This window comes from Rhodococcus sp. no. 34 (assembly GCF_054589475.1).
In genome coordinates, this window is record NZ_BAAILK010000026.1 from 616,054 (window position 1) to 670,297 (window position 54,244).

General features: G+C 62.3%; 49 protein-coding genes and 2 riboswitches. Of the genes, 21 read left to right on the forward strand and 28 right to left on the reverse strand.

Going from position 1 to position 54,244, the window contains the following annotated elements; genetic code table 11:
* The 5 genes from ACYP01_RS12010 to ACYP01_RS12030 all read left to right on the forward strand — a co-directional run.
* The coding region (locus ACYP01_RS12010) for a DUF475 domain-containing protein (RefSeq protein ID WP_459680159.1) at window positions 1-737 on the forward strand (737 nt) is incomplete at its 5' end.
* Window positions 738-964: 227 nt separating this feature from the next.
* A complete protein-coding gene (locus tag ACYP01_RS12015; protein ID WP_459680162.1) occupies window positions 965-2,959 on the forward strand; it encodes a TerD family protein in 1,995 nt (664 codons plus the stop codon).
* Between the two features lie 2 nt (window positions 2,960-2,961).
* Window positions 2,962-3,438, forward strand: a complete 477-nt coding sequence (locus ACYP01_RS12020) for a GNAT family N-acetyltransferase (protein ID WP_459680165.1) — start codon at window positions 2,962-2,964, stop codon at window positions 3,436-3,438.
* Between the two features lie 18 nt (window positions 3,439-3,456).
* Entirely contained in the window at window positions 3,457-3,906 is a 450-nt protein-coding gene (locus tag ACYP01_RS12025) for a GNAT family N-acetyltransferase (RefSeq protein WP_459680168.1), read from the forward strand.
* A 64-nt stretch (window positions 3,907-3,970) separates the two neighbouring features.
* Window positions 3,971-5,332, forward strand: coding sequence for a lipase family protein (locus ACYP01_RS12030; protein ID WP_459680170.1), 1,362 nt, complete (start codon window positions 3,971-3,973; stop codon window positions 5,330-5,332).
* Between the two features lie 18 nt (window positions 5,333-5,350).
* On the opposite strand, the gene ACYP01_RS12035 is transcribed toward ACYP01_RS12030, so the two are convergent.
* The 3 genes from ACYP01_RS12035 to ACYP01_RS12045 form a co-directional block, all read right to left on the reverse strand.
* On the reverse strand, window positions 5,351-6,055 hold the full coding sequence (locus tag ACYP01_RS12035; protein ID WP_003941187.1) for an MgtC/SapB family protein: 705 nt from the start codon (window positions 6,053-6,055) through the stop codon (window positions 5,351-5,353).
* A gap of 9 nt (window positions 6,056-6,064) precedes the next feature.
* Window positions 6,065-8,758 (reverse strand): magnesium-translocating P-type ATPase, encoded by a 2,694-nt coding sequence (gene mgtA / locus ACYP01_RS12040; protein ID WP_459680174.1) that lies wholly within the window; start codon window positions 8,756-8,758, stop codon window positions 6,065-6,067.
* 347 nt (window positions 8,759-9,105) lie between these two features.
* Window positions 9,106-9,279: riboswitch (M-box (ykoK) riboswitch) on the reverse strand.
* A gap of 45 nt (window positions 9,280-9,324) precedes the next feature.
* A complete protein-coding gene (locus ACYP01_RS12045; protein WP_037129354.1) occupies window positions 9,325-9,909 on the reverse strand; it encodes a TetR/AcrR family transcriptional regulator in 585 nt (194 codons plus the stop codon).
* A 126-nt stretch (window positions 9,910-10,035) separates the two neighbouring features.
* Here ACYP01_RS12045 and ACYP01_RS12050 point away from each other — a divergent pair, with 126 nt between their 5' ends.
* From ACYP01_RS12050 to dszD, 3 genes are all read left to right on the forward strand, one after another.
* Window positions 10,036-11,139, forward strand: a complete 1,104-nt coding sequence (locus tag ACYP01_RS12050) for a membrane protein (RefSeq protein WP_003941129.1) — start codon at window positions 10,036-10,038, stop codon at window positions 11,137-11,139.
* Window positions 11,140-11,154: 15 nt separating this feature from the next.
* Window positions 11,155-11,628 carry a YbaK/EbsC family protein gene (locus ACYP01_RS12055; RefSeq protein WP_003941167.1) on the forward strand — a complete coding sequence of 158 codons (474 nt, stop codon included), beginning with the start codon at window positions 11,155-11,157 and terminating at the stop codon, window positions 11,626-11,628.
* A 208-nt stretch (window positions 11,629-11,836) separates the two neighbouring features.
* Window positions 11,837-12,415 carry an NADH:FMN oxidoreductase DszD gene (gene dszD / locus ACYP01_RS12060; RefSeq protein ID WP_003941189.1) on the forward strand — a complete coding sequence of 193 codons (579 nt, stop codon included), beginning with the start codon at window positions 11,837-11,839 and terminating at the stop codon, window positions 12,413-12,415.
* A gap of 52 nt (window positions 12,416-12,467) precedes the next feature.
* On the opposite strand, the gene ACYP01_RS12065 is transcribed toward dszD, so the two are convergent.
* Both ACYP01_RS12065 and gabT read right to left on the reverse strand, forming a co-directional pair.
* Window positions 12,468-13,913 (reverse strand): NAD-dependent succinate-semialdehyde dehydrogenase, encoded by a 1,446-nt coding sequence (locus ACYP01_RS12065; RefSeq protein ID WP_042922728.1) that lies wholly within the window; start codon window positions 13,911-13,913, stop codon window positions 12,468-12,470.
* 1 nt (window position 13,914) lies between these two features.
* Window positions 13,915-15,279: a 4-aminobutyrate--2-oxoglutarate transaminase gene (gene gabT, locus ACYP01_RS12070; protein WP_007727077.1), complete on the reverse strand. Its 1,365-nt coding sequence runs from the start codon at window positions 15,277-15,279 to the stop codon at window positions 13,915-13,917.
* 128 nt (window positions 15,280-15,407) lie between these two features.
* Between gabT and ACYP01_RS12075 the strand changes: the two genes are divergently transcribed.
* Window positions 15,408-16,925, forward strand: a complete 1,518-nt coding sequence (locus ACYP01_RS12075) for a PucR family transcriptional regulator (RefSeq protein ID WP_209448309.1) — start codon at window positions 15,408-15,410, stop codon at window positions 16,923-16,925.
* Here the strand turns inward: ACYP01_RS12075 and ACYP01_RS12080 are convergent.
* The 4 genes from ACYP01_RS12080 to ACYP01_RS12095 form a co-directional block, all read right to left on the reverse strand.
* A complete protein-coding gene (locus tag ACYP01_RS12080) occupies window positions 16,902-20,093 on the reverse strand; it encodes an NAD-glutamate dehydrogenase domain-containing protein (protein ID WP_404650469.1) in 3,192 nt (1,063 codons plus the stop codon). The two genes, ACYP01_RS12075 and ACYP01_RS12080, sit on opposite strands and share 24 nt — an antisense overlap.
* 127 nt (window positions 20,094-20,220) lie before the next feature.
* Window positions 20,221-21,909 (reverse strand): flavin monoamine oxidase family protein, encoded by a 1,689-nt coding sequence (locus ACYP01_RS12085; RefSeq protein WP_007727084.1) that lies wholly within the window; start codon window positions 21,907-21,909, stop codon window positions 20,221-20,223.
* Window positions 21,906-22,751, reverse strand: a complete 846-nt coding sequence (locus tag ACYP01_RS12090) for a carbon-nitrogen hydrolase family protein (protein ID WP_063315099.1) — start codon at window positions 22,749-22,751, stop codon at window positions 21,906-21,908. The genes ACYP01_RS12085 and ACYP01_RS12090 overlap by 4 nt, the downstream gene beginning before the upstream one ends.
* 133 nt (window positions 22,752-22,884) lie before the next feature.
* Window positions 22,885-23,520: a helix-turn-helix domain-containing protein gene (locus ACYP01_RS12095; protein ID WP_082920573.1), complete on the reverse strand. Its 636-nt coding sequence runs from the start codon at window positions 23,518-23,520 to the stop codon at window positions 22,885-22,887.
* Window positions 23,521-23,666: 146 nt separating this feature from the next.
* On the opposite strand from ACYP01_RS12095, the gene speB reads away from it, so the two are divergent.
* Window positions 23,667-24,623 (forward strand): agmatinase, encoded by a 957-nt coding sequence (gene speB, locus ACYP01_RS12100; RefSeq protein WP_003941134.1) that lies wholly within the window; start codon window positions 23,667-23,669, stop codon window positions 24,621-24,623.
* On the opposite strand, the gene ACYP01_RS12105 is transcribed toward speB, so the two are convergent.
* Window positions 24,587-25,261, reverse strand: a complete 675-nt coding sequence (locus tag ACYP01_RS12105) for a class I SAM-dependent methyltransferase (RefSeq protein ID WP_037129351.1) — start codon at window positions 25,259-25,261, stop codon at window positions 24,587-24,589. The genes speB and ACYP01_RS12105 overlap by 37 nt on opposite strands.
* A gap of 91 nt (window positions 25,262-25,352) precedes the next feature.
* Between ACYP01_RS12105 and ACYP01_RS12110 the strand changes: the two genes are divergently transcribed.
* The gene (locus ACYP01_RS12110; protein ID WP_338927328.1) at window positions 25,353-25,808 is read left to right on the forward strand and encodes a hypothetical protein; all 456 of its coding nucleotides are present in this window, start codon (window positions 25,353-25,355) and stop codon (window positions 25,806-25,808) included.
* Window positions 25,809-25,971: 163 nt separating this feature from the next.
* Entirely contained in the window at window positions 25,972-27,573 is a 1,602-nt protein-coding gene (locus ACYP01_RS12115) for an ABC transporter substrate-binding protein (RefSeq protein WP_050655997.1), read from the forward strand.
* Window positions 27,574-27,614: 41 nt separating this feature from the next.
* On the opposite strand, the gene ACYP01_RS12120 is transcribed toward ACYP01_RS12115, so the two are convergent.
* From ACYP01_RS12120 to ACYP01_RS12130, 3 genes are all read right to left on the reverse strand, one after another.
* Window positions 27,615-28,019, reverse strand: a complete 405-nt coding sequence (locus tag ACYP01_RS12120) for a 6-carboxytetrahydropterin synthase (RefSeq protein WP_054187872.1) — start codon at window positions 28,017-28,019, stop codon at window positions 27,615-27,617.
* 7 nt (window positions 28,020-28,026) lie between these two features.
* Window positions 28,027-28,404: a metal-sensitive transcriptional regulator gene (locus ACYP01_RS12125; protein WP_064111441.1), complete on the reverse strand. Its 378-nt coding sequence runs from the start codon at window positions 28,402-28,404 to the stop codon at window positions 28,027-28,029.
* A gap of 198 nt (window positions 28,405-28,602) precedes the next feature.
* Window positions 28,603-29,409, reverse strand: a complete 807-nt coding sequence (locus tag ACYP01_RS12130; RefSeq protein WP_234551009.1) for a hypothetical protein — start codon at window positions 29,407-29,409, stop codon at window positions 28,603-28,605.
* A 251-nt stretch (window positions 29,410-29,660) separates the two neighbouring features.
* On the opposite strand from ACYP01_RS12130, the gene ACYP01_RS12135 reads away from it, so the two are divergent.
* The 3 genes from ACYP01_RS12135 to ACYP01_RS12145 all read left to right on the forward strand — a co-directional run bounded on the left by ACYP01_RS12135 (window position 29,661) and on the right by ACYP01_RS12145 (window position 32,998).
* Window positions 29,661-31,091: an MFS transporter gene (locus tag ACYP01_RS12135; protein ID WP_020968303.1), complete on the forward strand. Its 1,431-nt coding sequence runs from the start codon at window positions 29,661-29,663 to the stop codon at window positions 31,089-31,091.
* Window positions 31,092-31,164: 73 nt separating this feature from the next.
* Window positions 31,165-31,692 carry a carboxymuconolactone decarboxylase family protein gene (locus ACYP01_RS12140; protein WP_020906029.1) on the forward strand — a complete coding sequence of 176 codons (528 nt, stop codon included), beginning with the start codon at window positions 31,165-31,167 and terminating at the stop codon, window positions 31,690-31,692.
* Window positions 31,676-32,998: an MFS transporter gene (locus ACYP01_RS12145; RefSeq protein ID WP_459680187.1), complete on the forward strand. Its 1,323-nt coding sequence runs from the start codon at window positions 31,676-31,678 to the stop codon at window positions 32,996-32,998. The genes ACYP01_RS12140 and ACYP01_RS12145 overlap by 17 nt, the downstream gene beginning before the upstream one ends.
* A 79-nt stretch (window positions 32,999-33,077) precedes the next feature.
* On the opposite strand, the gene ACYP01_RS12150 is transcribed toward ACYP01_RS12145, so the two are convergent.
* A complete protein-coding gene (locus ACYP01_RS12150; protein ID WP_042922741.1) occupies window positions 33,078-33,356 on the reverse strand; it encodes a YHS domain-containing protein in 279 nt (92 codons plus the stop codon).
* Between the two features lie 272 nt (window positions 33,357-33,628).
* Between ACYP01_RS12150 and ACYP01_RS12155 the strand changes: the two genes are divergently transcribed.
* Window positions 33,629-34,588 carry a DMT family transporter gene (locus ACYP01_RS12155; protein ID WP_459680190.1) on the forward strand — a complete coding sequence of 320 codons (960 nt, stop codon included), beginning with the start codon at window positions 33,629-33,631 and terminating at the stop codon, window positions 34,586-34,588.
* Here the strand turns inward: ACYP01_RS12155 and ACYP01_RS12160 are convergent.
* A complete protein-coding gene (locus ACYP01_RS12160) occupies window positions 34,578-35,252 on the reverse strand; it encodes a TetR/AcrR family transcriptional regulator (protein WP_042450572.1) in 675 nt (224 codons plus the stop codon). The genes ACYP01_RS12155 and ACYP01_RS12160 overlap by 11 nt on opposite strands.
* A 158-nt stretch (window positions 35,253-35,410) precedes the next feature.
* Between ACYP01_RS12160 and ACYP01_RS12165 the strand changes: the two genes are divergently transcribed.
* Complete coding sequence (locus ACYP01_RS12165; protein WP_020906025.1) at window positions 35,411-36,913, forward strand: MFS transporter; 1,503 nt, start codon at window positions 35,411-35,413, stop codon at window positions 36,911-36,913.
* Between the two features lie 355 nt (window positions 36,914-37,268).
* Here ACYP01_RS12165 and ACYP01_RS12170 read toward each other — a convergent pair whose 3' ends face one another.
* A complete protein-coding gene (locus ACYP01_RS12170) occupies window positions 37,269-38,876 on the reverse strand; it encodes an ABC transporter substrate-binding protein (protein ID WP_042450529.1) in 1,608 nt (535 codons plus the stop codon).
* A 134-nt stretch (window positions 38,877-39,010) separates the two neighbouring features.
* A complete protein-coding gene (locus tag ACYP01_RS12175) occupies window positions 39,011-39,589 on the reverse strand; it encodes a CGNR zinc finger domain-containing protein (RefSeq protein ID WP_261257104.1) in 579 nt (192 codons plus the stop codon).
* A 63-nt stretch (window positions 39,590-39,652) separates the two neighbouring features.
* On the opposite strand from ACYP01_RS12175, the gene ACYP01_RS12180 reads away from it, so the two are divergent.
* Window positions 39,653-40,030 carry a hypothetical protein gene (locus ACYP01_RS12180; RefSeq protein WP_261257101.1) on the forward strand — a complete coding sequence of 126 codons (378 nt, stop codon included), beginning with the start codon at window positions 39,653-39,655 and terminating at the stop codon, window positions 40,028-40,030.
* A 91-nt stretch (window positions 40,031-40,121) separates the two neighbouring features.
* The gene (locus tag ACYP01_RS12185) at window positions 40,122-40,466 is read left to right on the forward strand and encodes a PH domain-containing protein (RefSeq protein WP_261257099.1); all 345 of its coding nucleotides are present in this window, start codon (window positions 40,122-40,124) and stop codon (window positions 40,464-40,466) included.
* Here ACYP01_RS12185 and ACYP01_RS12190 read toward each other — a convergent pair whose 3' ends face one another.
* Both ACYP01_RS12190 and ACYP01_RS12195 read right to left on the reverse strand, forming a co-directional pair.
* A complete protein-coding gene (locus tag ACYP01_RS12190) occupies window positions 40,467-41,678 on the reverse strand; it encodes a saccharopine dehydrogenase family protein (RefSeq protein ID WP_099697782.1) in 1,212 nt (403 codons plus the stop codon).
* On the reverse strand, window positions 41,671-42,669 hold the full coding sequence (locus ACYP01_RS12195; protein WP_459680248.1) for an alpha/beta hydrolase family protein: 999 nt from the start codon (window positions 42,667-42,669) through the stop codon (window positions 41,671-41,673). The genes ACYP01_RS12190 and ACYP01_RS12195 overlap by 8 nt, the downstream gene beginning before the upstream one ends.
* Window positions 42,670-42,817: 148 nt before the next feature.
* On the opposite strand from ACYP01_RS12195, the gene ACYP01_RS12200 reads away from it, so the two are divergent.
* Window positions 42,818-43,690, forward strand: coding sequence for a PaaX family transcriptional regulator C-terminal domain-containing protein (locus ACYP01_RS12200; protein WP_075835118.1), 873 nt, complete (start codon window positions 42,818-42,820; stop codon window positions 43,688-43,690).
* On the opposite strand, the gene ACYP01_RS12205 is transcribed toward ACYP01_RS12200, so the two are convergent.
* The 8 genes from ACYP01_RS12205 to ACYP01_RS12240 all read right to left on the reverse strand — a co-directional run bounded on the left by ACYP01_RS12205 (window position 43,669) and on the right by ACYP01_RS12240 (window position 53,612).
* Window positions 43,669-44,283, reverse strand: a complete 615-nt coding sequence (locus ACYP01_RS12205; RefSeq protein ID WP_050655923.1) for an LLM class oxidoreductase — start codon at window positions 44,281-44,283, stop codon at window positions 43,669-43,671. The two genes, ACYP01_RS12200 and ACYP01_RS12205, sit on opposite strands and share 22 nt — an antisense overlap.
* A gap of 210 nt (window positions 44,284-44,493) precedes the next feature.
* Window positions 44,494-45,819, reverse strand: coding sequence for an aminotransferase class V-fold PLP-dependent enzyme (locus ACYP01_RS12210; protein ID WP_459680198.1), 1,326 nt, complete (start codon window positions 45,817-45,819; stop codon window positions 44,494-44,496).
* 53 nt (window positions 45,820-45,872) lie between these two features.
* Window positions 45,873-45,987, reverse strand: a riboswitch (SAM riboswitch).
* Window positions 45,988-46,047: 60 nt separating this feature from the next.
* Complete coding sequence (locus ACYP01_RS12215; protein ID WP_047269699.1) at window positions 46,048-47,583, reverse strand: PucR family transcriptional regulator; 1,536 nt, start codon at window positions 47,581-47,583, stop codon at window positions 46,048-46,050.
* A complete protein-coding gene (locus tag ACYP01_RS12220; protein WP_063315110.1) occupies window positions 47,580-48,638 on the reverse strand; it encodes a DUF917 domain-containing protein in 1,059 nt (352 codons plus the stop codon). The genes ACYP01_RS12215 and ACYP01_RS12220 overlap by 4 nt, the downstream gene beginning before the upstream one ends.
* Window positions 48,639-48,644: 6 nt before the next feature.
* Window positions 48,645-49,754: a DUF917 domain-containing protein gene (locus tag ACYP01_RS12225; RefSeq protein WP_007727138.1), complete on the reverse strand. Its 1,110-nt coding sequence runs from the start codon at window positions 49,752-49,754 to the stop codon at window positions 48,645-48,647.
* On the reverse strand, window positions 49,751-51,331 hold the full coding sequence (locus ACYP01_RS12230) for a hydantoinase/oxoprolinase N-terminal domain-containing protein (protein WP_070161570.1): 1,581 nt from the start codon (window positions 51,329-51,331) through the stop codon (window positions 49,751-49,753). Before ACYP01_RS12230 ends, ACYP01_RS12225 begins: the two co-directional genes overlap by 4 nt.
* A 30-nt stretch (window positions 51,332-51,361) precedes the next feature.
* A complete protein-coding gene (locus ACYP01_RS12235) occupies window positions 51,362-52,729 on the reverse strand; it encodes a purine-cytosine permease family protein (protein WP_459680202.1) in 1,368 nt (455 codons plus the stop codon).
* A gap of 151 nt (window positions 52,730-52,880) precedes the next feature.
* Entirely contained in the window at window positions 52,881-53,612 is a 732-nt protein-coding gene (locus ACYP01_RS12240; RefSeq protein WP_007727145.1) for an SDR family oxidoreductase, read from the reverse strand.
* 244 nt (window positions 53,613-53,856) lie between these two features.
* On the opposite strand from ACYP01_RS12240, the gene ACYP01_RS12245 reads away from it, so the two are divergent.
* The gene (locus tag ACYP01_RS12245; RefSeq protein ID WP_003941170.1) at window positions 53,857-53,997 is read left to right on the forward strand and encodes a hypothetical protein; all 141 of its coding nucleotides are present in this window, start codon (window positions 53,857-53,859) and stop codon (window positions 53,995-53,997) included.
* On the opposite strand, the gene ACYP01_RS12250 is transcribed toward ACYP01_RS12245, so the two are convergent.
* On the reverse strand, window positions 53,985-54,244 hold a 260-nt coding region (locus ACYP01_RS12250), incomplete at its 5' end, for a hypothetical protein (RefSeq protein WP_459680205.1). The two genes, ACYP01_RS12245 and ACYP01_RS12250, sit on opposite strands and share 13 nt — an antisense overlap.

Below are 54,244 nucleotides of genomic sequence, written 5' to 3' on the forward strand. Positions count from 1 at the left end.
AGATCGCTGCCTTCGGTGGCATGTTCCTGCTGATGCTCTTCCTCGGATTCATCTTCGAAGAGCGTGAGATCACCTGGCTGTCCTGGCTGGAGAAGCCGCTCGCTCGCATCGGCAAGCTCGATCAGCTCTCCGTCGTCGTGGCCGGCATCGTCCTGGTTCTCAGTGGTTCTTTCCTCGCTGCTGACGACAAGGTCTCCACCGTCATGATCTCGGGCGTTCTGGGCATGATCACCTACATCGCGGTCAACGGATTGGGTGAACTGTTCAATCTGCCGGAAGAAGGCGAAGAGGAAGAAACCGCCAAGTCCGGCGGCCCCACGCAGCTCGCGAAAGCGACCGGTAAGGCCGGCTTCTTCCTGTTCCTCTACCTCGAGGTCCTCGACGCGTCCTTCTCCTTCGACGGCGTCATCGGCGCATTCGCCATCACAGCAGACCCGATCATCATCGCCCTCGGCCTCGGCTTCGTCGGCGCGATGTTCGTCCGTTCCATCACGGTCTTCCTGGTCCGCAAGGGCACGCTCTCCGATTACGTCTACCTCGAGCACGGTGCGCACTGGGCCATCGGCGCTCTGGCCGTCATCTTGATGGTGTCCATCGGCGTTCACATCAACGAGATCATCACCGGCCTGGTCGGTGTCTTCTTGATCGGCGCTGCTTTCATCAGCAGCCTCATTCGCAACAAGCGAATCGCGAACGCAGATCCGAAGTTGGACGAGAACACTCCGGCAACTGTCTGACGTTCTTTTTCGAAACGCCCGCGACCAATTGGTTGCGGGCGTTTTGTTTGTTATGCCTGAATTGAAACTCTCTGCATTCCCAGCCGCGCGCCAATTGTTCAGCCGCGCGCCAAATTCAGCCTGCGGCTGAACAATTGCCCTGCGGATTCGAAACCACACAAAATTCGATCTGCCCCTGGACAATCAAGAGGCGAAATCCGACTGTGCACAGCGATGAGGGGAAATTCGTGGAAGACCAATTTCTGTCCAAAGGCCAGAACATCGAGCTCCCCGACGAACTCGATCAGATCGACATCGTGATCACCTGGGACAATACGGAATTCGGTGTCGATGCCTCGGCATTGCTTCTGGGTGCCGACGGAAAAGTCAGGTCCGACGCAGACTTCGTCTTCTACAACCAACAGGAATCTGCTGACGGCTCGGTTCGCTATCTCGGCCGCCGCGAAGCCGAATCCGGTCCGCACGAGCGCCTCCTCGTCCACCTCGCTGCTGTACCCGATCAGGTCGACGCGATCGCTTTGATAGGCAGCGTCGACACCGGCTCTTTCGGCGACCTCGGCAAACTTGCGCTCCAACTGGTTGATTCCGGTGGCTCTCCTATCGCCGAATACGTCACCGCCGACGCGTCCACCGAAACCGCATTCGTCTTCGGCCAGGTCTATCGACGTAGCGGGAAGTGGAAACTTCGCGCAATCGGCCAAGGTTGGGCTTCAGGCCTCGCCGGGCTCGCCGAAGACTTCGGAGTCGACGTGAGTGAGGGTGCCCCCGTCGAGGAGCCTGGGTCACCTGAGCTCGAGGCAATCCAACCGATATCGGAACAGGAACCGTCAGTCACAGAGCCCTCAACGCCCGCGAAGCCCGTCCGACAGCGTGGTGTTCGTACAGCGAAGCCGGTGCCCAAGAAAGCCCCACTACCCGAATTCAAGCACGCAGAGTCCGAGGCCTGGCAACCTGCACGACTCTTCTCGGTGATCGGCGTCGGAACCGGTGAGGAACAAGAACGACGCACAACGTCGGCATTGGTTTCCACGATGCAAGCGGTTCCATTGTTTGCGCGGGCGGTTTCGTCCCGCGTGGGCGCGCCGGCCGGCTCGTTCGAGGGCTATGTCGAAGTTCCCTACGTCAAAGGTGAATCTCGGGTGATCCCGGATGCAGTGTGGCGCATCGCCCGCGGAAGCCGGCTCTGGACCGGCTTGCTCGAGGCAAAGACTGGAGCAGGCACCCATACCCGAGAGCAGCTCGAAAACTATCTCGACGTCGCCAAGAAGAACAAGTACGACGTCGTGATCAGCCTGTCCAACGACTTGCCTGCCGGCGCCGGTGAATTACCCGTCGAGGTGGACAAGCGCAAGCTCACCAAAGTTGCGCTGCGGCATCTCTCTTGGGCAGAAGTCATCCACGAGGCTCGGATGGTGCTCTCGCACGGCGGAATCGACAATCCGCTGCAAGGTTGGATTCTCAGCGAATTTCTCCGGTACATCGAACATCCCAAGTCCGGGGCCGCGGAGTTCGTTGACATGGGTCGGCACTGGGTATCGATACGCGATTCCGTGAGCGCCGGAACTCTACGTCCTGGAGATCCGAAGGCAGCGGCGGTCGCTCAGTCGTGGATCGCGCTCGCGCGGAACCTTGCGCTGCGGTTCACCGCAGATCTCGGTGTCGTCGTCAAACACGTGTTGCCCCGTCGGGTGGTCAACGATGCGGATGCGCGTACCGCGCTGACGGTCAACGAATTGGCGAACGACGGCACCTTCAGCGCCACCCTCCGAATCCCCGACGCAGCCGGAGAGCTACGGGTTACTGCTGATTTGAGAACCAACAAAGTGAGCTGCAGTACAACGGTTTCTGCACCAGACGAAGGCACTTCGGGAAAACGAGTCACCTGGGTTTTGCGTCAGTTGAAGAATGCTCCTGCCGAATTGTTGGTCGAAGCGTTGTTCACCGGCCCGGCCTCGTCGACTTGCGAGACCGTTACATTCGCGCGCACAACGCCACGTCTGTTGACAGACAGTCAAGGCGGCCAACTCAGTTCATTCGTACTGACACAGTCCTTCACACTCGGCAGCAAGCGTTCGGGTACTGCTGCGAGTTTCATCAACAGTGTGACCAGTTCGGCCGAAACCTTCTACTCCGAAGTCGTTCAACCGCTCCGTGAATGGGTCCCCGCCGCCCCGAAGGCGTCCGATCTCCCTCGTGAAGAACAAGTCGACAACGAAGACTGACAATGAACGAGATAGTCATAGAGCGCGCAACGGACGAGGACGCCGCGGAAATCCTTGTTCTACAACGCTGTTGCTGGGTCTCGGAAGCAATCTCGAACAACAGCATGGACATACCCCCGCTCCACGAGGACCTACCCACGGTCCGAGCCTGGGTTCAGGAGTCGACTGTCTGGACCGCACGACGCGGCGGCCGGCTCGTCGGGGCCGTGCGAGGAACCGCGGACGGAACCGCATGGCAGATCGGTCGCCTCATGGTGGCGCCGGACGTGGCGGGCAACGGCCTCGGCCGACGCCTCTTGCAACACGTGGAACAGAACGCTCCGGAGCACATCACCCGTTTCGAGCTGTTCACCGGATGCAGGAGCCTGCGGAACATTCGCCTGTACACCCGAGCGGGCTACTCCCAATTGCCGCCGGACCCCAGCCACATCCCCGGAGTCGTCTACCTGTCCAAGCCGAACGCCATCAACTCCGAGTGAACGGCGATACTGACTTCCGTGGTGAACATTCGCGTCGGAGCGCAGACAGACTTGCCGTTCTTACGTGAGCACGACTCACACATCGCAGCCGAGGAACTCGCGTCAGTGATCCAACGCGGCCGGATACTCGTCGCCGAGGACAGCGGGAAACCAATCGGATGGCTGCGCTGGGGCTTGTTCTGGGACGAGATTCCGTTCATGAACATGCTGACCGTCCTGTCTTCGAACCGCGGCCAAGGCATCGGGCGCGCTTTGGTCACAGATTGGGAAAAACGCATGAGCCGCGCGGGACACTCGCAGGTCCTCACCTCCACACTCGCCGACGAATCAGCCCAGAACTTCTATCGCGCAATGGGATACACCGACGCGGGAGTTCTGTTACTCCCAGGCGAGTCCTCCGAAATCTTCCTACGTCGAGAGCTCGATACGACGACCGATCTGACCGATCCCCACATTACCCACGAGTAATATATGGTGGTCGTCACACCACGATCTCAGGGTGGGGCGTGGCACACCAATGTGGAGGACGAGTATGTCGTCAAGGGTCCTATCTCGCGCAGTTGTCGGAGTACTCGCGCTTGCACTGGCAGGCGTCGGCGCACCGGTAGCGCTCGCGCAGCCAGTCCTTGCCAAGTCCCCCGATGACGGTTTCTACAGCTACGAGGGCGCGGCGCCTCTCTCGTCGTACGCTCCAGGCGCGGTCCTCGAGACTCGCACCGTGCCGTACACCGTGCTCAACATCCCGACCCCGATACAGGCAGTGCAGGTTCTCTACCGATCAACCGACGCCCTGGGACAGCCGTCCGCCAACGTCACCTCGATCCTGCGCCCGGCCAACGCCCAACCGAACAAAGTTGTTTCGTACCAGTCCTTTTACGATTCGCTGAACCCCGACGACAGCCCGTCGCGAGCCATCGCGGGTAACACCCCGATCGGCGACTGGACTCCCAGCGGACGCAACTTCAACATCGGCGGTACCTTCACGAGCATCGAAGCCGCGCTGTTCGGGCCGCTCTTCGCATTGGGCTACACGATCGTCGTCCCGGACACCGAAGGCCCGGACGCCAACTTCGCTGCCGGACCCGAATACGGGATGATGACGCTCGACGCTCTGCGTGCCGCCCGCGATGTCCCGGAAACCGGAATCACCGACAACGCAGAGATCGCGCTCATGGGATACTCCGGCGGAGCCATCGCCACCAACTGGGCTTCGATCCTCGCTCCCGCGTATGCACCGGAGATCAACGACAACTTGATCGGCGCCGCGCAGGGCGGCGTGCTGGTCAATCCGGCCAACAACCTTCGCTACGCGAGCGGAAGCATCGGGTGGGGTGGCGTTGTCGGCATGGCAGTCGTCGGCGTTGCGCGTTCGTACGACATCGATTTCGGGAAGTATCTCAGCGACCGTGGACGCGACGTCATGGCTCGACTCGAAGACGCGTCCATCGGCAATGTGCTGGCACAGTATCCCGGACTGACCTGGCAGGATCTGGTCAAACCCGAGTACGCCGATCCCAATACGGTTCCCGAGTACGTCGATGTCGTGAACAAGATCAACATGGGCACCGCGGCGACACCGACCATTCCGATGTTCATCGCGCAGGCGGCCAACGGCACCATCGAGGGCACCCAACCCGGCGGCCCCGGTGTCGGAGCGGGAGACGGCGTGATGATCACGGGCGACGTCCGCACCCTCGCACGCAGGTACTGCGACGCCGGCCTGGCGATTCAGTACGACCAGTACGACACCATCAGCCACTTCCTCGGCGCCATGCTCTGGCTCCCCGGTGCGCTCGCCTGGGTCGACGACCGCTTGAACGGCAAGCCTGCACCGTCCAACTGCGCGAACATTGCACTGGGGAACTCACTTGCGCCGCAAGAACATGCGCGCTGACTGACAGCGAGCCTGGATCTACTTCGACGGTTCCACCTCCCACCGAACGTGAGTCACCAACGGTTCAAGGCTAAGTCGGCTGACGGCGGATTCCAGGAGTCCGTCGTCACGCTCCGCGGCAGCCAGTTCGGCCACCACCCGCACGCGGTCGCTGTCCGGGATGTCGAAGGACTGCACTGACCGGAGCTGAAACTCGGGCCTCGAAATGGACTGCACGGTAAGACCTCTGATGTGAGCTTCGGCGTCGCCGTGACAGGTCACCTCGAAGGTGTAGTCCGCGGGTGGTTCTTCGCGTCCGGTTCGGGCAGGCTGGTGATCCATCATCCGGCCCAACGGCCTCAACAGCGTGTTCGCCAACATGATTGCGCCGGCACCGAACACCGCGACCCAGTACATTCCGCCACCTGCCAGTGCGCCGACGGCGGCAGTGGCCCACAGAGTGGCGGCAGTGTTCAGGCCGGTGACCGACGCACCCTGCTTCATGATCACTCCAGCACCGAGGAAACCGATCCCCGAGACGATCTGCGCTGCGACGCGCGTCGGATCAGCGTCCGGGCCCTGAAACCCGTACGCGCCCATGATGACGAAGAGCGTCGCACCCAAGCTCACCAACGCGTTGGTTCGCAGACCCGCCATCCTTGCGCGCCATTGCCTTTCGATCCCGACGGCAGCGCCGAGGACGAGCCCGAGCGCTATCCGCACAAGGATGACGTGGATTTCCACGGTGAACTCCTAGAGCCAGGTCGCGAATCGACGGATGAACATTCCCTTGGCCACCTGCGTGACGACGCAGTATGCCGCGAGAGTGAGGACCAGCCACGGGAAGTAGTTCCACGGCAGTGAAACCAACCCGAGGGAATGACCCCAGGACGTGAACGGGAACACCAGCGCGAAGACGCAGGCGGCGCCTGTGCTGAGCAGTACCGGCAGCGATGCACGCGACTGGATGAACGGGATCTTGCGGGTGCGGATCATGTGAACGATCAGCGTCTGAGAGATCAATGACTCGATGAACCAACCCGATTGGAACAGCGCTGCATGCTCGGGAGAGTTGGCGGCGAACACGAACCACATCAGCGCGAACGTCGAGATGTCGAAGATCGAACTGATCGGGCCGATGAACACCATGAACCGGCGAAGGCTCTTGGTCTCCCACTTGCGGGGCTTCGCGAGGAAGTCGTCGTCGACACGGTCCCACGGGATCGTGAGCATCGAGAGATCGTAGATCAGGTTCTGCAACAACAGAACTACGGGAATCATGGGGATGAACGGCAGCAGGGCGCTGGCGACGAGCACCGAGAAGACGTTCCCGAAGTTCGACGACGCAGTCATCTTGATGTACTTCTGGATGTTTCCGAAGGTACGACGCCCTTCGATGACTCCTTGTTCGAGTACGCCGAGGTCCTTCTCCAGCAAGATGATGTCCGCGGATTCGCGGGCGATGTCCGCCGCTGTGTCAACGGAGATGCCGACGTCCGCAGCCCGCAGTGCGGGTGCGTCGTTGACACCGTCACCGAGGAAACCAACCGTGTGGCCGACCCGGCGCAGCGATTCGACAATGCGTGCCTTCTGCATCGGATCCGTCTTCGCGAATACGGTTGTCCGCTGCACCAACTCGTCGAGGGCGTCGTCGCTCAACGCTTCGATCTCGGCGCCGGAGACCACGGTCCCCACGTCGATACCGACTTTGCCGCAGACGGTTTCGGCGACCAGTTCGTTGTCACCCGTCACTACCTTGACCGCGACTCCGTGGCTCGCGAGGGCTTCGATCGCCCCGGCCGCAGATTCCTTCGGCGGGTCGAGGAATGCCAGCAGACCGACCAGGGTCATGCCCTCTTCGTCGGCCGTCGAGTACTCGCGGCGCTGCTCTTCGACGACTGTCTTGGTTGCCACCGCAAGCACTCGCTTGCCTTGACCGTTCAGCTCCGCGACCAGACGGTCGACTCGGGCCAGCCATCCCGGTGTCAATTGGTGGGTCACCCCGTCCAGTTCCACCGATTCACAGACCGAAAGGAGCTCTTCCACTGCACCTTTGGTTACGATCAGATCGGCGTCTCCGTGGTCGACCACCACGGAGAGTCGACGGCGCTTGAAGTCGAAGGGAATCTCGTCCACCAACCCGTGCCGACGCGAGATCTCCTCGACCACTTCGGGACCGGCGGCCTCGATCACCGCGTCGTCGAGAAGACTGCGCAATCCGGTCTGATTCACGGAATTGACCGCCGCTAGCCGCAATACGTCCTCGGACTTACGTCCGGCAGTGTCGAGATGCTCACCGAGAACGATGCGGTCCTCGGTGAGAGTTCCGGTCTTGTCCGTGCACAGAACGTCCATGGCACCGAAGTTCTGAATCGCGTTGATCTGCTTGACGATCACCTTCTTGCGCGACATGTGGAGCGCACCCTTGGCCAGGTTCACCGTCACGATGAGCGGCAACATTTCCGGAGTCAACCCCACCGCGGTGGCGACGCCGAAGAGTAGTGCTTGGCTCCAGTCCTTGGTCAGTCCGTTGATGATGAACACCGCGGGAACCATGATCAGCATGAACTTGATCAGCAGATAGCTGACACTGCGCACCCCGACGTCGAAGCTGGTTTCGGGTCGCTTGGACGCCAATTGTGCTGTCATGGCACCGAAGTAAGTCCGCTTGCCGGTGTGCACCGCAACGGCGGTGCCACTGCCCGACACGACGGAAGTACCCATGAACCCGATGTTCTCGGCTTCGAGCAGCCGATCGACGTCGATCCCCGACGACGGGTCCGCCGACTTCTCGGCCGGCATCGATTCACCGCTGAGCATGGACTGATTGACCTGTAGATCCTTGGCCCGAATGATGCGGACATCGGCCGGGATCATGTCGCCGGCGGCAAGCTGGACTACATCCCCCGGCAGTAACTGCTCGATCGGAATCTCAGCCGTGACCACGGTGTTGTTGATCTTGCGGGTGGCCGCGACGGTCGTCGTAACCATCGCCTTGAGCGCCTCGGCGGCGCGACTCGAACGGTATTCCTGCCAGAACCTCAGTGAGACACTGACAAAGATCATCAACCCGAGAGTGATGATGCCCTCGTAGGAAGGACCGTCCTCGGGGTCCGCCCAGACCACGTCGGTCCCGACCATGATCAGGGCGAGGAATACCAGGATCAGGATGAACGGGTTCTTGAAGGCTCCCGCGAACTGCACGATTGCCGGCGCCGGGCGGTCGTGGCGGACATCGTTGCGCCCGTATTGCCGACGAAGATCGTCGATCTGATCGTCACGAAGGCCGTTGGCCGTCGTGGTCAGATCCGCGAGAACGGTGCGCGTGTCCGAGGCCGAGAAGTCGACCAATTCCTGTGCGCTTTCCTTTGCCAGGACTGTTGAATGTGTTTGTTGTGCACTGTTTCTCGTGGGCCGTGGCCGCAATGCGAGAACGGAAAATGACATGACGAATCTCCTCGGCTGCCCGAACACGCCGGACCATGCCAGTGCATGAGGGCAGCAGAATGCGCTGAGCGACAATGGAAGTCGTCAGCGGTCGCGGCAAAGCCGCGCAGATGAAGCCGAGGATGCAAAGAGTCAGTGACTGAAGAGCAAAAGACCGGGGTGAGCATCGTCGGCAAGAACAGAAGGATGGGTCGAATATCGACTCGGCGGGTCGTCCACGATGGTCACCTCCTGAAAGTTCGGGGCGTCCGATGACGCCACACAAGTACATGCGCACAGCACACGCCAGGAGAACCGAATATCGACGTACTCTCGCCTTCGCCGGAAGAAACCGGCATCAAGCTGCGAAAACACCTCCACGTCCGAGTTTTGGCACTGCACGACGTGTCCCGATCAAGACCGGGAAGCCACTTTGGATCACCCCTTAAGCCGGGGAGATCTGTCCTAACCTTGGGCGTCTCTCGACGTCGTGAGATCAGTGGCCTGTGTTCGTGCAGAAGCCTCACCTAACGAGGTACTGCACCCAGAGGGTAGTTCTCAAATCTGTTGCCTGTCAACCGAGCAACTCAGACGGCGGACAATCCTGCCCGCGCGACGGCGCCGGCGAAGAGTGCCGTCACGGCGGCACCCATGACACTCTGATCAACCTCTTCCGGATCCACGGAGTGTTCGAGAACGAGCCCGGATATCAACGCCATCAACGAGATTGCGGTTGTCCGCACGTCAAAGGAATCGTCCACTCCCCATTCACGGGCACGTTCGCCGATCAACTCCACGAGTTGGCTGCGCAAGTGGCGACGCTCACGTAAGTACGCCTGAGCGATCTGCGGATCACGCCCGGCGAGCACTCCGAATTCGAGGACGAGAAGCGACCACCCCGGGTCGTCGACCATCCACGTGGCAATGGCCTCGCCACCTTTGCCCGCCGCGTCGGACGGGTTCATCCCGGCAATCTCGGCGAGCACCCGGCCGGCCAGTTCGAGAGACCGTTGCGCGAACAGTTCGGCGAACAGATCCTGTTTCGACTCGAAGTTGGAGTAGACAGCCCCCTTGGTGAAGCCCGCTCGGCGAGCAACTTCAGTGAGACGTGCAGCACTGAATCCGCGCTCCGCAAACTCTTCCGCCGCAGCGTCGAGCAGTCTTTGCCGCACCACGTCACGTCCGGGGCGGGTTACCGGCGTCCAGTCCGGTTGACGAGATTCAGTCACGATACCTAGAGTATTCAATACCTCGGGTATTGACAAGCTCTTTACTTTCGACAAGATCAGGACTCTTTCGTGACCACTACGCATCCGGCACACGCCGCACCAGACAACAGCTCCACCCACGACGAACACCACCACGACAATCTGCTGGTGAAATACGGCGCACCCAAGGTGATGGCCGCGCTGTTCGTCGGCGTGCTCCTGCTGCAGATGGGCTTCATCCTCAGCTACGTCGCCGCCTTCCATCAGCCGACTCCGCGAGACATCGAAATCGCGGTCATCGCCGATCAGGGCACACCCGACGGCATGGATCAGCAGATCGCCGACAAACTCAACGCCATCGACGGCAGCCCGCTCGACGCTCAGGTGGTCGACAGCACGGCGACCGCTCGCCGCATGATCAACGACCGAGAGATCCAGGGCGCGTTTGTCATCAACCCGGCCGGGCCGGACACCCTGATCACCGCGAGCGCGGGCGGCAGCTCCATCGCGACGTCACTCGAAGCGGTGTTCACGAAGGTCGAGGCGACACAGGACCGACAGTTCGTCGTCCGCGACGAGATCCCCGTCGGAGCCCACGACAACCGCGGCCTCTCCGGCTTCTACCTCTCGGTCGGCTGGGTCGTCGGCGGCTATCTCCTTGCGGCAGCCATCGGACTGTTCATCGGTGCGCCGAAGACTCTCCGCCAGGCAAGCGCACACACGGGCGTGATCGCGATCTACTCGATCATCTCGGGAGCCCTCGGCGCCCTCATCACCTCACACGTACTCGGAACCTTCGCCGGCCACTGGTTCCCGCTCTGGATCCTGGGAACAGCCGTGGTGTTCGGCACCGCCATGTTCACACTCGGATTGCGCGCCGCCATCGGCGTTCTGGCAGTCCCGCTGGCTATCGCCGTCTTCGTGATCCTCGGCAATCCCAGTGCGGGAGGCGCATTCGGCTCCAACGTGATTCCCTCGTTCTATGCCGCCATCGGCCGGTGGATCACACCCGGCGCCGGCACCGAAGGCGTGCGGAGCATCGTCTACTTCAACAACGTCGGCGTCGGCCAGCCTGCTCTGACGCTTTTCCTTTACGCGCTGATCGGTGCGGTCATGCTGTTCGGCTTCACGATCCGCCGTAACCGAAAGTCCACCGACACGACGCCGACTCCAGCTGTGGCGAACGCCGACTAGTCCTAGTCTGAACTCATGACGAGCCTCCTCCACCCCAACGCCTCGCACGTCGCCGAAACACTGATCTCGCGGGGTCACCACGGCGTCATCGTCACGCAGCCCGACGCCACGCACACCGCGGCCGAGGCAGCGGCGGCCGTCGGGGTGGAGGTAGGCGCGATCACCAAGTCACTGGTGTTCCTTCTCGACGACGATCCGGTCCTGCTGCTGGTCTCCGGCGCGCATCAGGTGAATCTGAAGGCCACCGGCGAACGCCTCGAAGGCAAGCTCACGCGGGCGCCGCTGGAAATGGCGAAGTCGGCAACGGGCCAGCCGATCGGTGGGGTCGCTCCGCTCGGGCATCCCACCAACCTGCCCACCTACATCGATACAGCCCTCGAGCAGTACCCCGAATTGTGGGCAGCCGCCGGGCACCCCAACACGGTCTTTCGCACGACGTACTCCGAACTCCTCCGAATCACCGCCGGCCTCGCCGTCGACATGGACTGAAGCACTTCAGCCAACCCGGTCCGAAACCACTCAGACGTGCGTCCACCTATAGTTAGACGCACCATGTGCACTGCAACCAGGACCCCGGCCGGCAACCACTGGCGTCGACGGCACGTAGATCTGTGCCGCACCGACGCATGTCTGTGTATGCCGAGCGCAGTCACCTCGACCACACCGCACACCTCGAGTTCCAGCCGGAGAGTTCCCGTTGTCTGACAAGCCGAATGCCGTTTCCAGCCACACCACCCCCGACGTCCCCGAAGTAGCGGCGACGCCCGAGTTGTCCACCGGCATCTGCGCCGGTGACTACCGCGCTGCGCTTCGCCGCCACCCCGCCGGTGTCACCGTCGTGACCCTCGATTCGGGTACCGGCCCGGTGGGTTTCACCGCCACTTCGTTCTCGTCCGTCTCCCTCGAGCCGCCGCTCGTCTCGTTCAACATCGCGGAGACGTCGTCGAGCATCAATGCACTCAAGGCAGCCGAGTCCTTGGTGATCCACCTTCTCGGCGAACATCAGCAGCATCTGGCCCAGCGCTTTGCGCGTAGTGCCGATCAGCGTTTTGCAGACGAGTCACTGTGGGCAGTGCTCGACACCGGGGAGCCGGTGCTGCACGGCACCCCCAGCTGGATGCGCGTCAAGGTCGACCAGCTGATCCCTGTTGGCGATCACACGCTGGTCATCGGACTCGTCACGCGGGTTCACGCCGAAGAAGACGACGAATCCGCTGCCGCACCGCTGCTCTACCACGAGGGCAAGTACTACCGCCCGACTCCGTTAGGTCAATAGACAACTGTGCGCCTTTATTAACCGCCCGCGGTTAATAAAGGCGCACAGCAAGTTAGAGCGCTACGTACTTGGTATCGAGATACTCGTCGATACCCTCGGTTCCGCCTTCACGGCCGAAGCCCGATTCCTTCACCCCACCGAACGGCGCGGCAGCATCGGAGATCGCGCCGCGATTGACGCCGACCATGCCGGTGTCCAGCTTGGCCGAGACGCGCATCGCACGGTCGATGTCGCGGGTGTAGAAGTACGCCACGAGACCGTACTCGGTGTTGTTCGCAGCCGCGATCGCTTCGTCTTCGGTGTCGAAACCGACCACTGCCGCAACGGGTCCGAAGATCTCTTCCTTCAGCAGGCGCGCGTCGGCGGGCACCTGGTCGAGGACCGTCGGGGTGAAGAAGAACCCGGGGCCTTCGGGTGCCGATCCACCGGTACGAACGCGAGCACCCTTGGACACGGCGTCGTCGACGAGTCCGGTGACGGTTGCGAGCTGCTTGGTGTTGATCAGCGGTCCGATGTTGGTGCCCTCGGCGTCACCGGCGCCCACCTTCAAGGCCGCAACCTTGGCGGTGAACTTGTCGGTGAACTCTTCGCGCACCGAGTTGGCGACGTAGATGCGGTTGGCCGCGGTGCAGGCCTCGCCGCCGTTACGCATCTTCGCGAGCATTGCGCCGTCGACAGCTGCGTCGATGTCCGCGTCGTCGAAGACGATGAACGGTGCATTGCCACCGAGTTCCATCGACGTGCGGAGCAGCTTGTCAGCAGCATTGCGCACCAACAACTTTCCGACGCCAGTGGAGCCGGTGAAGGTGACCTTGCGCAGACGCGCATCTTCCATCAGCGGTCCACTGATGGAGGCCGCGTCGGACGTCGGGAGGATCGAGAGCACACCGTCGGGCAGACCGGCATCGGCGAACACCTGACCGAGGAGCTGCATGGTCAGCGGCGTGTCCTCGGCGGGCTTGACGATGATGGTGCAACCGGCAGCCAGCGCCGGTCCGATCTTGCGTGTGCCCATGGCGAGCGGGAAGTTCCACGGGGTGATCGCGAGGACCGGTCCGACGGCTTCCTTGGTGACCAGGATGCGACCGTTGCCGGCCGGAGCCTGCGTGAAACGTCCGCCGATGCGTACTGCTTCCTCGCTGAACCAGCGCAGGAATTCGCCGCCGTAGTTGACCTCACCGCGGCTCTCTGCCAACGACTTACCCATTTCCAGGGTCATCATCAGCGCGAAGTCCTCGGCGCGGGCGTGCAGCAATTCGAAGGCGGTGCGCAGGATCTCGCCGCGTACACGTGCTGGAGTGGCCGCCCAGTCTTCCTGCGCCGCAGCGGCGAGGTCGAGCGCACGGATACCGTCGGCAGCGGTGGCGTCGGCTACCTGGGCGAGTTCCTCACCCGTTGCCGGGTTGTAGACCGCAAAGGTCTTCTCGGCCGGGACGAGCTTGCCGCCGAGCCAGAGACCCTTGGGTACCGAGTCGAGAAGATCCGAGACGTTGGACATGTCAGTTCCCCTGTGCTGCAGTGCGGATGGCGGTCTCGAGGACGGTCAACGCGTCGTCGAGCAGCTCTTCGGAGATGACCAGCGGCGGGAGCAGACGGATGACGTTGCCGTAGGTACCGCAGGTGAGGATCACGACGCCGGCAGCGAGGCATTCGGCGGCGATCTTCTTGGTGATGTCGGCGTCCGGCTCCTGCCCACCGGGCTTGACCAGCTCGATGGCGAGCATGGCGCCGCGACCGCGAACGTCGCCGATGACGTCGAGTTCCTTTGCCAGTGCGTTCATTCGGCCGACGACGGTCGACTCGATGGTGCGTGCGCGGCCACAGAGGTCGAGCTCACGCATCTGGTCGATGGACGCCAATGCAGCGGCGCAGGCGACGGGGTTACCGCCGTAGGTGCCACCGAGGCCGCCGGGGTGGACAGCGTCGATGAGCTCGGCGCGGCCCGTGACAGCGGCGAGCGGCATGCCGCCTGCGATGCCCTTGGCGAGCGTGACCAGGTCGGGCACGATGCCCTCGTGATCGCTGGCGAACCAGGCGCCGGTACGAGCGAAGCCTGCCTGAACCTCGTCGGCGATGAAGACGACGCCGTTCTCCTTGGCCCACGCGACGAGCGTCGGGAGGAATCCTTCTGCGGGAACGATGAATCCACCCTCACCCTGAATGGGCTCGATGAGGATGGCGGCCGTGTTGGCAGCGCCGACCTGCTTCTCGATCATCGTGATGGCGCGCTGTGCGGCCTGCTCACCGGTGATCTTGGAGCCGTCGACATTGAGGCCCTCGCGGTACGGGTAGGACATCGGGACGCGGTAGACCTCGGGGGCGAACGGACCGAAGCCGCTCTTGTACGGCATGGACTTCGAGGTCAGTGCCATCGTGAGGTTGGTGCGGCCGTGGTACGCGTGGTCGAAGACGACGACTGCGTCGCGACCGGTTGCGTGACGGGCGATCTTGACGGCGTTCTCGACGGCTTCTGCGCCGGAGTTGAACAGCACGGAACGCTTCTCGTGGTCACCGGGGGTGAGTTCGGCGAGACGCTCGGCGACCTCGACGTAGCCCTCGTACGGAGCGACCATGAAACAGGTGTGGGTGAAGTGCGCGACCTGATCCTGAACTGCGGACACGACGGCCGGGTTGGAGGCGCCGACGCTGGTCACCGCGATACCGGCACCGAGGTCGATCAGCGAGTTGCCGTCGACGTCGACGATGACTCCGCCGTCTGCGTCGGCGACGTAGACCGGGAGGGTGGATGCGACGCCGGCGCCGACGACCTTCTTACGGCGTTCGGCGAGCGCAGCCGAGCGCGGGCCCGGGAACTCCGTGACGATGCGACGCTCCTGCGGAAGCCGGTATTCGATTGCACTCATGTGACCACCCTCTCGGTTGTGTATTGCATTCGAGTATGCGACGCGCGAAGCATCGCAAGCACTGCCGAAATGGATACCCGGAGCTCCAGGGCTACTCCATATCGGCAACGACAGCTAGCCTTGATCAGGTGACGGTTCCGATCTCGTGGCTCTTGCGCCAGAAACACCTCTCGCTGGCTCTGCTCACCGACCGAGCAGCTGCCACCCACCCCGTCACGTTTGCGCAGGCCACAGAGCTGACGGACCCCACCCCGTGGCTTTCCGGCGGCGAATTGGTGCTCACCACCGGGCTGGCACTGGTGGGCGCGGACGCCACCGACTACAGCGAGTACATCGACCGTCTGGCCGCCGCAGAAGTATCGGCTCTGGGTTTCGGGACCGGCCTTTCCCACGAGAGTGTGCCCACAGACCTGATTGCCGCCGCCCGCAGCCGCGGACTCCCCCTGCTGGAAGTGCCGTTCACGACCCCGTTCGCGGCAGTCACGCGCGCGGTGATGACCCGTCTGAGCCAGCAGGAATACGAATCGGTACTCCGCGCGGCAGAAGTACAGACGCGCATCACCCGCGTTGCACTGCGCGGTGGCGTGTCGGCGATCGTGCGTGAACTGGCCACGGCCACAAAAACTTCGGTGGCGTTTGTCGGTGATCGGATCACCGCGGTGCATCCGGCAAACCAGAAGTCGTTGATCACCGAGGTTCGCGCGGTCGCGGCCACCACCCGCGATCCCAACGCTCCGGCGTCGATCTCGCAGAGCACACCCGAACGGACGCTGACACTGTCCCCCGTCGGCGTCACCGACAGCTGGCACGGCTACCTCGCCATGGCGGGCGCCGGGCCCCTGAGCAATATCGACAGAGTGTTGCTCGGGCATGCGGTCTCGCTGCTCACTCTCGAACTCGAGAAACCGGTTCGACTACGGGCCGAGCGAACTCGACTCAACGCCATGGCTTTCGGGCTCTTACTCGACGGCCGAATCCCCCAGGACGGTGTGCCGTCGTACTTGGACGAAGCGAGCGACACGCACGGCAACATTCGTGTCGTCCACGTTCGCGGATCCGGACTCGGCCCCGTTCTTCGCGAACTCGACAACGCTCTCGCGCGAGCAGGCCGGCCGTTGTTCGCGCAATCCGAGGACGGTTCGCTGACCGTCCTCCTCCGAGGAACCGACACAATCGACACCGCCAAAACACTACTGGCGCAGCTCTCCCCCACCGAAGCGAAAGCCGTGCGTGCCGGAATCAGCACCCCTCACCGTCTTCTGGACGCACCGCGCGCACTCGTCCAGGCCCGCGCCGCGGCCAATCTCACGACGGCCACTGCCCGCATTCTCGAGTTCGACGCTCTGAGTGGTTCGACGATTCTGGCATCCGAGCCTGCCCGTGACGCACTGATCGCAATGGCAGCGGACACCATCCCTGTGCTGACGGAACACGACCAGGCACACGGAACCGCACTGGCCGCGTCTTTGCGCGCCTATCTCGAGGCAAACGGCCAATGGGAATCGGCCGCAGCCGAACTCGGTGTTCATCGGCACACCCTCCGAGGTCGCATCGCACGCATCGAGGAACTGCTGCAATGCGACCTCGGACAGGCCAGGGTCAGAGCCGAACTGCTGCTATCGCTACTCGCCTGGGAGGGCCGCTGAACCCTCCTCCGCGTGCACCGAAGCGAAGCTCGACGCACCGCGGACGAGTAGTTCGAGTTCGGCGTCGACCGTGCAGAGACGGGCGGTGTCCAGCGCTCCACTGCGGCTCACGCTCGACATCAAAGCCGTGAACCGGCGCACCGCTTGCGGATTGGCGGCGGTCCACAACTCGACGACCTCCGGAATACCTTCACCGAGCGCACCGGACACGAGGTCCGCGAAACGCGCCGTCAACCTGGCATGGACGGCAGCGCTGCCCATGACCTCCCAATGCGAGGCACCGACGGCGACGTCGACGCCGCCGAGAACATCGCCCAGATCGAGAGCGTCGGAGAGTTCCCGATAGATCGCGGCTGCGGCCGCGGCCGTCGTATTCTCCTGCAGTGCAATGTCTGCCAGGGCGAGTGCTCCGAAAGACGCCTCGATGCGCTCGCTGGCCGGCAAACCGTCGGTGAGTTCCCGCACCGGGGCTGCCCACCGATCGATGTCGGCGCGCGGGTTCACGGTGAACCGGCCGGCAGCACCCGGGCGGCGCAACACCCAGCTCATCTCGGATTCCAACAACTGCTGCAAGCGATCGAGAGCCTGCAACTGCTCGGTGGCGCGCAGCTCCGAGTTCAAGATCTCGCGCCGAAGTTCCTCGGTGCCGAGCACTTCGCTGACCACTGCGTAGGCCAGAGCCGCTTCCGGACTGTGGACTCCGAGGTGTTCCTCGAGCCGGAACAGCACGCCGGGTCCGACGCGGTTGACCAGTTCGTCGACAACCGAGGTGATGATGATGTCGCGGCCCAACCGATGTGCGCGGACTGCGTCCGGTGCGGCCTCGACGACGGAGAGCGGGAAGTACTGCGGGAGACGATCGGCGAAGATCTGATTGTCCGGGACCGTCGATGCGCCCAGTTCCGCCGTCAGTACGTTCTTCGACTGCGCCACCAGCACAGCAAGTTCCGGCCGCAGGAGACCCTGCCCGGCACGCGCCCTGACCGCCAGCGCCTTGGCGTCGGGCAGAGATTCTTCCAGTCGCTTCATGGCGCCCGCCGAGACGAGGTTCTCGATCAACCGCTCGTGCTGATCGAGCAGGGCCGGTGCGCGGTGCTCGGCCAGGCTGATCGCGAGGGTCTGATCTTCACTGGCCTCGAGCACCGATGCGGCCACCTCGTCCTGGGCCGCCGCGAGTAGTTCATTGCGCGAGGTCGAGTCCAACGCCGCGAGTGCGATCTTGATGTTGACCTCACGGTCCGAGGTAGCCACGCCGGCCGCGTTGTCGATGAAGTCGGCGTTGATTCGGCCACCGCCAGCGGCATATTCGATGCGGGCACGCTGGGTGAAGCCGAGGTTGCCGCCCTCACCGACCACCGTCGCACGCAACTCGTCAGCGCTGACGCGAACTGCGTCGTTGGACGGATCGGCCGCGTCGACGTTGCTTTCGGTCGACGCTTTCACGTAGGTACCGACGCCACCGTTCCACAACAGGTCCACCGGAGCACACAGGATCGCTCGGATCAGTTCCTGCGGGGTCAGCTTCTCCTCGATGATTCCGAGGGCCGCACGCGCCTCGAGCGGAAGGCGGATCGACTTCGCGCTCCGCGGCCAGACGCCACCACCAGGCGACATCACGGTGCGGTCGAAGTCGTCCCAGGACGAGCGCGGCACGGTGAAGAGGCGAGCGCGTTCGGCAAACGTCGTCTCGGTGTCGGGGTTCGGGTCGATGAAGATGTGGCGGTGATCGAATGCCGCGACCAGACGGATCTTGTGCGAGAGCAACATTCCGTTGCCGAACACGTCGCCGGACATGTCCCCGATACCCGCGACGGTGAACGGATCGGTGTCGACATCGAGGTCGCGCTCGGCGAAGTGCCGTCGAACCGCTACCCAGGCGCCGCGAGCGGTGATGCCCATCGCCTTGTGGTCGTAGCCGGCCGAACCGCCGGAAGCAAAAGCGTCGCCGAGCCAGAAACCACGCTCGACGGCGATGCCGTTCGCGACGTCGGAGAACCGCGCTGTCCCCTTGTCTGCTGCCACGACGAGATAGGAGTCTTCACCGTCGTACTCGATTACTTCTGCCGGGTGTACCGCAGCGCCGTCGACGATGTTGTCCACCACGTCCAGCAGGCCGCGAATGAAGGTGCTGTAAGACTCCTGCACCTGCGCCGGAGTCGGTGACGACGTGCCCCGAACCACGAACGCGCCCTTGGCTCCCGAAGGAACGATCGGCGAATTCTTCACGCTCTGGGTCTTCATGAGACTCAGAGCCTCGGTGCGGAAGTCCTCGTATCGATCCGACCAACGCAGGCCACCACGGGCGACGGAGGAACTACGCAGATGCACGCCTTCGACATTGGGTGCGCTGACGTAGATCTCGCGGAAGGGAACGGTCTTCTGCGGAGTGGAGAGCAACTGCGAGTCGATCTTGAACGACGCGTACGGTAGCGGTTCGCCGCTCTCACCGCGCAGGTACCAGTTGGTGCGCAGAGTCGCCTGCAGGAACGAACGCACGCCGCGCAAGACGCGATCCTCGTCGAGAGTGTCTGCACCGTCGACTGATTCGTCGATAGCTGCCGTTGCGGTAGCCACAGCTGTCTCACGCACACCCGCCACGGCGGGGTCGAAACGCGCGGTGAAAAGTTCGATCGCCTGCCGTACGAAGAGTGGCTTCGCTGCCAACACTCCGACGATGTAGCTCTCGGACAACCCGATACGAGCCTGAGCGAGGAAACGGCACGCAGCGCGCAGCAACTCTGCGTCGCGCCACGTGATGTCTGCTCGTCCGATCAGACTGGAGAATGCGTCCATCCGGGTCTGTCCGGCGATGACGGCTTCGAAGGCGTCCGCCATCTTCTCCAGCGCACTGCCGTCGAAGGTGCTCGGCTCGAAGGTGAAGTAGTGCGCCGAACCCAGAACGGTCGGAAGGGGGCGGTGCGTCGAAACTCGGAGTCCGAGGGACTCGAAGTTCTCGCACAGATCGGAGAGGGAGGGCTCTCCGGACGGCCACAGCACCACGCAGGTCAGATCGTCACTGTTCAGGTTGTCACCCTGACGGAAGACGAGTCGCTGGCCCGCTGCGGCCAATTCGGCGACCAGTTCGAGCGCCGGGTCACCGGATCGATCACCGCCTGCCGGTCTCGATTCTGCAGCTGCGGTCTTGGTCGCCGATGATGTGCTCGCCATTGAACACCCTCCTGGAAATTATTGGATCCGAACACTTTCCAGTGTTGCGTGGATCACCGGAAAGAGGTCGTGCCCGATAGGAGTACCAACCCCCATCGGGCACGACATTTCGGCAGTTGCGGTGAGCTCAGTCGCCCAACCTGATCGGAGCAAGCTCCTCGAACACGTCGCCGGGTCCGGGATTCTCGGCAGGCGCAGCGCCGCCGAGATGGTTGACGACGCCCCATACCGCGTTGATCGCGGTCTGGATCGCGCCCTCAGCCCAGCCGGCGGTCCACGACACGTCGTCACCGGCGAGGAAGATTCCCCGATGACGCGGTTCGAGATCATTCTGCACGAAGTGGGAGAACAGGCGCTCCTGGTAGCGGTAGTGCCCCGGAAGGTTCGCCTTGAATGCGCCCATGAAGTCGCGCTCGGTTTCCCACGACAGCGTCACCGGGCTCGAGATGATGTGGCTGCGGAAGTCAACGCCGGGGTAGATCTCTTCGAGAGAGCGCAGCATGATGTTCATGCGCTCGGTGGCGTCGAGCGCCAGCAGCTTCAGCGAATCGTCCGACCAGGTGTACGACAAGCAGATCAGGCCTGGCTTGCCCTCGCCTTGATCCAGCAGGTAGGTGCCGCGACTCATACGGTCGGTCAGTGTCATCGACACCGAATCACGGCCGGTCACGGGGTCCTTGTCCTTCCAGAACGGGCGGTCGACGAGAACGAACACCTTGGTCGAACCCATGTAGTGAGTTCGCTCGATCGCAGTCCAGTGGTCGATCGGGAACAGATCGTCGTCACACCTGATATTGTTCAGCAGCATCCAACTCTGCACTGTCACAACGGCACTCGCATACGTGCGAATGAAACCTTCGGAGTCGGTGACCGTGATGTTGCCGGGCTCGGTACGCCGGAGTTCGGTGACGCGGGGACGCGTCTCACCGTCGTTGAGCGAAGCGACCGTAGTACCGGCAGGCCAATGCGCCATGTGCGCCGGGGCGCGGTTCCACAACCGCATCGGCAGCTGCTGCGATCCACCGACGATGCCGCGGTGGTCGTCGTCGGCGGCCGTGATGACCACACGAAGGATTTCGAGGATCGAGTTGGGGTAGTCGGTATCCCAACCGCCCGTACCGAATCCGACCTGCCCGAACACTTCCCGCATGTGGAAGGACTTGAAATGCTTCGACGCGGCGAGGAATCCGTAGAACGTCTGGTCGTCGTAGCGCACCACGAGGTCGTTCCAGATCCGCTTGATTTCTGCGGTGTCGCGGTCACGAATGGCCTGCTGCAACGGAATCAGATCGGCATGCTCTTCGAGAGTGCGCTGCCAGGCCTGCGCCACCTCGGTGTAGATCGGCGGCAGATCCTCGAGAGTGTGCGCGTAGTGGCTCTCGCCCTTGAGATCGATGACGGTGCTCGGCGTGACCTCGGCAAGGGGATTGGGGAACTCTTCGGTCTGCAGACCCAGTTCGTTCAGGTAGTGGAACAACGTTGTCGACGACGGTGGGAAACGCATTGCGCCCATCTCGGCGACAACCCCGGGGTGCCCGTCGAACTCGACCGACCGCATCCGGCCACCGATCTGATCAGCTTCGTAGACAATCGGTTTGAGACCGATCTTGAGCAACTCGTAGGCCGCGATCATGCCGGAGAGTCCGCCACCGATCACGGCAACTTCTGTACCCAGTGCCAGATCGGGCACCGAGCCGAGTCCCGCCGGACTGGAAACGTAGTCGTCGTACGGGAACGGAAAATCCGGTCCGAACATCGTGAGGGGCGGCTGCTTGCCGGGTTCCGAGGAACTGTCCGGAGCTACTGGGATGGTCATCTACGGTTCTCCTTGGAGACAGTCGTGACAGGAAGGTCTGGATACAGATCGAGGCGTCGATCGTCGAGATGTGTATTGAGAGTGCGCGATTGCGCGACGGTGGCGGCGGCGATGTCCGCGAAGAGCAATTCCTGGTCGCCGCCGGCCCTCGCCAACTCGGCACCGTCGGGCGCGATGGCGCACGAGAGACCGCAGTAGGTCAGCTCGGTTTCGGCGCCGCAGCGATTGACGTAGGTGACAAACATCTGACTCTCGTATGCGCGGGCCGGAACCACTTGCTGCGCAATGTGTTCGTACGGAGTCATCAACCCTGTCGGCACGATGAGCCATTCGGTACCGGAGTCGGCATGGGCCCGAACCGCTTCCGGAAATTCCACGTCGTAGCAGATCAACAATCCGCAGCGGATGCCCTCGAAATCGAACCCGACCACCAGGGTCTCACCTGGCCGAAAGTGCTCACGGTCGAGCGTGCCGAACAGATGCGTCTTGCGGTAGTGCGCAAGCGAAGTGCCGTCGCGGTCCACCACCTGCACGCTGTTGTAGACGTCTCCCCCGTCGAGTTCGGGGTAGCCGTAGACGACTGCGATGCCTGCACTTCGAGCAATCTCGGCGACGGAATCGAAGATAGGGCCGTCGGCCGGCTCCGCGCGTAGCGACACCAGTTCACCGATGTCGTAGCCGGTTGCGGACATCTCCGGCGTCAGCAGGATCTTCGCACCGGATGCCGCAGCCTCGCGGGCAGCAGTGTCGATTGCAGCGAGATTGAACTCCACCGACGCAAAGGTGTCCGGGGTGGTGAGCGGACCTTGGAACAGGCCAACTCGAACTGAATCGACATGCATGGTGCGCTCCTTCAGGAGTTCCGTGACGCCAATTTTCGACGGTGTGTGTGACGGGGACAACTACCAGCGTGACGGGTGCCGCCAATCATGTCAACTCTTGTTTCCTAAGAATCAACATTCACGGATTCGAGTCTCACGAAGACGACGCGCGGGGCCCTTCCGGCAATGCCGGATTCAAGACCCACAGAACCTTCGCCAGAACCGAGCCTTCGGCCTGAAAACTATGGTTGTGCGTCGGCGTGAATGTGAAGGAATCGCCCGCCGCAAGTACGACGTCTTCGGCATCGACGGCCTCACCGTTCGGATCCGTCCGACCGCCCTCGAACGAGACCCGCAAGCCGCCCTCGAGCACGTGCACGAAGTTCACGTCGATCGGCAGACTGTAGAACTCCCGACCACTTCCGCCGCCTGGTTCCAGCTCGCCCAGCAGCACCTGAATTCGACGCTCGTTGGTAGGCGTGAGCAGGTACTCCGTCATCTTTTCGCCACCGAAGCTGATTTGCGGCATGGCGTCGGCGCGGACCACTTCACCGGCGGACGCATTCTCGAACAGGGATCCGACAGGGATCTCGAGCACCGCGCACACCTTGATCAGGGTCGCCACCGACGCGTTGACGTGATCGCGCTCGAGTTTCGAGAGATACCCCTTGGTCACACCACAGGCCTCGGCCAGGTCGTCGAGGGTCAACCGCTTCGATTGACGTGCCGCCTTGAGCCTCGCCCCGATGCGCGGTCCGATCGGCTCGACCGCTTCCTTCGCCTTGGCCACTGAACCCACTCCTTCACGACCGCCGTGTCCCTTTCAGGAAACAGGGGTTGACAACCGAGCCTCTTGAAGAAACCATACTTGCTCAGAGAGCTACATCACTGAAGGGCGCCCGGTGTGCGCCGAATCGAGAGCAGGGACCTCTGCACATGGCTACCAACAACCCCGGATCGTTCATCGGACCCGTCGACGCCACGCGCGTCCCCCGCTACGCCGAGCCGACCACCTTTGCGCGTCTCCCGCGCCTGGACGAGGTCTCGCGCGCCGACGTGACAATCCTCGGCATCCCCTTCGATTCGGGTGTCAGCTACCGCCCCGGTGCCCGGTTCGGTCCGGGGCACATCCGCGCTGCGTCGAAGCTGCTGCGTCCGTACAACCCAGCGCTGAAGGTCTCGCCCTTCGCCAACCAGCAGGTAGCCGATTTCGGCGACATCGGCGTCAACCCCTTCGACATCCAGGAAGCTCTCACGACGGTTCAGTCCGCCGTCACCGACCTGCGCGCCGACGGTTCCTCCGTGCTCACGCTCGGCGGCGATCACACCATCGCACTGCCGATCCTGCGTTCACTGGCCCGCGATCACGGCCCGATCGCCGTCCTGCACTTCGACGCTCATCTCGACACCTGGGACACCTACTTCGGTCAGCCTTTCACCCACGGCACCCCCTTCCGCCGCGCCAGCGAAGAGGGCCTGATCGACATGGAGCGTTCGCAGCACATCGGCATCCGTGGACCGCTCTACAGCGAGAAGGACCTCGAAGACGACCGCGTCCTCGGTTTCCAGGTGATCCGCAGTGACGACTACGAGGTCGACGGCGTCGCCAGCATCGTCGAGCGCATGCGTAAGCGCCTCGACGGTGGCCCGGTGTACGTCTCCGTCGACATCGACGTACTCGATCCCGCCCACGCTCCGGGCACCGGAACACCCGAAGCGGGCGGCATGACCTCTCGCGAATTGTTGAACACACTGCGTGGGTTGGTGGGACTCAACGTGGTCGGCGCCGACATCGTCGAGGTAGCGCCGGCGTACGACCACGCCGAGATCACCGGTATCGCAGCGGCTCACGTCGCTTACGAGTTGCTGTCGGTACTCGCACTCAATCGCTGAAGCAGCACAACGGTATCCGTCGTGTGATGCATCTCGGGGTTCGCGGGAAGATCACGTTCCCGCGACTCCGAGACCAACACCTTCCAACCATCGGTGAACAGCGACTCCACGTATTCGGGTGTATGGAGCATGGCCCGATGGTGCTCGGTCGGCGACTCGTGAGGTGAGTGGCCCACGATCAGCAAATGCCCGCCGGGCGCGACCAGATCTCCGAGAGCACGGAACAATTCCCCGCGCGCGGGTTCGAGCATGTGGAAGAACTGCGCGGACACCAGATCGAACGAGCGCCCCTGCGGATCCCACTTCGTCAGGTCGGCTTCCAGCCATTCGATGTCGACGCCCTCGCCCTCGACGTGAGCCTGGGCGCGGCCGAGCGCAACCGACGAGATGTCGGTGCCGGTGACCTTCCACCCGCGACGCGCCAACCACAAAGCGTCGGCACCTTCGCCGCAACCGACGTCGAGTGCCGTGCCCGGTTCCAGGTCGGAGGCTTCGGCAATCAACTGTGGGTTGGGATTTCCGCTCCAGCGCGCGGGGCGTTCCTCGTACAGCGAGTTCCAGAACTGTGCGTCCGCCTTGGCGTACGGATTCTCGGTGGTATCGGAGTTTTCGTGGTGATTGTGGTGTTCGTTGCTCATGCACCCAGGATGAACGACCTTCCACAACTCACGCAACCATCTTTGCTGAAACAGCAACTTCTCCATTTCGACGCCCTGCTAACGTCACGTCGTGGCCGGTGGATTTCCCGTGTTTCGTCTCTACTGCAGCTCAGCAGGCCCATACGTTTTGTGTTGTGCGCATTTCCCCGAGTTCACCGGTTCGAACTCGGACGAAGAGTTCAGCGTCCAGCAGAGCTTCGACCGCGCAGTCGAGAAGATTCTGCGCTATGCATCCTTCGAACCGACTACCTTGACTTTGGTCGGCGAGCAGCAGGGCTATCCCGTCGGAGACCGACTGTTCGATTTGACAGTTCCGCGTACCGGAACCGTCTCGTACGCGTTCCAAGAAGCCGGACCGCCGTGGATCGTTCTCGGCCTTGATGTTTCGGCGGACGAATTCTGGTCCGAAATCGACGACGACGCAGACCTCCACGGTCTCGGCCCCACCTCCCCGTTGAGGTCAGTTCCAGCAACCGTGCTCACGGAGACCGGGTGGCCACGACGAAGTGACCTCGACTCCCCGTGAACTGAACCAGAACTCCAACCTTCGTGAAATCGAACAAAAATCCGCCCGATTTTCGTGAGGATCGACCGAGATGCCCGTCACGTCCTACGCCAAGATTTAGCGGTCACACTCGACTGCGCCCTCACGATTCACTCCCGGGCCCCGGCTCCTTCACGGAGGCACAATGAAACACCGCTCCTATTCGACGCTTGCCGCGACCGCGGGGCTCGCGCTCGTATTGTCGGCTTGCAGCTCGGGAGGCACGTCCTCGGGCTCCGGCGGCGGTGAGCCTCTGACTGACGGAACCTTCCGGTACGCGTTGCAAGGCGATCCGGGTGCACTCAACCCGATCATGTCCGGCTCTGCGGCAACCGCGGAAATTTCGAAGCTGGCGTACGACTCCCTGGTCTACCAGGATCCTGAAACCAGTGAATTCAAACCATGGTTGGCCGAGAAGTGGGAAGAAACGCCGACCTCCGCGTCCTTCACCATTCGTGAAGGCGTGACCTGTACCGACGGGTCGACGCTGACTGCGCAGACCGTCGCGAACAACATCAACTTCGTAGCCGATCCAGCCAAGGGTTCACAACAACGCGGCACCACAGTTCCCATCGGCGCTTCGGCCACTGCCGATCTCGCCACCCGCACCATTACGGTAACCACTCCGGCGCCGACCCCGTTCCTCCTCCTCACCATCAGTCGCCTCCCGATCATGTGCGATGCCGGACTCGAAGATCCGACCGCCTCGAACAACAAGTCGCTGGGCTCCGGCATGTTCGAAGTCACCGAAGTCTCGGCCAATGACCACTACACGTTCGAGCGTCGTGACGGTTACAGCTGGGGGCCCGACGACACCACCTCCGACACACCGGGTGTCCCCAAGACAGTCATTGCTGTCATGGCACCCAATGTCAGCACCGCAGCAAACCAGCTTCTCTCAGGCGAACTGAGCGCATCTCCGATCGCCGGTCCGGACAAGGATCGCATCGATGCCGCCAATTTCGACTCGGTCCAGCGCCCACTTCCCGCCGGTCAGATGTACTTCAATCAGATTGCGGACAATCCGACCAGTGATCCCGCCGTTCGAAAAGCTCTCGTCCAGGCTGTCAATCTCGACGATCTCGCTGAAGTCATCACTGGCGGCCAGGGCACCCGTGCAACAAGTCTTGTCTCCGTCGAGCCCCGAGCCTGTGTGTACGACTCTGTCGCAGGCAACATTCCGGACTTCGACCTCAGCGCAGCAAAGGCAACACTGGACGCTGCAGGTTGGACCGCCGGCTCCGACGGCAAACGAAGCAAGGACGGAAAGCCGCTGACCCTCCGCCTCTTCTACGCTGCCGGCGAAGATGCGCGCAGCGCGGCAGCCGAGCTCACCCAGTCGGCATGGTCCGACCTCGGTGCGACCGTCGAGGTGACAGGAGCCGACCAGACCAAGGTTGTCGACGTCATGCTCAGTGGCAAGGACAACAACCAGTGGGACATCGCGTGGATCCAGATCAACAATTCGGTTCCCAGCGGGTTCGTCCCGTTCTTCTCCGGTCCTGCTCCGGCAGCAGGTAAGAACTTCTCTTCGATCAACAACCCCGCCTACGAAGCAGCCGTTGCCAAGGCCTCCGGTTTGACCGGCGACGCAGCATGCGCGGAGTGGGCAGACGCCGAGTCACAGATCACCAAAACGGTGTCCGCAGTCCCGTTTGCAGATACGGTCTTGAGCTTCTACTTCAACAAGGCCGGACTCGCATTCGGTAAGACCTTCATCGGTTCTGCGTTGCGCCTCTACCAGTAGGCCGGTCGACCGAACGCGGTGCGTCAACGAGATACGTCAGATCATTGTGATCTGACGTATCTTGTTGCCACACCGATCGTCTCGTTGTCGAGTTCGACGTAGGTCAGCTGAGGAATGCTGGACGCAAGTTCACTGAAAGCCCACTTCGCGACATTCTCGAATGACGGACGGAAATCGAAAATCTCCGGCCAGGCACCGCTCGCCAATTGCTCGGCACATCGATCGACGGACTCGTCCAGAGCGTCCGTGTCGACAAACCATCCACGTTCTCCGAGTTGGTCGTCCTCGAACGAGAACGCCACTCGCATCGTCACGCGAAATCCGTCGGCAGGCATCAGCGGCGGCAAGTTCTTCGCGTCCCGCACCGGTGCCGGAAGCCCCTGCCTCACAGCGAATGTACGACGGATCTCGATACTGAACATGCGCACCAAGGTATCAATGTTCATCACAATTCTATGAGCGGACCAATCGCGCAATCGCGTCGTTCGCTTCTTTGATCTTCGCGTCCGCCTCGGGCCCACCGGCAACAGCGGCTTTGACGACGCAGTGGCCGATGTGGTCCTCGAGCAGGCCCATGGCCACCGCCTGGAGGCCCTTGGTCATCGCCGACACCTGCGTCAGGATGTCGATACAGTACTTGTCCTCGTCGACCATGCGCTGCAGGCCGCGAGCTTGACCTTCAATGCGACGCAGACGCGCCAGGTAGTCGCCCTTGGCGGTGATGTAGCCGTGCGAATCTCCCGTGCAGCACACATCGCCGGTCGCATCACTGCTTTGGACACTGTTTGGAGCGCTGCTTGGCGCACTGCCAACTTCTGTCGCTTCCGACATTCGATGTCCTCCTGTTCGTCAACGCGTGACTTCGCAACAATTCTCGTTACCGGTGCGATGTGCGGATACTCTTCGACTTCCCTTGTCTTGCAGAGCAATCACTGTGCACATCGCCACGCACTTCGCTACTGCGCGAACAGATGGGTGCATGGCGATTAGCGATGCCCGTTTTCCCGCTGCTGCGAAACGCATTCGGTCTCAGTGCCCGTGGTGCGCGTGGTTCGCATGTTCGGACGCAGGTGGGGTCGCATTGTCGGCCGTCAGCGTGAATTCCGCCGTACGCACCACTCCGCCGTGCTTGAAGTCCAAAAACAACCGGTAATCCTCGGCGCTCGGCATGTTGGCATAGAAGGTGATTGCCGGTCCGGCCGGCGTGACACCGTCACCGGGGTAGCCGTCCGGATGGACATGGAGATAGGCGAGGTCGGAGGCACGCAACGCGACCAGATGCCCGTATGCGGCAAGGTAGGGCTGCAAGTCTGTGACCGGGATTCCGTCACGACTGACCGAGAGCGTGAGCTTCGATGTCTGGCCGGCATGGGCCGCGCCTTCGAGGGAGACGGTATAGCCGTCGACCGTCGTGGCGGCAGTAGCGGCGGGCAACGGCCGAGGATCGTAGGATCCGGCGACGCGCACATCCGCACTGAGCGTGATTCCGTCACCACCGTCCGGAGTGAAATCAGCGAAGACTCGATAGTCTCCCGCATGATCGAAATCGACTGACACATGCCAGTTTCCGTTCTCGTCCAATTCGGGATGCACGTGCTGGAATCCGGTCAGGTCCAGACCGACCACGATCAGATGCAACTGCTTGTCGTGGGTGTCCGTGTACCGGATCAAGGGAGTTCCAACCGGATCCAGGATCCGGAACTGCAAGGGGACATGGTTGCCGACGGTCGCCTCCGACGTTGCCAATTCCAGTGTGTAGCCGTTGTCGCTGAACATCTTGCCCTCCAAAGTTTGGGTCGGCAGCACTCTCGTTGCCGTCTGCGTCAGGTTCTGCACTCCTTGACATCGAACCTGTTGCAATTTGTACCATACCCCCCTAGGGTATGCAACGAACTACTCGAACACCCTGAATTCACTCGAAGGAGATCCGATGCGCATCTACGCAGAGCGCCGGCCGAACGAGTTCCAAGAACAGCATTTCCCCGCGCACCTCAACGAAGCGCTGCGCCGATGTCGCCCCGGCTCGCTTTCGACACCCCCCGACCACACGAGCATCACCTATACCCCGTACAGGTAAGGAACTCAGAATGTCCACACAACCGAAATCCACCCGTAAGTGGTGGGCGTTGGCGTTGATCGCCGCCGCTCAGTTCATGGTCATCATGGACACCTCCATCATCGGCGTCGCTCTCCCCCAGATGCAGAGCGATCTCGGCTTTTCCCAAGAAGGCCTGACCTGGGTCTTCAATGCGTACGTCATCGCGTTCGGCGGGCTACTCCTCCTCGGCGGCCGCCTGTCCGACCTGTTCGGCGCCCGCAGAGTGTTCTCCGCTGGTTGGCTGATCCTGCTGATCGGTTCCGTTGTCGCCGGTGCCGCCGGTAACGTCGCCGTCGAACTTGCGGGCCGTGCAGTCCAGGGCGCAGGCGCCGCACTCATCGCGCCGTCGGCGCTCACCTTGCTGATGATGCTGTTCGGCAGCACGCAGAAAGAGATGACCAAGGCGCTGTCCATCTACGGCGCCGCCGCCCCGGCCGGCGGTACGGCCGGCGTGTTCCTCGGCGGCGTCATCACCGAATACACCAGCTGGCCTTGGGTGTTCTACCTCAACATTCCCATCGCTGTCATCGCGCTGATCGCTACTCCCCTCCTGATGCCGAACGCACCGGCACGTACCGGGTCGATCGACTTCCTCGGCGCACTCGCTGTCACCGCAGGTCTTGCTGTCGGAGTCTTCGGCATCGTCAGAGCGCCTGATGTCGGATGGGGATCCGGGCAGACGTGGCTGGCGCTCGCCGTTTCGGCCGCTCTGTTGGGTGCATTCGTATTGATCCAGTCGAAGCGTCGGGAACCTCTGGTGCGTCTGGGAATCTTCAAGGCGCCCAACCTCGGTGCCGCGAACATCGCTCAGCTCGTGCTCGGCGCCGCCTGGATACCGATGTGGTTCTTCCTGAACCTGTACCTGCAGCAAGTGCTCGGATACAGCGCCTTCCCGGCCGGTGCGGCGCTGCTGCCGATGACGATCTTCGTCATGCTCGGCATGGTCGTCGTGGCACCACGGGCCATGGCACGCTTCGGTGCAAAAGCGATGATCGTGACCGGATTGCTGGTACTGGGAATCGGTTTGGGTTGGATGTCGTTGATCCGGCCCACCGGCAACTTCTGGGTCGACGTACTGCCGGCGTCGCTCGTGGCTGCGGCAGGTATGACGCTGGCGTTCATTCCCTCACTCGGTACGGCGATTTCGGCTGCACGCCCGGAAGAGGGCGGATTGGCTTCCGGCATCGTCAACGTCAGTTACCAGGTCGGCTCGGCTGTCGGCCTCGCGGTGATGACCGCGATCGCAGCAGTGTTCGGCGCTGATCAACTCGGTGACCTGACGGAGTTGACGAACGGTTTCTCCGCCGTGTTCCTCGGAGCAGCCGCCATCGCAGTGGTTGGCGCAGCAATCACCGCGGTCGTGATGCGGTCGACCAAGGTCGACGATCCTCGAACCGTTCAATCCACCGTCAATTCTTGACCAACTCCAGTGGTGGGTTCGGCCGGCTGTCACCAGCCGAACCCACCACCGGCGGAACCACTTAGGACTCGTTATGTCGCGCCTTGCTTCTCTCACGCCCACCACCGCTGTCGGTGCATCGAAAGACCTTCTCGCCGAACTCGTGAACCGTCACGGACAGGTCGGTGACATGGTCGCGGCGATGGCTCATTCGCCCGCTGTGCTGGGCGGCTATCTGCAACTCAGCCGAGCAATGAAGCGAGCGAAACTGAGCCGCAAGATCACCGAGCGAATCTCTATCGCTGTGCAGGTCCAGCAAGGTTGCGCTGTTTGCCTCGAAGCCCACGTGGCCGCCGCACACGCCAACGGCGTCGAGGCGGACGAGATCGAGCGTGCCCGCGCGGGCACCTCGGCCGATCCCGCCATCGCGGCAATGATCGACCTCGGACTTCGCGTCTATCGGGAGCCTGCCTCGATTTCAGACGAACACATCACGGGCCTTCGAGCGCACGGCTACGGTGATCGCGAGATCGCCGACGTAGTCGGAATCGTCGCCCTCAATGTCCTGACCGGAGCTTTCAATCTTGTCGCGGGAGTGAAACCAAATGAACCGGATCGCTAAGTCCGCACCGGAACGGAACAGCCTGCGTCTGTTCTTGATTCGCGACTATCGCCTGCTCTTCAGCGCCCAGATCATCGCGCTGTTCGGCACCGGGTTGGCGACGGTTGCGCTAGGTCTACTCGCCTACGAACTCGCCGGACCGAGCGCCGGAGCCGTGCTGGCCACCGCGCTGACGATCAAGATGTCCCTGTACGTCGTGATCGCTCCACTCGCGGCGGCGTACGTAGACCGGTTGCCGAGACGGGCTTTCCTCGTTGCCCTCGACGCCATTCGCGCAGCGGTCGTGATCGCATTGCCCTTCGTCAGCGAGATCTGGCACATCTACGTGCTGGTAGGTGTTCTCCAAGCTGCATCGGCAGCGTTCACTCCCACGTTCCAAGCGGTCATCCCTGACATCGTGACCGACGAGGCCGATTTCACCCGCGCACTGTCGGCATCGCAGGTCGCTTACACGATGGAAAGCCTGCTCAGCCCTGTTCTTGCCGCAGTCGCACTGTCCTTCATGACATTCAACCTGTTGTTCGTCGCCACCTCCGTGGGCTTTGCGGTCTCGGCACTGCTCGTGCTGGCCACCCGAATCCCCAACGCTCGCCGAAGTACTCACCGCAAGGCGTGGGATCGGATCGCGTCGGGGGTGCGAATCTTCGTGACCACACCGCGACTGCGCGGCATCATGGCACTCAATCTCGTGGTGGCAGCAGCCGGATCGATCGTGGTGGTCAACACCGTCAACTACGTCCGCGACGAGCTCGGTGGAACCCAATCCGACGTGGCGTGGATGCTTGCCGCGTCAGGCACCGGCACGTTGGTGACCGCGCTTCTTCTTCCACGCGTTCTCGACAGAACCGCTGAACGAACTGTGATGACAGCAGGTTCCGTTGTCCTGGTCGTCAGCGCCGGCGCGGCAGCAGCCCTCGCCGTGGCCGGTGTATTCACGTGGATGCTCACTGCCGCAGTGTGGGCGCTCGTCGGCGCCGGCATGGCCATGATCGTCACTCCGACCGGAAAAGTACTTCGGCGCTCCGTCGAACCCGCAGGTATACCGGAGGTGTTCGCAGCCCAGTTCTCCCTGTCGCACCTTGCCTGGCTTGTCACCTATCCGATCGCCGGATGGGTTGGTTCGAGCGCGGGATTTGCGGTCACCTGGAGCATCCTTGCAGCGCTTGCCGCAGTGGGAGCCGTTGCAGGATTTGTACTTTGGCCTCGGGAGACGGTTGTTGAATTGCCCGGACAGGCGACGTACGAAACCACCCGAGGCGAATGCACCTTGGCGGCTGCCCAGTGCGCGTGCGCTCGCACCGTCTGACGTCGACGGTCCGACTGAACCCCGACAGCGCTACAACGAAAGTGGTGGTGCAGCCATCGCCTGCACCACCACTCTTGGCTCAACTCACGTCGGCGTACTTCCTCGGATTTGCGTCGAATCGAGGACCACATCCCTTGCAGCAGAACCAGTACCGATTACCTTCGAAGTCACGGAACAGGCCTTCCGCTTCGGCACGCGCCTTTTCGATCACACTGCCGGGCATGACCCGACATTCGACGAGTTCACTACTGCCAGCGTTGAGTAGGTCTTTACCACCGGTCGGCATCGCCGAACCGACAGCGCCGACATCGCCTTTGGCGTCAGACTTCGGGGTGTTGCCACAGCCACAACTGCTCATTGGGATTCCTGTTCTTTTGCGGGACGGATGTGGCCCGCAAGCGAGCCCTATACAACCGCCAGTATACCCCCTATAGGTATATTTTACTGAGCCTGAGGGTGCGTTCAGTTGACATCTCGCCGTATAAACCGTTGCGGGATAGGGAATATACCGTCGCTGGATCCCCGCTCGTCTGCAGCATCATGACACAGTCAACCCTATACCTACTGGGGGTATAGGGTAGGTCTGGTATCGACCATCCATGTCCGCGAGGTCGTCGACGAAGAGGAGCAATGAAGAACTGGAAAGCAATCGGCAGCAGCCGATTCGCCGTAGTTGGAGCTTTGCTGTTGGTCGGCATGCTTTGGGGAAGCTCGTTCCCCCTGGTTGCTGTGGCAGAACCAACTCTCGGCGCCGTCGGCACGACGCACGGCCGCTTCATTGTTGCAGCGTTGGTTCTCGCGCTGATAACTGCTTCCAGCAGATCGACCTGGCGCGCGGTCGGTCATCGGTTTCCTGCATTCCTACTGCTGGCTGCCCTCAACGTCGCTGGGCCCCTGACACTTGTCGCAACTGCGATCGTCGGCCTCAACTCGTCGACGGCGTCGATCCTGAATGCCACGACTCCGATGTTCACCGTATTCGTCGCCGCTTTCTGGCTTCGACAAAAGATCACCTGGCGAAAACTCTCGGGGGTCGCGATCGGCATCGTCGGCGTCTCGGTGCTTGTCGGCGGAATTCCGTCAACGATCGACAGTCGCGCAATGCTGGCCATTGGCGCATCTTTGACCGCGGCGCTGCTGTACGCAGTCGGAGGTGTCTACGCACGAAAGTCGTTCCAGGACACTCCACCCCTGACGCTGGCCCTCGGCCAACAACTTGCCGCGGTCGCCCTCTTGGTGCCGGTGTCCGCCGTCGCTCCCCCACCGGGGCCCATAACCGTCGGCCCACTCATCGCCGTGGTAGCCCTGGGGCTGGGGGCTACCGCCGGTGGCTACCTGGTCTACTTCTGGATAATTCGTCAGGCGGGTCCAGTCGCGGCATCGGCCGTCACGCTTCTCGTTCCGATTTCGGCATCAGCTATCGGAGTGCTGTGGTTGAACGAACCTGTCACCTTCGCGCTCGTCGGCGGGCTCGTCGTCATTCTTGCCGGAGTCGGCTTGCTCCTGGATCTTCCGCCGACGCGAGATCCATCCCGCAGGGTTGCCCCGGGGCGGGCGGCTAGCGCGGACAAACGGCCGGTCAGCGGCTGATCGGAGCAGTCCAAAGTCCGACCAGCGCGTCGACGAGATCGGTCGTGAAGTCCTCCCATGACGTGACCGCGTCCGGCCCCTCTTCGGCAAGCGTGCGCTCGCGTTCGGCGAACATGTGCACGATCGCATTACGCCCGATGTCCGCGCGGGCGCGTCGAACACTCATCGGCATGTCAGTCAGACAGGCTGAAAGTCCGCGAAGCGTCTCCTGCAGAGTAGGCGAGGCCAGCACCTCGTCGTAAACGATTTTCCGCAGGACCGGGTCGGTGAGAATCTGCGCGCTGAACCGCGCATACCAGGTCGGGCCACCCATTTCGGCGTAGTGATCGGTCGATGCCCGAACCAGACACGAAATCCAGTCACGAACATTTGTGGACCCTTCGATCTCACGCAGCAGTTCGCCACGGTTCTTCTCGACCTGCTGGGAATGCTTGTTCACGATCGCGCGGACCAGATCGGTCTTGGTTCCGAAGTGATATCCGACGGCAGCATTGTTGCCCTGACCTGCTGCGTCGCTCACCTGACGGTTCGAAACCGCGAAGACTCCATGTTCTGCGAACAACTGCTCGGCGACGGCGAGAATGCGGTCTCGGGTTGCAGCAGAGCGCGCGGAATTTGCGGCGCCGCCGACATCGGCCGACGCGTCCTCAGTCCTCGTAGTCATGGACACCATCATCCTCGACCATCCGAAGCTGCTCGGCACCGGAGATATTCGTCACGATCGGAGACACAGCCTTCCGTTAAGTCAGTCACTTGATTTAACTTTAGTTCAAGCAACTGACTTAAACCATTATTCGTTCTTCCTCCGATGGAGTTACCGCAATGTCGTCAACCACTTCACCACCACCGACAACGCCGCCACAGACAACGAAGTCGCCAGCCACCACCGCAGTGGTGGCTGTTCTTGCGTTTTCCGGCATCGTCGTCTCGCTCATGCAGACGCTGGTGATCCCGATCATCCCGCATCTGCCCGAGTACCTGAACGCGCCGGCGTCCGATACCGCGTGGGCTGTGACCGCCACGCTGCTCGCAGCTGCCGTCGCCGTCCCGACCATGGGCCGCTTGGGCGACATGTTCGGCAAACGGCGTCTACTCCTGATCAGCATGGCGCTGTTGGTAACCGGTTCGGTGGTCGGAGCACTCAGTTCGAGCGTTATCCCCCTCGTTGCCGGCCGAATCCTGCAGGGCCTTGCTGCCGGCGTCATTCCGCTGGGCATCAGTGTGATGCGCGACGTGCTTCCGCCCAAGAAGCTCGCCGGCGCTGTTGCGATGATGAGCGCTTCACTGGGAGTCGGTGGCGCTCTAGGTCTTCCGATCGCGGCTTTGATCGCCGAGTACGCCGACTGGCACGTCCTGTTCTGGGCGTCAGCCGTGCTCGGCGCTCTTGCGGCCGTTCTTGTTGTCGTCCTGGTCCCCGAATCGACGGTTCGCACAGGTGGCACGTTCGACTTCGGCGGGGCAATCTCGCTCTCAGCCGCCCTCATCGCTCTACTACTGGCCATTTCCAAGGGTGGCGACTGGGGTTGGACGAGCACGCTCACGCTTTCCCTGTTCGGCGCCGCGATCCTGATATTCGGATTCTGGGCTTGGTGGGAACTACGCACCCCCAAGCCGCTGGTGGATCTACGCGTATCCATCCGCCGCCAGGTGCTCTTCACCAACCTCGCATCGATCGTGTTCGGGTTCGCGATGTTCGCCGCCAGCATGGTCTTTCCCCAGGTAGTCCAGTTGCCTGAAGTCACTGGTTACGGCCTAGGCGGTTCGATGCTCACCGCGGGTCTGGTCATGGCTCCCTCCGGCATCATCATGATGCTGATCTCTCCGCTGTCCTCACGTATCACCAATTCGCACGGCCCCAAGGTGACGCTCATGCTCGGCGCCGTTGTCGTCGCAATCGGTTACGGCATCGGCATTTTCGCCATGCACTCGATTTGGGAACTGATCGTGATCGCCGTGATCATCGGCGCCGGTACCGGTATGGCTTACGGCGCGATGCCCGCTCTCATCATGGGGGCTGTTCCTCCGTCCGAGACCGGTGCAGCCAACAGCTTCAACACCCTGATGCGCTCCCTCGGTACATCATTCGCCAGCGCCATCGCGGGTGTCGTCATCGCCCAGATGACCATGTCCATCGGTGGGGCAACGCTGCCGTCGGAGAACGCTTTCCGCGTCGTCATGGCCCTCGCTGCGGGATCCGCCGTCGTCGCACTCGTCCTGGCCGGTTTCCTCCCTCGGTTCAACAGCTCCAACTCCCGCAAGGAGATTGGTAGCCAGCACACCGATACGTCCCCGACCACGTCGAAGGAATCCGTTCCGACACACTGAGCCAGCGCGCAATACACACTGCGCTGTACACACAGCCCGGCCCCGGCGGAGTCCAACTCCGTCGGGGCCGACGCGTTTCACACATTTTGCTGTTGATACACCTGCGGACGACAGTTTCGTGACATGCTCCGTTGAGATGGGTGCTCGTTCGATACTCGGGGAAAGGATGCCGCGATCGCCGCTCCTCGTGCTGACGTAGCCCTTGCTGTCGCCGCCGCTGCCGTCCTGGGCATAGGCGTCGGTGTCCTTCTTGCCGATGTCGTCGCCGGCCTGGCTGCAGGTGCGGGTGCTGCAGTGGTATTTCGGTTTGCTCTTCGGATGATCAATACCCGAAAGTGAGCGGTTGTCGAGGGTCCTACTTCAGGACACGGATCGCCGAGCCCGGAAGGATTCCGCTCGATGGCGGATAGATCGACGTTGCCCCGTTGAAGAACATGTGAGCGGGAGTCGTGGATACCGGCAGCAGGTCGACGTCCTTGAACAATGCCCGCTCACTTTCCTCCCAGACCTTGCAGGACTCGTCACCGGGAAGAAGCGAAGCCTCAGTGGACAATTCGATGTACTTCTTGTTGTCGAGGGAAGCGAAGTTCACTCCTTCAGGCTTCGGTGGGCCGGTGAAGTACTTCGCAAAGATACTCGGCGTATCGCTCCCCAGCGTCAAACCGATGGAAACGTCCCACGACGACAGGTCGGTGGTGCTGAATGTGTTGGCGATGACAAAACTGTAGTCGCCGCCGGTCAGTTTCACTCTCGCGCCCAGTCCTTCCCACTGTGTTGCCACGTATTCCGCGGCGGCAGAGTTCGTATCGCGTGAGTTGTTGAAAATCACGTTGAGGGCAAGCGGTCGACCGTCCTTCGTCAGGATGCCGTCGGGACCCGCCTTCCAACCTGCGTCGGACAGCGTTTTCTTTGCTGCGTCGACGTCGAAATCGGGGATCGTCCCTTCGACACTGTTGTAGTCGCAGGCAAGGGGTTCCGAAACCGCGAGGGCGCGTGCACGGGTTCCTTTACCGCCGGTGGTGATCTCGGTGTAGTCGTCCAGGTCTACTGCCTGCACGAGGGCCTGCCGTACAGCACGGTCTGCCGTGGGTAGGGCCGCGAAATGATTGAAGATGAACTCGCCGGACAACGTGGTGTAGGTCTTCGAATCCAGACCCGCGGCCAAGACTCGTTCCTCGTCCGAACCGGTGACCGCTGCGGCATTCACTCCGCCGGTGAGAACAAGATTCGCCGTCGTACTGGGATCGGTGACAATCTTGATCGTCACTGTCTTCGGCACTCCGAGAGTGTCTGAAGTGGTCTCGCCGTTCGGACTCCAGGTGTAACCGTCGCGGCGTTCCATCGTGATGTGATCGTTCGGAACAACTTCGGTGACCTTGAACAGACCCGTTCCGTTGCTACTCGAACGGATGCTGGCCGGGTCTTCGAGCGTCGCAGCGCACGGAAGCCGCAACGCGCCGATTCGAGAGAGCAGGAAGGGCGCTGGCTCGGCGGTAGTCACCGTCAGTTCGTCACCGTCCGCTGAGGCCGAAGTCGACATCGGCACAGTGGATCCGCGTAGCGGTGAAGCGTTTTCAGGATCCATGACCCAGTTGATGTCATCGGCCGCGGTCTGTGCGGTGAAGGAAGTGCCGTCGGCACAAGTGATGCCCTTCTTGAGCACGAACTTCAGCGTGTTCCCTTCTTCACTCCAGCTCTCCGCCAGATAGGGACGCACAGTGCGTGTTTGCGCGTCGATGTCGATCAACGAATCGTACGAGTACGCGTTCACGATCTGAGTCGACGTGAGGTTGGTGATCAGAGGGTGCAGATTTCCGGGATCGGCGTTGATGACAGTCGTGAAACTGCCGTCCTTTGCATACTCACCGACTGAACCTTCGGGACTGGATGCGCCGCCACACCCGGCCAGGGTGAAAACGCCAACGCTGATAACTGCTGTCGCGGAGACAGAACGGGCTTTCATACGAGCCGCCATCTACTAGGAGTTGCCATGGCGACAATCGTGCGGGACTGACGTGGTCTGTATCTCGTTGAAGTTCCCCATACAGTCGGCCGTACTCTGTTCGATTGTCACTATCGACCGGGCAAGCGCAGACGCTAAGTACGACGCTGCCGTTGACGGTGATTCGCGACGTTGATTCGGTTGCCGCACAACGCCGGCATGCAGTATCGGCGTCGCCCTCCCCTGCTCGTATCGACAAACACCCCGTTGCACGTCGGCGATGCGCATGGACGGAATCGTTCGTACCCCAATGTGCGCAGAGTCCCCAGCAACGAGTATCCGATCAACAACGTGAGTTCACCCGCGAGATCGATTGTGTTGTCCGGTACTGCATTCCACCGATAGCCGTTCTGGGAATCTGGCGTAAGTCGAACGTGATGCGGGACGGCCTGGAGAAGTTGATGAGTGCGATCGACTAGTTCGCCGGCAGTCGGAGCATCGAGAACCGAACGAATTTCCTCTCTGAGCCCCTGAACGTCCGCAAGTTCACCGCTGGTCGGCCCGCGTCCGTTGCGGAGTGCGTCCGGCGAGAGTCCGTGTTCACTCAGTAGATCCCGAAGCGTCTGGGAGTCTGGCAACGCGTCACCAGCCTCCACCCACACTCGGGGTGAGGTGTTGACCAGGTCCGTCGCAAACGACGCACCGGATACGTAATCGTCTAAAACTACTTGCATCCCTTACCTCCCTGCTTTACCGTAATTGAATAACCTAACTTTACACCTTACGGAGGCGGCGGGATGGAACACTGCGCAGACCACGGACTGCCCGAGATACTCCTCGACACCCACAACCGATTACGCCGCGCCGGCACCGTGGCGTCGGGGACACCCGTCGTTGCAGCCGATCTCTACTGGTCGATCGGAGCGCTCGCCCAATGCCTGACCGCGATGGACGAGGTCATTTCACAACTGGGAATCAACGCCCAAAAGCAGTTGCGAGCTGGAAAGTTCGACGTCCAGAGCGGACCGTTCGAAGGAGAGCCCGACGCCGCCCTACTCACCGCAGTTCTTGCGCTCGCCCGAGCATCGAGTAGTTGCGAACCGGTTCAGGCGGCAATCGGCAACGCTCAGATCGCGGTGAGCGATCTCGTCGTCGCGAGGACTACCAGCGCCTGACACTCGGACGGGCCACCGCCCCAGTAGAGACTGTATGGTTGGTTTTCGGCATCCGCCGAGAGCGTCGAACAGCAGGGACCGGGTTTTCACTGTGAGTACAGGGACATCAACGATCTACGAGGACAGGACCGTCCGGATCGACGATCAGGGCGTTACGATCCGCCACTACTACTTTCCGTTTGTCAGCAAGTTCGTCCCGTACTCGCAGATCGAATCCGTCGACCTCGGAGTCATGTCATGGCTGAGCGGACGCCTACGAATCTGGGGAACAACAGATTTCAGCTCGTGGTACAGCCTGGATCTTTCACGCCCGTGGAAGGAGACCGCGGTGGTACTCACTCTCGCCGGCCACGGAGCGCCTTCGTTCAGCCCCAAGGATGCCGATCGCGTCGAGACCGAAATCCGCAGTCGCATCGAATCACACGCCGCGAACTGACTAGCGGAACTCGGATTCGACGGTGACGATCTCACTCCAGTCGGTTCGATCGAACAACCGCGCCAGCGCAGTGAACAGAACTTCCGGGTCGACGACGCTCTCGGGTGAGTGCACACCGATCCGATCCGAAATCGTTCCGTCGGCGAGCCGGGACACCACCTGAGCAAGGCCGAGCGCCAAGGGGATTCCGGTTGCACCGGCCATGTCCGACAGCAACTCCGATACCGGCGAATCGTCGGCAATACGTGCCACGACGCGCATCTCTCGACCTTCGAGCGCCCCTGTCGCCGAGGCGAAGAACAACGGCAAGGATCCGTGGCCGGCGCGCGTGAGCATTCGAGGCGCAGCACGGATCATCCGTCCGAGCGAAGGCTTGCCCAATTCTTCGGCGGCCGAGTCGAGATCGATTCTCCCCTTGTCGATGTCGGCGCGGAGAACGTCGAGAAACGCCACGGTTTCCGGTGTGATGACCATCAGATTTGCCGAATGCCCCGCAGGATTGATGGTCCGATGAAACATCACCGGCTCCGGATGCCCGACCACGTAAGCGTTCCCCCGACGTCCGCCGGGCAGTTCGAGTGCGATGGAACGCAACGGTTCTTCGTTGACGATTCGCCCCGCACGAACCACCGGAACCTGGCCGCTGATCTGTTGCATCCAGTGAACGGCGGCTGCACTCAATGTGTCCACCGACTCGTCCTCGCCCTCGACATCAACCGGCCAGGCTGTATACAGATCGTCGACCACGTCCAATCGCGAGACTGCCATCGCGGCCAGGAGGTTACTCATCCCGGGACTTGCGCCCATGCCGACTACCGCACAGATTCCGGCTCCCCTCGCGGCACAGTCCAATTCCAGCATGTCGACGGCCGGCTCCCAGTCGTCGCAGATGTCGAGATAGTGAGTCCCGGTCTCGATCGCTGCCTGGAGAATGCCGACGCCGAAACGGAAGAACGGTCCGACCGTATTGACGACCACGTCTGCGCCGTCAAGCAATTCACGTAGCGTGCGACCGTCCGTGACGTCGATGCTGCGCGCCTCGACTTCCGCTGACGCCTGCGCCAGTTCAACTGAAAGACGCTTCGCAGCATCGATATCGCGATCCGCGACTACTACCTTGCCGATTCCCGGCAATGTTGCGGCCAGACGAACTGCTGCCGAGCCCATGGCACCGGCACCACCCAGTGCGACAACCGTGATTCCGTCAGCCATGAATTCCCTCCAAAAATGCAGTCTGATCCGCTAGATAGCCGGGAGCGAAGATCGAACGGGGAGCAAGGACGGCCACCAGAGCGGACCTCACTTCCGAGTCTTGGAGATCCTTGTCCACGATCGAATGCGTAGCGTCGGGGTACTTCTTGACCACCAATTGCCCTGGAGTGTCCAACAATTCGCGATACACCCTTTCGGTATCAGCCACGTCGACGTTGACGTCTTGTCCGCCGATGATCAAGAGCACCGGAACCTTCACGGTTTCGAGATCGGCTCGCGCATCCGAGAGGTAGTTCTTTCGGATGAAGTTCCACCGGTCTTCGGTGAGACCGTCGGCCTCGCCGGAGGCCACGAGATCGTCGAACGATGCATCACGGGCCAACTGATCCAAGTTCTTCGCACGATCGACCCGCGCTTTCTCGAACTCATCGGCCGACGCATTTCTCTCGGAAAGTTCGGCTAGGGTATTGAATTCGCCTTGTTGGAGCCAGTTGATCGCGGGACCCACGGCAATGACGAACGCTACGTCCGGGTCGAGGTTCACCACCTTGGGCATCACCCACCCTGCCTGGCTTGCACCCCACAGACCGATCCGAGACGGATCGATATCCGAACGTCCCCGCGCCCACTCGATTGCCGCTTCCGTTTCTGCCGCGCGATCGTCCATGCTCTGGTCGAGCCAATTGCCCGGTGCCCCATTCACCCCCGGCTTGTCCCAGGAGAGTGACGCGTACCCCGCCTTTGCGAACGCCTCCCACACCGGTCGATAGAACGTCTCATGTGTTGCATCGACCGGGCCGTCTCCGTGGACGAAAACCACGAGCCCGAAGGGACCGTCACCGTGTTCGGGCAGTGCAAGGACTCCCTGGAGCGGCACCGATCCCCCGGTGATCGTCACTTTTTCCTCACGGATGTCATAGGTGTTCTGGTACAGCGTCCAGCCCACCAGAGTCGCGATCAGAACAACGACCACCGCCAGGGAAGTAACCATCCACCTGCGTAAACGAGGCTTACTCTTGCCCTCGCTCATCGATTCCGCTGCCATCTTCCCGCCCTAACGTACGAATTTGAAACGATCGTATTGCATTCGATAGTACAGTTGTGGGCGAAGATGTCGAGAAGCGAGGAAAGGACATGCGATGACCGACAGGGACGTCGATGTACCCACGAGGATCTTGATCGAGGGACTACTGCGCACGGACGGAACTGTCGACGGGCACACCCTCTATGCCACCGCCGACGCCCTCGGCAAAACTGATCAACAGGTTCGGCTGTGCATCAAGCGGTTGGTCACCGAGGGGAAGTTCACTCAGGAAGGTCGCGGGCGGCAGGCCACGCTACGAGCAACGCCGAAAGCCCTGCGCGAGATGGAACCCGACGTCGAATTCGTTCGGCTGGCCTATCGACAAGACCGCGACACTGTGACGCCGTGGGACGGGTATTGGCACCTGGCCGGATTCGCAATTCCGGAGTCGTCACGGAAAGCGCGAGATGCGCTGCGCACCAGGGTCGTTTACCTCGGCGGCGCGCTCGTCCAGGGCGGTCTGTACGTCTCGCCGCACGCCTGGGAACCGTATATTCGCGATGCGGCCGCCGAACTCGACGTCGAACAGCACCTGTCTTCTCTCACCACTCGAGATCTGAAAGTGGGCACTCTCGAAGACCCCGTGAAGATTGCCGCGCAGTTGTGGCCACTGGACCAGATCGCTGACGGATACGAACGGCTACTCGACGTAGCGACCGCACGCCTGCACAAACTGCAGAACAGTCCGGGTACCGATGCTGTCACGATGACCATCGAACTCGCGGCGGAATTCACGCGAGCCATGGAACCGGATCCGCTGTTGCCGCCGGAACTACTGCCCACCAACTGGATCGGCACGAGGGCTCGGTCGATCACTGCGCAGTGCTGGACGCTTCTGGCACAGGTGGACGGTGCCGACGAATTACCGTCGCTGTTCCACCTGTACGCAGATGCAATCGGTGACGATCAGGACGCAAGCGTGCGATGACGGGGCGGCAGTCCGAAACGCCCGAGAACCTCGTCGACTGCGGTGGACGGTGTGACAAGTCCGCGATCCTGAAGCCACGGAATGGTGCTGTCCACCAGATGCTCGAGCGTGCGAGGCAATGCGAGAGGCAGCAACGTAACGCCGTCGGCGACCTCCGCAGCTCGGATATCGGCGATCAAACTGCCGAGACCGGAAGGCGTTCCGACGTAATGAAGCGAAACGGGAACCCGCGGCGAGGTCAACGCGCTGTCCAACTGCGCAAGCTCCTTACGAGCGGAGCGAGCCTCCGGCGCGATCAGAATCTCGAGATCGACCAGCACTGCGACGCTGTCGGGATCGCGTCCTTCTTCAGCGACGGCAGCGCGTATCCGTGCGCGTTCGAGCTGTGCCTCACGCAGATCCGCAGCGCGAATCCGAACCACATTGGTAGGGAATGAAGCCAAATCGAGAGCCTTTTCACCCTCGGTGAGGTCCACCCAGTAGTCGCCGCCGATGATGGGCAGGTTGCCGGGTGCGCCCTCAGCGGCCGGATGGTGACCGGATCCGGTCAACTCGACCGCTACGTGCAGAGAATGCGAAGCGAGTGAAGACATGTGAGACCTCCGAAAATCAGAAAAGTATGGGATGAGCGAGACGAATCGTCAGCTCGAACACATTCCTGAAGAGGTGCGGCACAGATCGACATGGCGACGGCACCACTGACCGAGAGTGACGCTCACTCTCGAAGGGGTGGCGGGAAAATCCGCTGGTGCCATGGCTGCCATGCTAGTTGTCCGTTCGAGTTTTCGGGGACCGAGCTCAGCTCAGACGCACTCGGCTGCGCCGGCATTGTCGTCTGCGGCTCCGAGGAAGGGGCGGGTCTCGGGCACAGGGTTCCACGCACCTGCCGTCTTCGCGTACTTCCAATCACGCTGATTCGAAACCAGGATGTTCACGGCGTCGACCAACCGCGTCACGTCGTCCGAGCTGCTACCGAGGCCGAGGCTGGCGCGAACTGCACCGCCGGAGAGGCCGAGGCGCGCGAGAACCGGATGTGCGCAGAAGCGACCGTCGCGAACTCCGATGCCGTGCTCGGCGGAGAGGAATGCGGCGATCTCGCCCGCTTCGAATCCGTCGACGGTGAAGGTGACGATTCCGACGGCGTCGGGAGCGTCGTTCCACAGTCGCACGAGTGAGACGCCCTCGATGGCGGACAAGCCGTCAGTGAGCTGGGCGGTGAGCGCCTTCTCATGCTCGGCGATCACGTCGAAGTCCAGGGCGTGCAGGGTTTCGCAGGCGGTCGCGATGGCTGCCGCACCGAGCACGTTGGGGGAACCCGCCTCGTGGCGTGCGGGCGCGCAAGCCCACTCGGTGGATTCGACGGTCACCTCACGCACGGCGCCGCCGCCGGCGAGGTACGGCTGAGCTTCGTCGAGCCAGTCACGGCGGCCGACGAGAACGCCGGCGCCGAAGGGCGCGTACAGCTTGTGGCCCGAGAACGCTACGTAGTCGACGCCGCATTCCTGCAGGTCGATGCGACGGTGGGGAGCCAACTGAGCAGCGTCGACGAGGCTACGTGCGCCGCAACGGTGAGCGATGTCAGCCAAACGTGCAATCGGCAGGATCTCACCGGTCACGTTGGAGGCCCCGGTGATTGCGAGCAGCGCGGCAGGCTTGGTGCACAGTTCACCGATCAGACGCTCGATCGTTTCTTCGATGGTGTCTGCGGCGGTGACGATACGAGCGTCGTTCCACGGCAACAGGTTTGCGTGATGCTCGACGTCGAGGACGACGGTGCTGCCGGGGACGCACTGCGCAAGCAGGTTCAGCGAATCGGTGGTGTTCCGGGTGAAGACGACAACCTGATCGTCGGCACAGTTCACGAAACGAGCAACGGATTCACGAGCGTTCTCGTAGGTGAGCGTGGAGATCCGGGACGCGTAGCCGGCACCGCGGTGGACGCTGGCGTACGTGGGCAACAATTCGGCGATACGGTCGGTGACCTGGGCCAATGCCGGCGCGCTGGCCGCGTAGTCGAAGTTGGCGTAGGAGCATTCGCCGCCCTGAACCAATGGAACCTGCAGGTCGGCACCCGAAACCTTGGCAATCGCGGTGGTGCAGCAGGTGTCGGCACTCAATACAGCAGTCATCGAAGACAATCCTCACGTTCAAGGACTCGTTCGTCGGGAGATGGCCCCGGAAGAGTCCGCGCTTGCCGCATTCGTTTTCGAACGCAGCCGGGTCGTCACCCGGAGCACCCCACCGCGGAGGAGGGTTGCCGACCAGCAAGCCGGGGCTGAACACTGGTACTCGTGACCTGGCAACGAGGATGGCAGGAACCTCCCGCGCTTGTCAAGACGAAGCTGCGAAGACCGTCGTCACGGCGCGATCGTCCGGCAGGCGAGGTGGAGCGCAAGCCTGGTTTCCGGATCGGCCAGATCGACCGAGAGAAGGCGCTGAATTCTATCGATCCGACTCGATACGGTGTTGCGGTGCAAGCCCATTCGGGTTGCGGTGTGAGCCAGAGACGATTCTTCGTCGAGGTACGTCGACAGAGTCTCGAGCAACTCTCCATTGGAATCGCGTAGCGGTGCGAGCAATGCCGCGGCCGCAGGCTGGAAGGTGTCGGTTCGCGTCCACGCCAGCAGCAACTGCGCCAGCCCGAGGCGGTCCACGTGCAGGAATCGACCTGTTTGAGATCGGGAACCGGCGAGCCGAGCGGCATCCCCGGCCTCCGACAGGGACGAACCGATTCCAGCCGGACCGTCGTGTGCGCGTCCCACACCTACCCAGGTCTCCATCGTGGGTTCCAACCTGGCCTGAGCTGCACGGATGCACTCGGCGATCCTGGTGATCGCCTCCGGTCGCGGCTCGCCTGGCAGAGTCGTCCACGCCGCCCAGCCGTCAGCCTGTTCCACGACATTGGCGTCGATTCCCTCGGCGGCGAGAGCATCTGCAACCTCGCTGCGTCTTGCCACCAGGTCGACCTCACCGACCGCCAGGACTTTGATGCCGATGTGCCATCCGTCCAGCATCCAACCCGCGTCGAGTGCGCGCCGGAGCAGTCCGGGTGTGGCGTCTGCTGACGTGTCGATCAGTTCACCGAGCAACGCGCTACGCCGGCGCGCTTCACGCTCGTCGACCATGCGCGCAACGGCCAGTCGGTGCCCGGCAGCCAACGAGGCCACGTCGAGAACCACTGAGAGAGAAGCCTCTTCGACGCTTTGACGCACCGGGAGCAGCACCGCCAGCCAGGGCTCTCGGGCTGCGCCGGACATCACCGGGCACGCAATCAGGACCCCGCCGGAGTCCAATTCGACCGTGGTGGGCGCCCCGCGACCCGACAACATACCGGCAGCTGCTCGATCAGCGTCTGACAACAGGTCGGCGCCGGTCATCGGACGTCCGGACGTGTCCAGGAGAAAGAATGAACGCTGAAAGGTGTTCAGTAGCACCGACAGAAGATTCTCGACGCTTCCTCCGGCTCGTTGGCCCGCGTGTGTCGCCCGCAGTACTGCGTCGGCCATCACCGCCCGCGAATTCGAGAGAAGATCACGAAGATCCACGCTGAACTGCCACGGGTCGGATACTCCGAGCACCACCAGTCCGAGCCGATCGGCAAGCAACGAGAGATTCGCATCCTCCGCCGCAGCGCTGTGCACAGCGACCACCTGGCAGCCGGTCGCCGCTGTGCGCCGAAGGAGAGCGTCGAATCTCCACTCCCCGATGTCGATTCGATCGAGAATCACCAGAACTGATCCTGAACTCGCCGCACCCGACACGGCCTCGGCCGACTGTGCCGATTCCCCGGTGAGTGCTCCCACTGTCGTCACGACAGGATCACCCTCCCCGGCAAGTCGATACAGCCCGACAAAGGCCGGGTTGTTCAGCAACGCCGAAACACTCGCGCTCATCGCGCCTCCATCAGCACTGCGTCGTGGTCGATCCCGAATGCCCGCGGGCCGACAACTTTCAATCTGCCCACTTCGTCCGCCCACCACTGTGGACCGGGAAGAACCAACACGGCCACATCGTGCCCCTGGTGCACGGATTCACACGAGACGAAGGCGCCGGTCCGCACGTCGAGCAACGTCACGATGTCCGGGCACGTTGCAATCATCTCGCCGTCCAACGCGACGGTCAGGAACTCACTCTCGAATTCGACTCGTATCACCGCAGAATCGTGTTCGAGAATCACGCTGCCCCGACGATCGCCGGTGTCCGGACGACTACGACGGACCGCACGCACCCGGCCAGTCCCCATTACCAGGGCCCCGGAGCTCTCCGCGATCTCCTGCCAACTGCCCAGGGCCCCGATGTGCTGACCCAGTTCGTATGCTCGGGAGAGAGTTCCCGGAATGCACGCCTCCTGCACCGTCCGCGCATCGATCGACGCGATCGCCAGAGCGCCCCAACCGCTGGTTCTCCCGATCAACGACCGCACTGCTACCTCGGCGCCGAGCACATCCACTCCGTCGACGACGGTAATGAGGCCGCCGGGCTGGGCGAGTGTGACCGGGCACAATTCCAACCCGGCTGCGGCGAGAGAGAAGTGATCGAGCCGCGGCATCGCTCGACCCAGCAGGTCCGCGTCGACCACGGGAATTCCCAACGCCAACGCCGCAGCAATGCCGGAGAGAGCGTTGAGTCCACCGCCTTCGAAAGTCATCACCGCGGTCGGACGCTTCCCGGTCCAGCGCGTCAAAGCTGCTGCAGTATCTGCAAACTCACGCCCGGAGGGCAATTGCTCCTCCAAGGCCAGGGCCGATCCGACGATTCCCACCGGCATCACCAATGCCTCCTCCGGCAACTGGTCCGGCGCGATGACCTCCACCGAAGTAGACGTCATCAGTGGACGCAGCAATTCCACGAACAAGCGTGGATCGCCGCCCCCGCCGCAGCCCAGGACCACCGCCCCCGCTGCGATCGCGTCGAGGTCGGCCTCCCGGACCGCGTGCAGCCTGCTCACGGCTCGCTATTCTGCCAGTACAGGTTGCTCGAGTGTCTCCACCGGCAGGAACGGGCGATCGAGCCCGAAGCTAGCCGGGCCGAAGACCGCCAGTGCCTCCGGGGTTCTCATGATGGGTGGGGTCGCGATCCCGATGACCGCAACGCGCTGCCCGTACCGCAAGCCCTCGGTGGTGATGGGTTCGGCGGTATCGGCCTCGACGATGCAGATCAGGTCTGGCACGATCGCCACCATCACTCCGGATTGGACGGCGATCAGATTTTCGTTCTGGAACTGAACTTCCAGCTCTTCGTCTCCGACGCCGGCGATCCGCACCGAACCGCGAGCGAACCCCTCATCGGTTCGCCTGTCGACATCGATCACCTTGCCGTGAAAGAGAACTCGCCCGTATCCGTAGAGCGTGTCGGCGAGACTGTCGACAAGCGCCCGCACCGGGTCCACCCGCTGCTCACGTGAAAGTCTGATGGACCGGCCGATGGTCATGGCCAACGACAGAGTCCGTGGGATCGCCGTCCGCTTCACATCTGCACCCGTCATCGAGTACTGCGCGATGTGCGCCATCCCACCGAACCTCGACGTCACCCCGCGGGCGAGGCCCTCCAATCTGCTGTTGTCACTTCCGGTGTCGAAGATCGCCACCTCGTCGTGCTCGTTCGCCATGGCGAGCGGACTCGCCGAAATCCCGTACACCGAGAAGGTTTCCATCTCGAGCTGAGGAAAGGCTCGCCCCATCCCGTCGGCGTCGACAACCGGCAGGCCGCGCCGTGCGGCCACCAGCAACGGAATCATCGAATTGATTCCGCCGCACTCCATCGGCATCGTGGCATCTGCAGTTCGACCCGTGTGCTTCTCCAACGTGATCAGCGCCAGCTCGGGTTCGGTTCCGCGCGGCATCTTTTCGACCACGACGGTCGGGGCACCCATCTGCGCGACGGGAATCACCCACGCGTCGTCGTCAAGCTCCTCCGGATCGAGAATTGTGATTTCACCGGCCTCACCGAGCGCCTGCGTGACCAACATCTTGCCGACGAACGGATCTCCCCCGCCGCCGGTGCCCAACAAGGCTGCGCCCCTGGCGAGATCGTCGAGATCCGCCGTTCGTAGTGTCCAACTCATCGTGAGCCCTCCTGACCGGTGGAGACCAAACCACTGTGCAGTGCCAAGTCACCGACTGCCTTCACTCGAATACGTGTTGCGTTGCCCGGCAGATACGGAATCGGGACCTCGTCGAACTCCACGATCTGCACCGACTCGGGCCGTGCGCCTGCGGCGACTGCCCGATCGATCGCCTCCTGGCGAGCATCGTCGGCAAAAACCTGCCGGTGCCCGTCCCGCACCGCTTCGACTCGATCTACCTCACCACTGACCTGCGCGATCGCAGCGCCGATCGCATTGGCAACATCGAAGCGCTCAGGACGAATCACCGTTCCCAGGCCCGGGAGTTCACGCTCCAGCAGTACCGATCCCCCGCCAACCGCCACAACGGGAAGTGGATCCGACGTGGTCCGCATCTGTTCCACGGCGTCGGCGACTCGGCGCGAGATCCGGTCGAGTGCCGTCGACACCAGGCCGCGGTCGAGGTGCGCCACCGCACTGCGATCTCCGACGTCGGCCAAGCCTGCCGCGACGGCTATGTCGGTGGCCGTCAACGTGTCACCGCCGAATACGAGTGCCCGTGAACCCAATTCGTATCCCACAGATTCGGGTCCGACTGTGAGTCCGTCTGCATCCACCAGCGAACCACCACCGATACCGATCGAGAAGACGTCCGGCATACGGAAATTGGTCCGTACCCCCGCGACCGTCACCTCCGTGGTGGCTTCTCTGGGGAAACCGTTGGTCAATACGCCCACGTCGGTAGTGGTGCCCCCGATGTCGATCACCGCACAGCTGGCCAGACCGGACAGAACAGCGGCACCTCGCATGGAGTTGGTCGGCCCCGAAGCGAAAGTCGCCACCGGATAACGCCTCGCGTACTCGATGTCCATCAAGGTTCCGTCGTTCTGGCTCAGGTACAGCGGCGCGACAATGCCGTGCTCGACCAAAGATCGGGCAAGACCGTCGACGATGTGATCGGCGAGCTCGCGCAGCGCAGCATTGATGATGGTCGCGTTCTCCCGCTGGAGTAGACCCACTCGACCGATCTCGTGCGAGAGCGAAATTGCGACGTCCGGGCCGAGTTCCTCACGCACGATCTCCGCGGCGGCCGCTTCGCATTCGAGATTGACCGGAGAGAACACCGAAGATATTGCGACCGAACGAGTACCGCTGCGAGCCATATCGGCGGCATGGCGGCGAATCTCGTCGGGGTCCAGCGGCGAGATACGACGACCGTCGAACTCGTGCCCACCGTGAGCGAGGTAGTGCCTTCCTTGCACAGCGGAGACCAGGTCTCGCGGCCACCCCACCATCGGTGGAAGCGCCGCGGTCGCCGGAAGCCCCAATCGCAGAGCCGCTGTCGGTGCAAGTCCGCGTTGCTCGATGAGAGCGTTGAGAAAGTGCGTCGTGCCGATCATCACTGCTTGAACAGCGCTGGGAGAGAACGAGTACTGCTGCTGCAGCGCCGTCAGAGCTCCGCCGATTCCGCCGGTGATGTCCTTGCTGGTCGAGTGTTTGACATGCCCGATGACGGTGGTCCCGTCCATCAGGACCGCATCGGTGTTCGTACCACCGACGTCGATTCCGATTCGCATCGCGAACTCCCTTCTACAGTGTGTGCCGTGCTAGTGCGTGAGCGCAGATTTTCCCGAAGTCTCTTGCGGCGCTTCGGTTGCGGTGCGTCCGACTCCGCGAATCAGGCCGAGTCGACCCGCGACGACGTAGAGAACGAAGGCCGAGGCCACCGCGTTGATCGACGGCAGGCCGAAGGTACTGTAATGACCGATCAGCGCCGAGACGATCCAGATCACCAGCGTGGCCGGTACCCAAGTGGGTGCCGAGTTCGGGAGGGTACCCGCAGCTCGACTCTCCTCCAGATCCTTGCGCCATGTCTTGACGATGAAGTATTCCGCCACCATGATCCCGGCGATCGGCGGGAATCCGACGCCCAACAGGATCAGGAAGTCGGTGAACGAGTTCAGGATTCCGGCAGCCGCGAGGACCGAACCGGTGATGCCGACAACTGCTGTGACAACTGCGCGATTGATCCGTCGACCGAACACGACGTCGATGAAGTTCACGACGCCGAGCCCCGAGCTGTACAGGTTCCAGTCGTTGATCTTGAAGGTGCCGAGAACGATGATCAGAACGCCGACCCAACCGACCGACGAGAGAATGATCGTGGCAATGTCGGAACTGCGAACGGCATGGGCAAGGAGAACACCGGTCAGCCCGATCACGTATTCGCCCAACGTTATTCCGACGAGCGTCTGCTTCACGACATCGCCTGCCGTGCGGTTGAAGCGCGTCATGTCAGGTGTGATCACTGCTCCGGCAATGAAACCGCCTGCGACGATGGTAGTTCCGGCGAGGAAGCTGAGCTCCGGCCCGGCTGGAGCAGATGCCATCAGATCTGACAGCGAGTGATTACGCAGTTCGGCGACGACGGCCCAACCGACCAGGATCAGGAACAGCGGAACGGTGATGTTGGCGATCAGTTGCATGGATCCGAACCCGCGAAGGACTATCGCGGTGATCAGGAGACCGAAGGCCAAAGCCCACGCCCACTGCGGCAGAAACGGCATGATTCCGTGCAAACCTGATGCAGAGACAGCAGATTGAATGCCGAACCAACCGATCAGGCTGACCCCGATCACCAAACCGATCACCGCGGAACCTGCGTGCCCGAATCCACACCAGCGTGCGACCACCGATGTGTTGAGCCCTTCACGAACCCCGATGATGCCGATGAAAATACAGACGACCTCGAGAATCACCGCCCCGACTGTCAATGCCCAGAAGGCATTCCAGAACGTCATACCGTAGCCGAGCGTCGCACCGAGCAAGAACTGTGCGAGTGCCGATACCTGACCGAATCGCTGTACTGCCACCGAGAACCACGAATATCGTGCTTCGTCGGGAACGCGGGTGAGCGCGTAGTCGTCACCGTCGGACACTTCACCGCCGGCGGCGGTCGCTGACGTGTTTTTCATGACGGACTCCTCGAATAGTTGGGAAGTGTTCTCGGAGAAGACGGTACGAATGTGGCAGGGGTCACGCCTATGGGCGAATTGGCGTTTCTTCGTGTTACGACAATGCATTTCGCACAGTCGTCATTTCACACAGTCGCCAAATGGCACGGGTCTAACGCAACGCGTACCCGCCGTCGGGGTACAGCGTGGAACCCGTTGTGTACGTGTTGGTGAAGAGATAGAACACCGCTTGTGCAATCTCGTCTTCGTTCCCGACGCGGCCGAGCACGTTGTTCTCGGCACTCCAGGTGAACGCGGCCTCCCGAACCTCCGCCGGGCGCTGAGCCCACAGATGCCCGTCGATGGTTCCGGGAGCGACAGTGTTGACGCGGATCGGCGACAGTTCGACCGCCAGCCCCCGCCCGAGCCCCTCGATTGCCGCGTTGGCTGCAACGTATGCCGCGGCAGCTGCGGGTGGCCGCACACTGGCAGCGCCGGACATGAGGACCACCGATGCGGTGGGTGCCAGCTTGTCGAGCGCAGCGTGCACGACGCGGTACTGCCCCCAGAACTTGGAGGTGAACGGCGACGCCGCTTCATCGACGCTCTGTTCACGGAACGAGCCGACCTGGTAATCGGCAGCCGTCGTGAAGAGAGCGTCGACGCTGGGGATGTTGGTGAAGAACGCTTTCACCGAGTCGTCGTCGGAGGTGTCGACGGTGAACCAGTGCGCAGCCTCACCCAGCTGCGCGGCCGCTGCTTCGAGCTTGGATGCGGTTCGGCCACCGAGAACTACCTGCGCGCCGGCGTCGACGGCAAGCTGCGCCACTCGCAGCCCGATGCCTGTTCCGCCGCCGATCAGTACGACGGTCTTGCCTGAGAGAGGAGAAGGTGTCGTTGTCATGCAGCGACTGTAGGGCTCACCGAATTGTCCCGACATGTGCAGAATGCACAGATTTCACTACGGCACAGTGCCAAGTATCGAGACTTAGCTGTTAGAGGACACCGCCCCCGGGGATCTCGCTTGACGACGTTTGCTGCGTCGAAACTGCCTTCACATGTACTCCTCCTTCGAGTTCGCTTGTAACAAAACAACTCCCACGACCGAAAATGTCGGTGAACCACAACAGCGAAGGGAAGTAACGACTATGGGATCAGCAGACGTCATGGCCTGGCTCGCCGAGGGTTACCTCGCCGGCGATCCGATTCGCTATCCGCTCTACGTCGGATCGATGTTCCTCGCGATGCCGTTCCAACTGATCGGCGTAATTCTGGGTCACCCCTTCTGAATCGTCACATCAGGCCAGGGCGGACGACGTAGAACGGCCAGAGTTGCGATCACTGCGGCCGCCAACCCGATGAACTCCCCCATCAAAGCCGCCCTGGTGTGATCGACGGCCGGTGACCACGACGGCTCACCCTCGTGGATCGAGAACACTCCCACTGGCACCGGTATCGGGTCGCGGCGCCACCGCCGGTGCAGACGCGAAACCGTGATGATCGTCGATCCGTCGCTGGTCTGGTGCGGTTCTCCGA

Coding starts and splice junctions, on each gene's coding strand:
- ACYP01_RS12020 (WP_459680165.1), top strand. CDS start 2,962: ATGAACGAGATAGTCATAGAGCGCGCAACGGACGAGGACGCCGCGGAA.
- ACYP01_RS12030 (WP_459680170.1), top strand. CDS start 3,971: ATGTCGTCAAGGGTCCTATCTCGCGCAGTTGTCGGAGTACTCGCGCTT.
- mgtA (WP_459680174.1), bottom strand. CDS start 8,758: ATGTCATTTTCCGTTCTCGCATTGCGGCCACGGCCCACGAGAAACAGT.
- ACYP01_RS12055 (WP_003941167.1), top strand. CDS start 11,155: ATGACGAGCCTCCTCCACCCCAACGCCTCGCACGTCGCCGAAACACTG.
- ACYP01_RS12065 (WP_042922728.1), bottom strand. CDS start 13,913: ATGTCCAACGTCTCGGATCTTCTCGACTCGGTACCCAAGGGTCTCTGG.
- gabT (WP_007727077.1), bottom strand. CDS start 15,279: ATGAGTGCAATCGAATACCGGCTTCCGCAGGAGCGTCGCATCGTCACG.
- ACYP01_RS12080 (WP_404650469.1), bottom strand. CDS start 20,093: ATGGCGAGCACATCATCGGCGACCAAGACCGCAGCTGCAGAATCGAGA.
- ACYP01_RS12085 (WP_007727084.1), bottom strand. CDS start 21,909: ATGACCATCCCAGTAGCTCCGGACAGTTCCTCGGAACCCGGCAAGCAG.
- ACYP01_RS12090 (WP_063315099.1), bottom strand. CDS start 22,751: ATGCATGTCGATTCAGTTCGAGTTGGCCTGTTCCAAGGTCCGCTCACC.
- speB (WP_003941134.1), top strand. CDS start 23,667: ATGGCTACCAACAACCCCGGATCGTTCATCGGACCCGTCGACGCCACG.
- ACYP01_RS12105 (WP_037129351.1), bottom strand. CDS start 25,261: ATGAGCAACGAACACCACAATCACCACGAAAACTCCGATACCACCGAG.
- ACYP01_RS12115 (WP_050655997.1), top strand. CDS start 25,972: ATGAAACACCGCTCCTATTCGACGCTTGCCGCGACCGCGGGGCTCGCG.
- ACYP01_RS12120 (WP_054187872.1), bottom strand. CDS start 28,019: ATGAACATTGATACCTTGGTGCGCATGTTCAGTATCGAGATCCGTCGT.
- ACYP01_RS12125 (WP_064111441.1), bottom strand. CDS start 28,404: ATGTCGGAAGCGACAGAAGTTGGCAGTGCGCCAAGCAGCGCTCCAAAC.
- ACYP01_RS12135 (WP_020968303.1), top strand. CDS start 29,661: ATGTCCACACAACCGAAATCCACCCGTAAGTGGTGGGCGTTGGCGTTG.
- ACYP01_RS12140 (WP_020906029.1), top strand. CDS start 31,165: ATGTCGCGCCTTGCTTCTCTCACGCCCACCACCGCTGTCGGTGCATCG.
- ACYP01_RS12145 (WP_459680187.1), top strand. CDS start 31,676: ATGAACCGGATCGCTAAGTCCGCACCGGAACGGAACAGCCTGCGTCTG.
- ACYP01_RS12150 (WP_042922741.1), bottom strand. CDS start 33,356: ATGAGCAGTTGTGGCTGTGGCAACACCCCGAAGTCTGACGCCAAAGGC.
- ACYP01_RS12155 (WP_459680190.1), top strand. CDS start 33,629: ATGAAGAACTGGAAAGCAATCGGCAGCAGCCGATTCGCCGTAGTTGGA.
- ACYP01_RS12160 (WP_042450572.1), bottom strand. CDS start 35,252: ATGACTACGAGGACTGAGGACGCGTCGGCCGATGTCGGCGGCGCCGCA.
- ACYP01_RS12165 (WP_020906025.1), top strand. CDS start 35,411: ATGTCGTCAACCACTTCACCACCACCGACAACGCCGCCACAGACAACG.
- ACYP01_RS12170 (WP_042450529.1), bottom strand. CDS start 38,876: ATGAAAGCCCGTTCTGTCTCCGCGACAGCAGTTATCAGCGTTGGCGTT.
- ACYP01_RS12175 (WP_261257104.1), bottom strand. CDS start 39,589: ATGCAAGTAGTTTTAGACGATTACGTATCCGGTGCGTCGTTTGCGACG.
- ACYP01_RS12180 (WP_261257101.1), top strand. CDS start 39,653: ATGGAACACTGCGCAGACCACGGACTGCCCGAGATACTCCTCGACACC.
- ACYP01_RS12190 (WP_099697782.1), bottom strand. CDS start 41,678: ATGGCTGACGGAATCACGGTTGTCGCACTGGGTGGTGCCGGTGCCATG.
- ACYP01_RS12195 (WP_459680248.1), bottom strand. CDS start 42,669: ATGGTTACTTCCCTGGCGGTGGTCGTTGTTCTGATCGCGACTCTGGTG.
- ACYP01_RS12200 (WP_075835118.1), top strand. CDS start 42,818: ATGACCGACAGGGACGTCGATGTACCCACGAGGATCTTGATCGAGGGA.
- ACYP01_RS12205 (WP_050655923.1), bottom strand. CDS start 44,283: ATGTCTTCACTCGCTTCGCATTCTCTGCACGTAGCGGTCGAGTTGACC.
- ACYP01_RS12210 (WP_459680198.1), bottom strand. CDS start 45,819: ATGACTGCTGTATTGAGTGCCGACACCTGCTGCACCACCGCGATTGCC.
- ACYP01_RS12215 (WP_047269699.1), bottom strand. CDS start 47,583: ATGAGCGCGAGTGTTTCGGCGTTGCTGAACAACCCGGCCTTTGTCGGG.
- ACYP01_RS12225 (WP_007727138.1), bottom strand. CDS start 49,754: ATGAGTTGGACACTACGAACGGCGGATCTCGACGATCTCGCCAGGGGC.
- ACYP01_RS12230 (WP_070161570.1), bottom strand. CDS start 51,331: ATGCGAATCGGAATCGACGTCGGTGGTACGAACACCGATGCGGTCCTG.
- ACYP01_RS12235 (WP_459680202.1), bottom strand. CDS start 52,729: ATGAAAAACACGTCAGCGACCGCCGCCGGCGGTGAAGTGTCCGACGGT.
- ACYP01_RS12240 (WP_007727145.1), bottom strand. CDS start 53,612: ATGACAACGACACCTTCTCCTCTCTCAGGCAAGACCGTCGTACTGATC.
- ACYP01_RS12245 (WP_003941170.1), top strand. CDS start 53,857: ATGGGATCAGCAGACGTCATGGCCTGGCTCGCCGAGGGTTACCTCGCC.